General features: G+C 68.1%; 56 protein-coding genes, 1 pseudogene and 1 riboswitch (1 of these 58 running past the window's edge). Of the genes and pseudogenes, 27 read left to right on the top strand and 30 right to left on the bottom strand.

Annotated elements, in window-relative coordinates:
- The 6 genes from EB75_RS22615 to EB75_RS22590 all read right to left on the bottom strand — a co-directional run.
- A protein-coding gene (locus tag EB75_RS22615; RefSeq protein ID WP_073697501.1) for an urease accessory protein UreF crosses the window boundary here: on the bottom strand, positions 1-441 show its 5' portion. Its footprint begins 225 nt before the window's first position; 441 of the gene's 666 nt are visible here — the first part of the coding sequence; the start codon lies at positions 439-441; its stop codon lies beyond the left edge, outside the window.
- Positions 441-2,162 (bottom strand): urease subunit alpha, encoded by a 1,722-nt coding sequence (locus tag EB75_RS22610; protein ID WP_073697500.1) that lies wholly within the window; start codon positions 2,160-2,162, stop codon positions 441-443. Before EB75_RS22610 ends, EB75_RS22615 begins: the two co-directional genes overlap by 1 nt.
- On the bottom strand, positions 2,159-2,473 hold the full coding sequence (locus EB75_RS22605) for an urease subunit beta (RefSeq protein WP_073697499.1): 315 nt from the start codon (positions 2,471-2,473) through the stop codon (positions 2,159-2,161). The genes EB75_RS22610 and EB75_RS22605 overlap by 4 nt, the downstream gene beginning before the upstream one ends.
- A gap of 12 nt (positions 2,474-2,485) precedes the next feature.
- Positions 2,486-2,788 carry an urease subunit gamma gene (locus tag EB75_RS22600; RefSeq protein ID WP_073697498.1) on the bottom strand — a complete coding sequence of 101 codons (303 nt, stop codon included), beginning with the start codon at positions 2,786-2,788 and terminating at the stop codon, positions 2,486-2,488.
- 52 nt (positions 2,789-2,840) lie between these two features.
- On the bottom strand, positions 2,841-3,242 hold the full coding sequence (locus EB75_RS22595; protein ID WP_073697497.1) for a PaaI family thioesterase: 402 nt from the start codon (positions 3,240-3,242) through the stop codon (positions 2,841-2,843).
- A 151-nt stretch (positions 3,243-3,393) separates the two neighbouring features.
- Positions 3,394-4,131, bottom strand: coding sequence for an iron reductase (locus EB75_RS22590; RefSeq protein WP_073697520.1), 738 nt, complete (start codon positions 4,129-4,131; stop codon positions 3,394-3,396).
- 211 nt (positions 4,132-4,342) lie between these two features.
- Between EB75_RS22590 and EB75_RS22585 the strand changes: the two genes are divergently transcribed.
- From EB75_RS22585 to EB75_RS22530, 12 genes are all read left to right on the top strand, one after another.
- Positions 4,343-4,759, top strand: a complete 417-nt coding sequence (locus EB75_RS22585; protein WP_073697496.1) for a BlaI/MecI/CopY family transcriptional regulator — start codon at positions 4,343-4,345, stop codon at positions 4,757-4,759.
- Between the two features lie 14 nt (positions 4,760-4,773).
- Positions 4,774-5,730 carry a M56 family metallopeptidase gene (locus EB75_RS22580; RefSeq protein WP_073697495.1) on the top strand — a complete coding sequence of 319 codons (957 nt, stop codon included), beginning with the start codon at positions 4,774-4,776 and terminating at the stop codon, positions 5,728-5,730.
- A 115-nt stretch (positions 5,731-5,845) separates the two neighbouring features.
- A complete protein-coding gene (gene gnd / locus EB75_RS22575) occupies positions 5,846-7,312 on the top strand; it encodes an NADP-dependent phosphogluconate dehydrogenase (protein WP_073697494.1) in 1,467 nt (488 codons plus the stop codon).
- 44 nt (positions 7,313-7,356) lie between these two features.
- Positions 7,357-8,793 carry a GuaB1 family IMP dehydrogenase-related protein gene (locus EB75_RS22570; RefSeq protein WP_073697493.1) on the top strand — a complete coding sequence of 479 codons (1,437 nt, stop codon included), beginning with the start codon at positions 7,357-7,359 and terminating at the stop codon, positions 8,791-8,793.
- Between the two features lie 256 nt (positions 8,794-9,049).
- Positions 9,050-10,411, top strand: a complete 1,362-nt coding sequence (locus EB75_RS22565; protein ID WP_073697492.1) for a hemolysin family protein — start codon at positions 9,050-9,052, stop codon at positions 10,409-10,411.
- Complete coding sequence (locus EB75_RS22560) at positions 10,404-11,453, top strand: hemolysin family protein (RefSeq protein ID WP_073697491.1); 1,050 nt, start codon at positions 10,404-10,406, stop codon at positions 11,451-11,453. The genes EB75_RS22565 and EB75_RS22560 overlap by 8 nt, the downstream gene beginning before the upstream one ends.
- The gene (locus tag EB75_RS22555; RefSeq protein WP_073697490.1) at positions 11,431-12,348 is read left to right on the top strand and encodes a 3-methyladenine DNA glycosylase; all 918 of its coding nucleotides are present in this window, start codon (positions 11,431-11,433) and stop codon (positions 12,346-12,348) included. Before EB75_RS22560 ends, EB75_RS22555 begins: the two co-directional genes overlap by 23 nt.
- The gene (locus tag EB75_RS22550) at positions 12,345-13,568 is read left to right on the top strand and encodes a lipase family protein (protein WP_142239766.1); all 1,224 of its coding nucleotides are present in this window, start codon (positions 12,345-12,347) and stop codon (positions 13,566-13,568) included. The genes EB75_RS22555 and EB75_RS22550 overlap by 4 nt, the downstream gene beginning before the upstream one ends.
- Entirely contained in the window at positions 13,565-14,920 is a 1,356-nt protein-coding gene (locus tag EB75_RS22545; RefSeq protein ID WP_083612509.1) for an alpha/beta hydrolase, read from the top strand. The genes EB75_RS22550 and EB75_RS22545 overlap by 4 nt, the downstream gene beginning before the upstream one ends.
- A gap of 101 nt (positions 14,921-15,021) precedes the next feature.
- A complete protein-coding gene (locus tag EB75_RS22540; protein ID WP_073697489.1) occupies positions 15,022-17,235 on the top strand; it encodes a malate synthase G in 2,214 nt (737 codons plus the stop codon).
- A 95-nt stretch (positions 17,236-17,330) separates the two neighbouring features.
- Positions 17,331-19,400 carry a substrate-binding domain-containing protein gene (locus tag EB75_RS22535; RefSeq protein WP_073697488.1) on the top strand — a complete coding sequence of 690 codons (2,070 nt, stop codon included), beginning with the start codon at positions 17,331-17,333 and terminating at the stop codon, positions 19,398-19,400.
- 25 nt (positions 19,401-19,425) lie between these two features.
- The gene (locus tag EB75_RS22530) at positions 19,426-20,547 is read left to right on the top strand and encodes a GGDEF domain-containing protein (RefSeq protein WP_142239765.1); all 1,122 of its coding nucleotides are present in this window, start codon (positions 19,426-19,428) and stop codon (positions 20,545-20,547) included.
- Positions 20,548-20,568: 21 nt separating this feature from the next.
- Here EB75_RS22530 and EB75_RS22525 read toward each other — a convergent pair whose 3' ends face one another.
- The 3 genes from EB75_RS22525 to uraD are packed head-to-tail and all read right to left on the bottom strand — an operon-like array spanning position 20,569 to position 22,197.
- Positions 20,569-21,396 carry a MurR/RpiR family transcriptional regulator gene (locus tag EB75_RS22525; protein ID WP_073697487.1) on the bottom strand — a complete coding sequence of 276 codons (828 nt, stop codon included), beginning with the start codon at positions 21,394-21,396 and terminating at the stop codon, positions 20,569-20,571.
- A 7-nt stretch (positions 21,397-21,403) separates the two neighbouring features.
- Positions 21,404-21,715 (bottom strand): hydroxyisourate hydrolase, encoded by a 312-nt coding sequence (locus EB75_RS22520; protein ID WP_073697486.1) that lies wholly within the window; start codon positions 21,713-21,715, stop codon positions 21,404-21,406.
- Positions 21,712-22,197 carry a 2-oxo-4-hydroxy-4-carboxy-5-ureidoimidazoline decarboxylase gene (uraD, locus tag EB75_RS22515; RefSeq protein ID WP_073697485.1) on the bottom strand — a complete coding sequence of 162 codons (486 nt, stop codon included), beginning with the start codon at positions 22,195-22,197 and terminating at the stop codon, positions 21,712-21,714. The genes EB75_RS22520 and uraD overlap by 4 nt, the downstream gene beginning before the upstream one ends.
- 180 nt (positions 22,198-22,377) lie before the next feature.
- On the opposite strand from uraD, the gene pucL reads away from it, so the two are divergent.
- The gene (gene pucL / locus EB75_RS22510; RefSeq protein ID WP_073697484.1) at positions 22,378-23,280 is read left to right on the top strand and encodes a factor-independent urate hydroxylase; all 903 of its coding nucleotides are present in this window, start codon (positions 22,378-22,380) and stop codon (positions 23,278-23,280) included.
- A 26-nt stretch (positions 23,281-23,306) separates the two neighbouring features.
- The gene (locus tag EB75_RS22505) at positions 23,307-24,761 is read left to right on the top strand and encodes a nucleobase:cation symporter-2 family protein (protein ID WP_073697483.1); all 1,455 of its coding nucleotides are present in this window, start codon (positions 23,307-23,309) and stop codon (positions 24,759-24,761) included.
- A gap of 2 nt (positions 24,762-24,763) precedes the next feature.
- On the opposite strand, the gene gcvP is transcribed toward EB75_RS22505, so the two are convergent.
- The 11 genes from gcvP to secA2 all read right to left on the bottom strand — a co-directional run bounded on the left by gcvP (position 24,764) and on the right by secA2 (position 36,248).
- A complete protein-coding gene (gcvP, locus tag EB75_RS22500; RefSeq protein ID WP_073697482.1) occupies positions 24,764-27,658 on the bottom strand; it encodes an aminomethyl-transferring glycine dehydrogenase in 2,895 nt (964 codons plus the stop codon).
- Positions 27,659-27,787: 129 nt separating this feature from the next.
- A riboswitch (glycine riboswitch) is annotated at positions 27,788-27,885 on the bottom strand.
- Positions 27,886-27,927: 42 nt separating this feature from the next.
- Positions 27,928-28,554, bottom strand: coding sequence for a MerR family transcriptional regulator (locus tag EB75_RS22495; RefSeq protein ID WP_073697481.1), 627 nt, complete (start codon positions 28,552-28,554; stop codon positions 27,928-27,930).
- Positions 28,555-28,798: 244 nt separating this feature from the next.
- Complete coding sequence (locus EB75_RS22490; protein ID WP_073697480.1) at positions 28,799-29,296, bottom strand: bifunctional nuclease family protein; 498 nt, start codon at positions 29,294-29,296, stop codon at positions 28,799-28,801.
- 52 nt (positions 29,297-29,348) lie between these two features.
- Positions 29,349-30,062, bottom strand: a complete 714-nt coding sequence (gene ftsR, locus EB75_RS22485) for a transcriptional regulator FtsR (protein ID WP_073697479.1) — start codon at positions 30,060-30,062, stop codon at positions 29,349-29,351.
- A 15-nt stretch (positions 30,063-30,077) separates the two neighbouring features.
- On the bottom strand, positions 30,078-30,554 hold the full coding sequence (gene garA / locus EB75_RS22480; protein ID WP_073697478.1) for a glycogen accumulation regulator GarA: 477 nt from the start codon (positions 30,552-30,554) through the stop codon (positions 30,078-30,080).
- Positions 30,555-30,753: 199 nt separating this feature from the next.
- Positions 30,754-31,149 (bottom strand): glycine cleavage system protein GcvH, encoded by a 396-nt coding sequence (gene gcvH, locus EB75_RS22475; RefSeq protein ID WP_073697477.1) that lies wholly within the window; start codon positions 31,147-31,149, stop codon positions 30,754-30,756.
- A gap of 74 nt (positions 31,150-31,223) precedes the next feature.
- Positions 31,224-31,994 (bottom strand): DUF881 domain-containing protein, encoded by a 771-nt coding sequence (locus tag EB75_RS22470; protein WP_073697476.1) that lies wholly within the window; start codon positions 31,992-31,994, stop codon positions 31,224-31,226.
- A 12-nt stretch (positions 31,995-32,006) separates the two neighbouring features.
- Complete coding sequence (locus EB75_RS22465; RefSeq protein WP_073697475.1) at positions 32,007-32,339, bottom strand: small basic family protein; 333 nt, start codon at positions 32,337-32,339, stop codon at positions 32,007-32,009.
- 10 nt (positions 32,340-32,349) lie between these two features.
- Positions 32,350-33,273 (bottom strand): DUF881 domain-containing protein, encoded by a 924-nt coding sequence (locus EB75_RS22460; protein ID WP_073697474.1) that lies wholly within the window; start codon positions 33,271-33,273, stop codon positions 32,350-32,352.
- Positions 33,270-33,881 (bottom strand): CDP-alcohol phosphatidyltransferase family protein, encoded by a 612-nt coding sequence (locus tag EB75_RS22455; protein WP_073697473.1) that lies wholly within the window; start codon positions 33,879-33,881, stop codon positions 33,270-33,272. The genes EB75_RS22460 and EB75_RS22455 overlap by 4 nt, the downstream gene beginning before the upstream one ends.
- Positions 33,882-33,890: 9 nt before the next feature.
- Positions 33,891-36,248 (bottom strand): accessory Sec system translocase SecA2, encoded by a 2,358-nt coding sequence (gene secA2 / locus EB75_RS22450; protein ID WP_073697472.1) that lies wholly within the window; start codon positions 36,246-36,248, stop codon positions 33,891-33,893.
- 124 nt (positions 36,249-36,372) lie between these two features.
- Between secA2 and EB75_RS22445 the strand changes: the two genes are divergently transcribed.
- The gene (locus tag EB75_RS22445) at positions 36,373-38,295 is read left to right on the top strand and encodes an ABC transporter ATP-binding protein/permease (RefSeq protein WP_073697516.1); all 1,923 of its coding nucleotides are present in this window, start codon (positions 36,373-36,375) and stop codon (positions 38,293-38,295) included.
- Here the strand turns inward: EB75_RS22445 and EB75_RS22440 are convergent, their stop codons facing one another.
- Complete coding sequence (locus tag EB75_RS22440; protein WP_073697471.1) at positions 38,296-39,774, bottom strand: FAD-binding protein; 1,479 nt, start codon at positions 39,772-39,774, stop codon at positions 38,296-38,298.
- Between the two features lie 143 nt (positions 39,775-39,917).
- Positions 39,918-40,598 (bottom strand): TetR/AcrR family transcriptional regulator, encoded by a 681-nt coding sequence (locus EB75_RS22435; protein WP_073697515.1) that lies wholly within the window; start codon positions 40,596-40,598, stop codon positions 39,918-39,920.
- Between the two features lie 113 nt (positions 40,599-40,711).
- Here EB75_RS22435 and EB75_RS22430 point away from each other — a divergent pair, with 113 nt between their 5' ends.
- A complete protein-coding gene (locus EB75_RS22430; RefSeq protein WP_073697470.1) occupies positions 40,712-41,152 on the top strand; it encodes a nitroreductase/quinone reductase family protein in 441 nt (146 codons plus the stop codon).
- A 6-nt stretch (positions 41,153-41,158) separates the two neighbouring features.
- Here the strand turns inward: EB75_RS22430 and EB75_RS22425 are convergent, their stop codons facing one another.
- The 3 genes and pseudogenes from EB75_RS22425 to EB75_RS22415 form a co-directional block, all read right to left on the bottom strand.
- Complete coding sequence (locus EB75_RS22425) at positions 41,159-41,839, bottom strand: Rv1815 family serine proteinase (protein ID WP_073697469.1); 681 nt, start codon at positions 41,837-41,839, stop codon at positions 41,159-41,161.
- Positions 41,840-42,019: 180 nt separating this feature from the next.
- The gene (locus tag EB75_RS22420; protein ID WP_073697468.1) at positions 42,020-42,643 is read right to left on the bottom strand and encodes a LysM peptidoglycan-binding domain-containing protein; all 624 of its coding nucleotides are present in this window, start codon (positions 42,641-42,643) and stop codon (positions 42,020-42,022) included.
- 157 nt (positions 42,644-42,800) lie between these two features.
- Positions 42,801-43,667, bottom strand: a pseudogene (locus EB75_RS22415) (sterol desaturase family protein).
- Between the two features lie 136 nt (positions 43,668-43,803).
- Between EB75_RS22415 and malQ the strand changes: the two are divergent.
- From malQ to EB75_RS22380, 7 genes are all read left to right on the top strand, one after another.
- Positions 43,804-45,951, top strand: coding sequence for a 4-alpha-glucanotransferase (gene malQ / locus EB75_RS22410; RefSeq protein WP_073697514.1), 2,148 nt, complete (start codon positions 43,804-43,806; stop codon positions 45,949-45,951).
- 57 nt (positions 45,952-46,008) lie between these two features.
- Positions 46,009-46,458 (top strand): hypothetical protein, encoded by a 450-nt coding sequence (locus EB75_RS22405; protein WP_142239764.1) that lies wholly within the window; start codon positions 46,009-46,011, stop codon positions 46,456-46,458.
- A gap of 161 nt (positions 46,459-46,619) precedes the next feature.
- Positions 46,620-47,519: a metal-dependent hydrolase gene (locus EB75_RS22400; protein WP_073697467.1), complete on the top strand. Its 900-nt coding sequence runs from the start codon at positions 46,620-46,622 to the stop codon at positions 47,517-47,519.
- Positions 47,520-47,560: 41 nt separating this feature from the next.
- Entirely contained in the window at positions 47,561-48,622 is a 1,062-nt protein-coding gene (locus EB75_RS22395; protein WP_073697466.1) for a PDR/VanB family oxidoreductase, read from the top strand.
- 91 nt (positions 48,623-48,713) lie between these two features.
- Positions 48,714-50,024, top strand: coding sequence for a serine/threonine-protein kinase (locus EB75_RS22390; RefSeq protein WP_073697465.1), 1,311 nt, complete (start codon positions 48,714-48,716; stop codon positions 50,022-50,024).
- On the top strand, positions 50,024-50,908 hold the full coding sequence (locus EB75_RS22385) for an LLM class F420-dependent oxidoreductase (protein ID WP_073697464.1): 885 nt from the start codon (positions 50,024-50,026) through the stop codon (positions 50,906-50,908). The genes EB75_RS22390 and EB75_RS22385 overlap by 1 nt, the downstream gene beginning before the upstream one ends.
- Positions 50,899-51,348, top strand: a complete 450-nt coding sequence (locus tag EB75_RS22380) for a nuclear transport factor 2 family protein (RefSeq protein ID WP_073697463.1) — start codon at positions 50,899-50,901, stop codon at positions 51,346-51,348. Before EB75_RS22385 ends, EB75_RS22380 begins: the two co-directional genes overlap by 10 nt.
- 7 nt (positions 51,349-51,355) lie before the next feature.
- Here EB75_RS22380 and EB75_RS22375 read toward each other — a convergent pair whose 3' ends face one another.
- The gene (locus EB75_RS22375; RefSeq protein WP_073697512.1) at positions 51,356-52,114 is read right to left on the bottom strand and encodes a class I SAM-dependent methyltransferase; all 759 of its coding nucleotides are present in this window, start codon (positions 52,112-52,114) and stop codon (positions 51,356-51,358) included.
- Positions 52,115-52,208: 94 nt separating this feature from the next.
- On the opposite strand from EB75_RS22375, the gene EB75_RS22370 reads away from it, so the two are divergent.
- The gene (locus tag EB75_RS22370) at positions 52,209-53,003 is read left to right on the top strand and encodes an LmeA family phospholipid-binding protein (RefSeq protein ID WP_073697511.1); all 795 of its coding nucleotides are present in this window, start codon (positions 52,209-52,211) and stop codon (positions 53,001-53,003) included.
- A gap of 45 nt (positions 53,004-53,048) precedes the next feature.
- A complete protein-coding gene (locus tag EB75_RS22365; RefSeq protein WP_073697462.1) occupies positions 53,049-53,846 on the top strand; it encodes an SGNH/GDSL hydrolase family protein in 798 nt (265 codons plus the stop codon).
- Here EB75_RS22365 and EB75_RS22360 read toward each other — a convergent pair.
- The 3 genes from EB75_RS22360 to EB75_RS22350 are packed head-to-tail and all read right to left on the bottom strand — an operon-like array spanning position 53,829 to position 55,682.
- On the bottom strand, positions 53,829-54,203 hold the full coding sequence (locus EB75_RS22360) for a DUF732 domain-containing protein (RefSeq protein WP_073697461.1): 375 nt from the start codon (positions 54,201-54,203) through the stop codon (positions 53,829-53,831). The two genes, EB75_RS22365 and EB75_RS22360, sit on opposite strands and share 18 nt — an antisense overlap.
- A 51-nt stretch (positions 54,204-54,254) precedes the next feature.
- Positions 54,255-54,818, bottom strand: a complete 564-nt coding sequence (locus EB75_RS22355) for a hypothetical protein (RefSeq protein ID WP_073697460.1) — start codon at positions 54,816-54,818, stop codon at positions 54,255-54,257.
- A 51-nt stretch (positions 54,819-54,869) separates the two neighbouring features.
- Positions 54,870-55,682, bottom strand: a complete 813-nt coding sequence (locus EB75_RS22350; protein WP_073697509.1) for a nuclear transport factor 2 family protein — start codon at positions 55,680-55,682, stop codon at positions 54,870-54,872.
- 84 nt (positions 55,683-55,766) lie between these two features.
- On the opposite strand from EB75_RS22350, the gene EB75_RS22345 reads away from it, so the two are divergent.
- Together EB75_RS22345 and EB75_RS22340 are read left to right on the top strand one after the other, a co-directional pair.
- Complete coding sequence (locus EB75_RS22345; RefSeq protein WP_073697510.1) at positions 55,767-56,174, top strand: Rv0313 family protein; 408 nt, start codon at positions 55,767-55,769, stop codon at positions 56,172-56,174.
- A 94-nt stretch (positions 56,175-56,268) separates the two neighbouring features.
- On the top strand, positions 56,269-56,691 hold the full coding sequence (locus EB75_RS22340; protein WP_073697459.1) for a hypothetical protein: 423 nt from the start codon (positions 56,269-56,271) through the stop codon (positions 56,689-56,691).
- A 187-nt stretch (positions 56,692-56,878) separates the two neighbouring features.
- Here the strand turns inward: EB75_RS22340 and EB75_RS22335 are convergent.
- A partial coding sequence (locus EB75_RS22335; protein WP_142239763.1) for an HNH endonuclease signature motif containing protein occupies positions 56,879-57,671 on the bottom strand: 793 nt, incomplete at its 5' end.

The raw sequence follows: 57,671 nt of genomic DNA, 5'->3' as shown, positions 1-57,671 counted from the left end.
GGTCTGTTCGGGGGCAAGGCCACTGACCCGGCCGACCACACCCGAAGCCACCGCCAGGTGCGGCCGCGAACCGACGAGCTCCCAAACCGGGCCCTCCCCCGTCGCTTCGCTCGCCCCGGCATCAGGCCAGACGCGGCGCGCCAGCCGCAGCAGTCCCCGCCCCTGCGCCCGGGATGCCAACCGGGCCGCGGGCGCCGGTGTGCGCGCATCGGTTTCGCGATCGGCCGCCACCGGGTCGAGCCCAGCGTGGACCGCGGCCGCGATGGAGGCGGTGACCAGTCCGTGCGTGCGGATCCGCCGGCGCAGATAGGCCCGCAACGTCACCACGTCCGCGACCAGACCGCTGGTGACGGCTTCCTCGACGCCACCGGAATGCACGTGCCCGCCGGTCGGCAGCCGCGAATCCGCCAGTGCCAGCAGGGTGGCCAAGCCGCCATCCATCAGAACAGGAAGTATCTCTGCGCCATCGGCAACTCGGTGGCGGGCTGTTCCTGCCAGACCTCGCCGTCGATGCGCACCGTGAAGGTGTCGGGATCGACGCGGATGTCGGGCATGGCGTCGTTGAGCGGCAGGTCGGCCTTGCCGCGCCCACGGACGTTCTTGACCGGAACGAGCCTGCGGCGCAGGCCGAGTCGCGCCGCGAGGTCGTCTTCGATGGCGGTGGGTGAGACGAAGTGCACGGCCAGGCCGGCCGCCACCGTCGGGTGGGCGCCGAACATCGGCCGCGGCAGGACGGGTTGCGGCGTCGGGATCGAGGCGTTGGCGTCGCCCATCGCCGCCCAGGCGATCGCGCCACCCTTGAGCACCAGATGTGGCCGCACCCCGAAGAACGCGGGCTCCCAGAGCACCAGGTCGGCGAGCTTGCCGACCTCGATGGAGCCGAGCTCGTGGTCGATGCCGTGGGTCACGGCGGGACAGATGGTGTACTTCGCCACGTACCGCCGGACCCGGTTGTTGTCCGCCGGACCATCACCGGGCAGCGGGCCCCGGCGCTTCTTCATCACGTGCGCGGTCTGCCAGGTGCGCATGACCACCTCACCGATGCGGCCCATGGCCTGGCTGTCGCTGCCGATCATCGAGATGGCACCGATGTCGTGCAGCAGGTCCTCGGCGGCGATGGTCGACGGCCGGATCCGGCTCTCGGCGAACGCCAGATCCTCGGGGACCGCGGCGTTGAGGTGATGGCACACCATCAGCATGTCGAGGTGTTCGTCGAGAGTGTTGACGGTGTGCGGCCGGGTCGGGTTGGTCGAACTCGGCATCACATTCGGGTGGCTGGCCACCGTGATGATGTCGGGTGCATGGCCGCCGCCGGCGCCTTCGGTGTGGTACGCGTGGATGGCCCGGCCGGCGATGGCCGCCAGGGTGTCCTCGACGAAACCCATCTCGTTGAGCGTGTCCGAGTGCAGGGCTACCTGCACGTCGGCCTCCTCCGCCACCCGCAGGCACGCGTCGATGGCGGCCGGGGTGGTGCCCCAGTCTTCGTGCAGCTTGAAACCGGCTGCGCCACCGCGCAATTGCTCCCACATGGACGCCGGATTGATGGTGTTGCCCTTGCCGAGCAACAGGATGTTCATCGGCCAGCCGTCCAGGGCCTGCAGCATGCGGCCCAGGTGCCAGGCGCCGGGCGTGACGGTGGTGGCCTTGCTGCCCTCGGCAGGCCCGGTACCGCCGCCGATCAGGGTGGTGATGCCGCCGCCGATCGCCTCCTCCATCAGCTGCGGACAGATGAAGTGGACGTGACAGTCGATGCCGCCGGCGGTGAGAATCCGGCCGTTGCCGGCGATGATCTCGGTGGACGGCCCCACCACCAGGCCGGGGTGCACACCGGACATGATGTCGGGGTTACCGGCCTTGCCGATCGCTACGATCCGACCGTCCCGAATGCCGACGTCGGCTTTGATGATTCCCCAGTGGTCGATGATGACCGCACCGGTGATCACGGTGTCCGGCGCGCCGTCGGCGCGGGTCGCCCGGGCCTGACCCATCGACTCGCGAAGCACCTTGCCGCCGCCGAAGACCGCCTCGTCGCCGGACAGCCCGGGACCGCCGCTGAGGTCCTCGGTGATCTCGATCAGAAGGTCGGTGTCCGCCAACCGGATCCGGTCGCCCTTGGTCGGCCCGAACAGCGCCGCATACCGGGCGCGAGAGAGGGAACTCATGGGGCACCCAGCTTTCCGGGCGGAGTCAGCGACAGCCCATACACTTCGCGCGTCCCGCCCAACGGAACCAATGAAACCGTCTGGGCCACACCGGGTTCGAACCTGATCGCGGTGCCCGCCGGCACGTCGAGCCGGTGCCCGTGGGCCGCGGTGCGGTCGAACTCCAATGCCGAGTTGGCCTGCGGGAAGTGCACGTGGCTGCCGACCTGCACCGGCCGGTCACCGGTGTTGACCACCTCGAGGGTCAGCCGCTGCGCGCCCGCGTTGAACTCGACATCACCGTCGCCGTAAAGGATTTCGCCAGGAATCATCGTCGACCGTCCTCAGGCAATCGGGTAGTGGACGGTGACCAGCTTGGTGCCATCCGGGAAGGTGGCCTCGACCTGCACGTCGGGCAGCATCTCGGGAACCCCGTCCATGACGTCGGCGCGAGTCAGCACTTCCCGGCCGCTGACCATCAGCTCGGCAACCGTCCGCCCGTCGCGGGCGCCCTCCAGGAGGTGATCGGTGATCACCGCGACCGCCTCGGGATGATTCAGGCGCAACCCTCGTGCCTGCCGTCGACGGGCCAGTTCGGCGGCGTACGAGATCAGCAGGCGTTCTTGCTCGTGCGGCGTCAAACGCATAAGGGGCGATATTGCCACGGCACGCCGGGAATGGCATGTCGGGCGGCTGTTTTCAGCCCTCGAGATTCTGCAGCCGCACCTGACCCCGCGCCACCGTCCGGTCGTCCTCGTCGGTGATGGTGACCAGCCACAGCTGCTGCCGGCGGCCGCGGTGGATCGGGGTCGACGTGGCGGTGACGGTCCCGGTCTTGAGCGCGCGCAGGAAGTCGGTGTTGTTGTTGACACCCACGACGGTGCCGCCGCCATGCTCGGCGAGCCACACGTGGCCCGACACGCTGGCCACACTCTCGACGACGGCGCAGTGGATGCCGCCGTGCACGATTCCCCAGGGCTGCAACAGCTTGTCCGTGATCGTCAATTGGGCCCGCGTGCGGTCCGGGGTGACCTCCAGATAGGTCAGTCCGATTACAGAGTCAAAGCCCTTGCCGAGATCCTCAGGCACAGATGTCGTCACGACTAGGTGTCTACACCACCGAGGCGAGCAGGCCCCGCACCAGTGGTGCGGGGCCTGCTCTTCGAATGGACCGGGAATCACTGCAGCCCTCAGGATTCCGGCGCGGTCCGGTGGTCTTTCGACTCTTGAATAGTAGGCAAGGCTTGCCTAATTAGCAAGCCTTTGCCAGGTGGCTACGGCCGAGTCCCCTAACCGGCGCACCGAACCCGACAAGGGTGTCCAGCACGGCCTGCGCCCGCCGCATGCCGTCGGCCTCACCCACGCCGGCGAGCAGCGGCACCTGGGTCGCCGTACCGATCACGGCCGAACCGACGATCTGCCACATTCCCGGTACCGCCAGCACGCCGCCGCTGATCTCGAAGAGCTTCGCAAAAAGCGGAGTCAGTGCCCGGTGGCAGCGATGCGCCAGCCACGTCGCCAGCGCCTCCTCCCCCGGGAAGGCGACCACGCCGTCCCCGAACACCGGATCACGGGGCAGCACCCGCAGCGTGGGGTCCGCCACACCGACCCAGTCGATGCCACCCTCCGAGTCGATGTGGACCCACAGGTTCTCCAGGCCCGGATCCCAGGCCCGCCCTTCGAGCATGAGCAGCGGCACCACCCGGCCGATGACGACGTGCGCCAGCATCGCGGCCACCTGGTGGGCGGCCACCGAATCACTGCCGGTGTCGGCCACCGCGACGTCGAACATCGCCTGCAGACGGTCGCCGGTCACCGCTTCGGCGAGCGGCCACCAGCGGCGGCGCGAGATGTCGTCCATGACGGCCACGCCGTAGACCCTGGGATCGGTCGGACACAACTCGCGCAGGCGCCGACTCGACTCGTGCAACGGGAGCATCCGGCGAATGTTCATCGTGGCGATCAAGGGGTCGGTCACTGCGGCGGTCATGTGCACGTCCTTAAGTTAGGTTAGCCTTACTATAGTGACGACCCACGAGATGTAAACCGCTGTGACGGGACTCACAAACAGCGAGAAAACAGCCCTGACCGGGAACCACGCCGCGAGGCCGCGGCGTTGGGGAGAACATCCGAAATGGATACGACGCACGGTAGTAAATGCGTAGTACCCTGAAAACACTGCCGAAAGAGTGAAATAGGACATGGCGAAATTGACGCGACTGGGCGAGCTGGAGCGCGAGGTGATGGACCACCTCTGGTCCTCCCGCGAGCCGCAAACCGTGCGTCAGGTGCATGAAGCCCTCGCGGAGCGCCGGGACCTGGCCTACACCACGATCATGACGGTGCTGCAGCGCCTGGCGAAGAAGAACCTGGTCGTCCAACACCGCGACGACCGCGCGCACCGCTACGCGCCGAACCACGGACGCGACGAACTCGTCGCCGGCCTGATGGTCGACGCCCTCGACCAGGCCGCGGACTCCGGTAGCCGGGTCGCGGCGCTGGTTCATTTCGTCGAACGCGTCGGTGTCGACGAGGCCGACGCCCTGCGGCGGGCCCTCGACGAGCTGGAAGCCAAGCACCGAATCCCGCCGGCGACTGGCAATTCCGGCACCGCCTGAGAGACACTTAGCGCGTGTCCGCCCTGGCCTTCTCCTTCGTAGCGCTGTTGCTGGTCGGGCCGGTACCCGCCGTGCTGGCGCGCGCTTCGTGGCCACAGCGGGCCCCCCGGGCCGCCATCGTGCTGTGGCAGTCCATCGCCATCGCCGCCGTGCTGTCCGCCTTCAGCGCCGGTATCGCCGTCGCCAGCAGGCTTTTCGCCCCGGGCCCTGACGGAAGGCCGACAACCACCGCCACCAGCGAGATCAGCGCCATGGGCTGGCCGCTGTGGATCACCCACGTCGCGGTCTTCGCGCTGACGCTCGTCGTCGGCGCCCGCCTGGCCATCGCCTTCGCCCAGGTCGCCATCGCGACGCGACGCCGACGCGCGCACCACCGCATGATCGTCGACCTGCTCGACTGCTCGCGGAACACCGCGCCCGCACCGCAGGCCCGGCACCTGATCGGCCATGGCCTGCGCATTCTCGACGTCCAACAGCCGCTGGCCTACTGTCTGCCCGGCGTCCGCAGTCGCGTGGTGCTCAGCGAAGGCGCACTCAAGCACCTGCAGGACAGCGAGATCGCCGCCATCCTCAGCCACGAACACGCACACCTGCGCGCCCGGCACGACCTGGTGCTGGAGATGTTCATCGCGGTGCACGCCGCCTTCCCGCGCTTCGTCCGCAGCGCCAGTGCCCTCGACGCGGTGCGGTTGCTGATCGAACTGCTCGCCGATGACGCCGCCGTCCGCGCGACGGGCCCGACACCACTGGCCCGGGCCCTCGTGGCCTGTGCCTCCGCCCGCGCGCCCAAGGGCGCCCTCGCCGCCGGCGGCCCCACGACCGTCCTGCGCGTGCAGCGCCTTGCCGGTGAACCCAACAGCTCCTGGCTGGCCGCGGCCGCCTACCTGGCCGCCGCCGCCGTCCTCGTCGTCCCGACCGTCGCAGTGGCCGTGCCCTGGCTCACTGAATTGCACCGGTTGTTCTTCTCGTAGACTTTGCGACTGGCACCATCAGCATCGGTGCCGGAGACGGCGTGCCGCCCCACGGCGGTACCCGTAGCCGGCCCGAAAGACTGTGCGCCACAACCAAACAACGAAAGGGCCAGCCGTGAGCTCGTCGGGAAACCCGGAATCAACCACCGCTACCGCCCAGATCGGTGTCACCGGCCTGGCCGTCATGGGCTCCAATCTCGCGCGTAACTTCGCGCGCCACGGCTACACCGTCGCGCTGCACAACCGCTCCGTCGCCAAGACCGACGCGCTGCTGGCCGAGCACGGCGCGGAAGGCAAGTTCGTGCGCAGCGAGACCATCGCCGAATTCCTGGACGCGTTGGAGAAACCGCGCCGCGTGATCATCATGGTCAAGGCCGGCGATCCGACCGACGCCGTGATCAACGAACTCGCCGACGCCATGGAGCCCGGCGACATCATCATCGACGGCGGCAACGCGCTGTACACCGACACCATCCGCCGCGAGAAGGCCATCCGCGAGCGCGGCCTGCACTTCGTCGGCGCCGGCATCTCCGGCGGCGAGGAGGGCGCCCTCAACGGCCCGTCGATCATGCCGGGTGGACCCGCCGAGTCGTACGTCTCGCTCGGGCCGCTTTTGGAGGAGATCTCCGCGCACGTCGACGGCGTGCCGTGCTGCACGCACATCGGTCCCGACGGCGCCGGCCACTTCGTGAAGATGGTGCACAACGGCATCGAGTACTCCGACATGCAGCTGATCGGCGAGGCCTACCAGCTGCTGCGCGACGGCCTGGGCATGGCGGCCGGGCAGATCGCCGACGTGTTCGCCGAGTGGAACAAGGGCGACCTGGACAGCTACCTGATCGAGATCACCGCCGAGGTGCTCAAGCAGGTCGACGCGAAGACCGGCAGGCCGCTGGTCGACGTCATCGTCGACGAGGCCGAGCAGAAGGGCACCGGCCGCTGGACCGTCAAGTCCGCGCTGGACCTCGGGATCCCCATCACCGGAATCGCCGAGGCCGTGTTCGCCCGCGCCTTGTCGGGCTCGGTGCCGCAGCGCCGCGCCACCGTCGGCCTGGCGTCCGGCCACCTCGGTGAGAAGCCCAGCGACGCCACGAAGTTCATCGAGGACGTGCGGCAGGCGCTGTACGCATCGAAGATCGTCGCCTACGCGCAGGGCTTCAACCAGATCGAGGCCGGCAGCGCCGAGTACGGCTGGGACGTCAAGCCCGGTGATCTGGCCACCATCTGGCGTGGCGGCTGCATCATCCGCGCCAAGTTCCTGAACCGGATCAAGGAAGCGTTCGACGCCGAACCGGAACTCGCCACCCTGCTCGCGGCGCCGTACTTCCGCACCGCGGTCGAGTCGGGCATCGACAGCTGGCGCCGCGTCGTCGTGACGGCCACCGAGCTCGGCATCCCGATCCCGGGCTTCGCATCGTCGCTGTCCTACTACGACGCGCTGCGCACCGAACGGCTGCCCGCCGCGCTCACGCAGGGTCTGCGCGACTTCTTCGGCGCCCACACCTACGGCCGCACCGACGCGCCCGAGGGCAAGAAGTTCCACACCCTGTGGAGCGGCGACCGCACCGAGGTCGAGGCGTAGGTCTCTCTCTCGGCATTGTCGGGCGGGGCCATTAGGCTGAGGGCGTGCAGTTTCTCGACGGTCACCACCCTCCGTACGACCTGACCTACAACGACGTCTTCGTCGTGCCGGGTCGGTCGGACCTGATCTCCCGCTTCGACGTCGACCTGGCCACGACCGACGGCACCGGCACCACCATCCCCATCGTGGTCGCCAACATGACGGCGGTCGCCGGCCGCCGCATGGCCGAGACGGTGGCGCGCCGCGGCGGCATCGTGGTGCTGCCGCAGGACCTGCCCATCGATGCCGTGCGCAGCACCGTCGACTTCGTCAAGAGCCGCGATCTGGTGGTCGACACCCCCGTGGTCCTCGGCCCCGACGACGCCGTCTCCGACGCGCTGGCACTGCTGCACAAGCGGGCCCACGGCGCGACGGTGGTGGTCGAAGACGGCCGCCCGCTCGGCCTGGTCACCGAGGCCGGCTGCGCCGGCGTGGACCGGTTCGCGCGGGTCCGGGACGTCGCCACCACCGATTTCGTCTCCGCACCGGCCGGCACCGAGCCCCGCAAGGTATTCGACCTGCTGGAGCACTCCCCGACCGGTGTCGCCGTTCTGACGGGCGCCGACGGTGCGCTCGCCGGTGTGCTGACCCGCACCGGCGCCATCCGCACCGGCATCTACACCCCCGCGGTCGACGCACAGGGCCGGCTCCGGATCGCGGCCGCAGTCGGCATCAACGGTGACGTCGCCGCCAAGGCGCGTGCGCTGGCCGAGGCCGGGGTGGACGTCCTGGTCGTCGACACCGCGCACGGGCACCAGTCCAAGATGCTCGACGCGCTGTCCGCGGTTGCCGCGCTGGACCTCGGCCTGCCCTTGGCCGCGGGCAACGTGGTCTCCGCCGCGGGCACCCGCGACCTGATCAACGCGGGCGCGTCCATCGTCAAGGTCGGCGTCGGCCCGGGCGCCATGTGCACCACCCGGATGATGACCGGCGTGGGCCGGCCGCAGTTCTCGGCCGTGGTCGAATGTGCCGCGGCGGCAAAGGAACTCGGTGGCCACGTGTGGGCCGACGGCGGGGTCCGGCACCCGCGCGATGTGGCACTCGCCCTCGCTGCGGGCGCCTCGAACGTGATGATCGGCTCGTGGTTCGCCGGCACGTACGAGTCCCCGGGTGATCTGCTGATCGACCGTGAGGGCCGCCTCTACAAAGAGAGCTTCGGCATGGCCTCCAAGCGCGCGGTGGCCGCCCGCACCGCGGGCGACGGCGCGTTCGACAGGGCCCGCAAGGCCCTGTTCGAGGAGGGCATCTCGTCGTCGAAGATGGCGCTGGACCCGGTGCGCGGCGGCGTGGAGGACCTGCTCGACCACATCACCTCCGGCGTCCGCAGTACCTGCACCTACGTCGGCGCGGCAAACCTGGCCGAGCTGCACGAGAAAGTGGTGCTCGGGGTGCAGTCGGCCGCGGGCTTTGCCGAGGGACACCCGCTGCCCACCGGTTGGTGAGCAGGTCCGACGGGGCCGACCAGCTACCATTGCCGTACAGCCGGCCATCGCAATAGGCGTCGGTCGGCCGTCGATATCGATTCAGCGAAAGGGAGCACGTGCCGCAGGCACCGGTTGGGGTGTTGGCCGCCCCGAGCCAGGCGGGAGCGTGCCAGGTGCATCAAGCGCTCCCGGAGCTGGGCCTCGATTCAATCGACGCCGAACCTCCCAGTAGCGAGCCGGGCCGTCAGCCCGGCGCCCCGAGCGGTGGTGCCCGGTGACCACTGCGCTGACCATCGCAAGCCTGGCCGCGTTCATCCTGCTCACCGTCGGGACGGCGGTCTTCGTCGCGGCCGAGTTCTCGCTGACGGCGCTGGAACGCAGCACCGTGGAGGCCAATGCCCGCGACGGCGGCCGGCGCGACCGGATCGTCCGTGACGCCCACCGCAATCTGTCGTTCCAGTTGTCCGGTGCGCAGATCGGCATCTCGATCACCACACTGATCACCGGTTTTCTGGCCGAGCCCGTGGTGGCGCGGCTGCTGCGCGGCCCGTTGCACGCCGTCGGACTGCCCGAGAAGTTCGCCGACCCGCTGGCCCTGACGCTGGCCCTGCTGATCGCGACGTCGGTCTCGATGGTGTTCGGCGAGCTGGTGCCCAAGAACCTCGCCGTGGCCAAGCCGGTGCCGACGGCCCGCGCCACCGTGCCGCTGCAGTGGTTCTTCTCCCTGGTCTTCTCCCCCGTGATCAAGCTGACCAACGGCACCGCCAACTGGGTGCTGCGCCGGCTCGGGGTCGAGCCCGCCGAGGAACTCCGCTCGGCGCGGTCTGCGCAGGAACTCCTGGCGCTGGTGCGCAATTCGGCCGAGAGCGGGTCACTCGATCCGCAGACCGCCGAATTGATCGACCGCTCACTGCAATTCGGCGGTCGCACCGCCGAGGAGCTGATGACACCGCGCTCCATGATCGAGTCACTGGAGGTCACCGACACCGCCGCCGACCTGATCGAGACGGCCATCCGCACGGGGTTCTCCCGCTTCCCGATCGTCGCCGGCGACCTCGACGAGACCGTCGGCATCGTGCACGTCAAACAGATCTTCGCGATCCCCGCCGAGTTGCGGGCCAGCACCCGTCTGGCCCAGCTGGCGCGCCCCGTCCCGACGGTGCCGTCGACCCTCGACGGTGACGCGGTGATGACGCAGATCCGCGCCAACGGCGTCCAGACCGCCCTCGTGGTCGACGAATACGGCGGCACCGCCGGCATGGTCACCGTCGAGGACCTCATCGAGGAGATCGTCGGCGACGTCCGCGACGAACACGACGACGCCACCCCCGACGTCGTCGAGGTGCGCGACGGCTGGCTGGTCTCGGGTCTCATGCGCATCGACGAGGTCGACACCGAGACGCCGTTCCGCGCGCCCGAGGGCGACTACGAAACCATCGGCGGCCTGGTGCTCGAGAAACTCGGCCACATTCCGGACGTCGGCGACACCGTCGTGCTGACCGAATTCGACCCGGACAATCCGGAGCTGGACCCGGTCCGCTGGAAGGCGACGGTGATCCGGATGGACGGCCGGCGCATCGACCAGGTCGAGCTCACCGAACTGGGCGCCGACGAGTCGGGAGCCGGCGATGAATGACGTCCTCGGGATTCTGCTGACCATGGTGCTGCTGGGCGCCAACGCGTTCTTCGTCGGCTCCGAGTTCGCGCTGATCTCGGCCCGCCGCGACCGGCTGCAGGCCCTGGCCGAACAGGGCAAGCGCAGTGCCGTCACCGTGCTGCGGGCCGGAGAGCGGCTGTCGATGATGCTGGCCGGCGCTCAGCTCGGCATCACCATCTGCTCGATCCTGCTGGGCCGCATCGGCGAACCGGCCGTCGCGCATCTGCTCGAGGAACCCTTCGATGCCGTCGGCGTGCCCGAAACGGTGCTGCACACCGTCGCGTTCGCCGTCTCCCTGGCCATCGTGGTGACCACACACGTGCTGCTCGGCGAGATGGTGCCGAAGAACATCGCGATCGCCGGGCCCGAGAAGGCCGCGATGCTGCTGATCCCGCCGTACCTGGTCTACATGAGCATGGCCCGGCCGTTCGTCATCTTCTACAACTGGTGCGCCAACAGCACGCTGCGGCTGCTCGGGGTGGAGCCGAAGGACGAACTGGACGTCACCGTGTCCTCCGTGGAACTGTCCGAGATGCTGACCGAGTCACTGTCGGAGGGGCTGCTCGACGCCGAGGAGCACGTCCGGCTCAAGCGCGCGCTGGACATCCGCACCCGCACGGTCAAGGACGTCGCCATACCGCTGCAGGACATCCGCGCGGTGCCGATCGCCGGGGCCGGTACCGGTCCCACGGTAGGTGCGGTGGCCCAGGCGTTGCGGGAGACCGGTTACTCCCGGTTCCCGGTCACCGACGGGCACAGTGCCTATCTCGGCTACCTGCACATCAAGGACGTGCTGCCGTGCATGGACGACAACGACGCGGTCCTGGACCGGTCCATGGTGCGCCCGCTGCCCATGGTGGCCTCGACGCTGCCGGTGGCCGATGCGCTGTCCTGGTTGCGCCGCAACAACAGTCACCTGTCCCTGGTCACCACCGACGGCTACGTCACCGCGATGGTGGCACTCGAGGATCTGGTGGAGGACCTGGTCGGCGTGGTGCGTGACGGCACCCACCGTGTCTGAGACGGCGTGCGTGCCGTTGCAGGTCCTGGACGAAGCCGACTGGGTCCCGCGCGAACAGCGCTACCTGGGGCGGGTCGACGCCTTCCTGGCGCCGCACGAGCAGCGGATGCGGGCCGGCCGGCCGCATCCGGTGTGGGACTTCCTGTTCACCTACTACAGCCTCAAACCCCGGCACCTGCGGCGCTGGCATCCGGGTTTCGGCCGCGCGTTGACCGGAGCGGACACTCGGCGGTTCACCGACCGGGCCGGCTATGGCCATCGCGGTGACGCCGTGACCGTCACGGCCGACTACCTCGCCGGACGACGGGAGACCGTCGCGTTCGTCGCCGACCTGTTGGCTGCGACGGCGGCCCGCCCGGCCCGGCTGAACTGTTTCGGCCTGCACGAATGGGCCATGGTGTACCGCGCTCCCGAGGTGCGCCATGCCCAGGTGCCGTTGCGCCTGAGCTCCTCGGACACCGATGCCGTGGTCGAGTCGATGCCGTTGCGGTGCACCCATTTCGACGCCTTCCGGTTCTTCACCGAGGACGCCGTGCCGCGCAACGCAGATGCCCTGACCCGACACGCCCAGGCGGCCACCGAGCAGCCGGGCTGTGTGCACGCAAATATGGACTTGTACAAATGGAGTTACAAGCTCGGACCTTTGCTGGAGTCGAATCTGTTGATGGATTGCCTTGACCTCGCCGCGGACGCCCGCGTCCTCGACATGCAGGCCAGCCCGTACGACCTCAGTGATTTCGGCATCGAGCCCATCACCATCGAGGACCCCGCGGGCCGCGCCGAGTACGTCCGCCGCCAGCAGGACATCGCCAATCTCGCTGTGCCGCTGCGTAATTCACTATTGACCGAGTGCCGGAAGCTGCTCGGGTACGCGAGCGCCGGGGACAGGCCGTGACAGCCCGGACGGCGCTGCGGGCCTGCGCCGCGATTCTGACCGCCGTGGTGACCGTCACCGGCTGCTCGCACGATTCGTCCGACGACGGCAAGCGCCGCAGCGGGCAGGTGTTGCCGGCCGATTACGGCGGCACCGGCCCGGGCACCCTGGTCGCGGCGACGCCGCTGAACACCGTCGACCCGAAACTGGCCGAGCTCACCGCGATCTCCGCGCGCATCACCTACATCTCCACATCGGGAATCAACGACAGCCACCCCAAAGTGACGGGCACCGTTTTCGTGCCCCACGGCAATGCGCCGGCCGGCGGCTGGCGGATCATCGCGCTCGCCAACCCCGGCAGCGGCATCCAGGCCGAGTGCGCACCGTCCTCGTCGCACGGCCTGCTCGGACTGGTCCCCACCGTGCGGGCGATGGTCGCCGGCGGATATCTGGTGGCGATCACCGACTACCAGGGCCTCGGGCTCGACGAGACCTATCACCCGTACCTCGACTCGACGACCGAGGGTTTCAACCTCATCGACCTGGTTCGCGCCACCCGCAAGCTGGTGCCTGCGGCATCGACCAACTGGGTCGCCGTGGGCACCGGGCAGGGCGGTCAGGCCGCGTGGGCGGCCGCCGAACTGGCCACCGACTACGGCGGCGGCCTGCGTCCCCAGGGTGCCGTCGCGCTGGCTCCGACCGCGGCACTCGAATGGCTGGCCGACGCCTCCGCGGCGGGGAACCTGAGCCACGAACAGCAGCTCATGCTGCAGCAGTACCTCGCCATGATGCCGTCGGCCTACCCCGGCTTCCCGCTCGACGACTACCGCCGCGGTCCGGCCCGCGAACATTGGGACATGCTGTCCTCCTGCCGGGGCTCGACGCTCGCCGACAGGGCCAAGGTGCTGGCGGCACTGGGTCCGCACGACATCGGTCCGACAACGCCGGCCGCCACCGAGGCGCTTCGCGGTTATCTGCTCAAGTCGACGTTGCCACAGGCGCCGGCCTCGGCGCCGATGTTTGTCGCTGCCGGACCGCCCGATGGACTGGTGCCGCCCGACCAGACCGCAGCCGCCGTGAGAAAAGGCTGCGACATGGGTGACGTGATCGACTACGTCGATCAGGCCGACGGCGCCGATCCGTTGAAGTGGATCACCGACCGCTTCAACGGGGTGCCCGCCCCGAACACCTGCACCGGTACCGGCACGGCCGATGGCGGGAACGACGGGGACAACCCGTGAACATCGGACTGCTCGACGGCTGGCTGCCCACCGTGATCCAGGTCGTGACCGCGCTGGCGCTCATCGTCGCCGTCGGCCGGCGCTCGCCACGCTGGCTGCGCCTCTGGCTTCCCGTGGCGCTCGGCACCGGCATCGTCCTGGCGCTGGGCTGCAGCTGGTTCATCTCCGACCAGGGCCTGGCGGGCGGGCCGGCCCCGGTGTCGCTGTGGGTGTGGATCGCGCTGACCGGCGTGGCACTCGTGGTGGCCATCGCGGGTTGGCCGGGCCTGCACTGGTGGCGCCGGGCCGTGGCCGTCGCGGTGGTGCCGCTGTGTGCGGTGTGCGCGGGTCTGGCGGTGAACACCTGGACGGGTTACCTGCCGACCGTCGAGGCGCTGTGGCAGCGGGCGACGGGGGCCGAGCTCAGCGGCGAGGTCAATCTCGACACCGCACTGGCCATGCGCCGCAGCGGCACGGTGCCGCACCGCGGGGTCCTGGTTTCGGTGCAGATTCCGACCACCGCGTCGGGTTTCCGCAGCCGTCCGGAGCTGGTCTACCTGCCGCCGGCCTGGTTCGCCCATGACGCCCCCCAGCTCCCGGCGGTGGTCATGGTGGGCGGGGAGTTCGGCTGGCCCGCGGACTGGCCCACGGCCGGCGGCGCCCAGCGCACCGCCGACGAATTCGCGGCCGCGCACGGCGGCAACGCACCGATCCTGGTGTTCGTGGACACCAGCGGCCAGTTCAGCAACGACACCGAATGCGTCAACGGGCCGCGCGGCATGGCCGCCGATCACCTCACCAAAGATGTTGTGCCTTATGTGACTTCGACGTTCTCGGTGAACCCCGATCCGTCCCGCTGGGGCATCGTCGGCTGGTCGGCCGGGGGCACGTGTGCGGTGATGACCACGGTGATGCACCCGGAGTTGTTCCAGACCTTCGTCGACATGGACGGACAGGTCGGGCCCAACGCCGGTTCCAAGCCGCAGACCATCGCGCGCCTCTTCGGCGGTGACGCGGCCGCGTTCGCCCGTTTCGATCCGGCGACCGTGGTCCGCAAGCACGGGCCGTACACCGGCATCGCAGGCTGGTTCGCGGTGTCCGAGAACGGACCGGTCACCCATGAGCCGGCCAAGGCGGGCCCGATGCCGGACATCGCACCGCCGGACAACCCCGAGAGCCACACCGCCGTCGCGACCTACATGTGCGCCATGGTCAGTGCCGCCGGCATCGAGTGCTCGGTGGTGCCGCACGGGGGCGACCACACGTTCCCCAGTGCCGCAGAGGTATTCGAGAAAGCCCTGCCATGGTTGGCCGGACGGCTGTTCACTCCCGGTGTGCCGGCGACCAGTTTGCCGGGCGCCACGGCGAACTGACGGTGTGCCCGGGTTCTCATTGGCCGGACACGGCAATGAGCTGCGGTTACCCACGGGTAAAGTGGAGTGTCGCCGTATGGGCTGCTTAGGAGGAAGAACAAATGACTGATCGTGTGACGGTGGGAAATCTGCGGGTGGCCCGCGTACTGCACGACTTCATCACCAATGAGGCTCTGCCCGGCACCGGGGTCGATCCTGACAGCTTCTGGGCAGGGGTCGACAAGGTCATCACCGACCTGGGCCCGAAGAACCAGGACCTGCTGGCCCGCCGTGACGACCTGCAGGCGCAGATCGACAAGTGGCACCGCGCCCGCGTCATCGATCCCGTCGACACCGACGAGTTCAAGACCTCCTACCAGGAGTTCCTCTCCGAGATCGGCTACCTGCAGCCGGAACCGGCCGACTTCAGCATCACGACGTCGGGCGTCGACCCGGAGATCACCAGCACGTCGGGACCCCAGCTGGTGGTGCCGATCCTCAACGCCCGGTTCGCGCTCAACGCGGCCAACGCCCGCTGGGGCTCGCTGTACGACGCGCTGTACGGCACCGACGTCATCTCCGACGAGGGCGGCGCCGAGGCCGGCAAGGGTGGCTACAACAAGGTGCGCGGCGACAAGGTGATCGCCTACGCCCGCGGCTTCCTGGACCAGGCCGTCCCGCTGGCTGCCGGTTCGTGGGCCGACATCACCGGTCTGAAGATCGACGACGAGCACCAGCTGCAGGCAGAACTGGGCGACGGACTGTCGACCGGCCTCGCGAACCCCGAGGAGTTCGTCGGCTACACCGGCAAGCTCGGTGACTCGGCCTGGTCGGTGCTGCTGGTCCACCACGGCCTGCACATCGAGATCCTGGTCGACCCCTCGTCGCCGATCGGCTCGACCGACAAGGCCGGCATCAAGGACGTCGTGCTGGAGTCGGCGATCACCACGATCATGGACTTCGAGGACTCGGTCGCCGCCGTCGACGCCGACGACAAGGTGCTCGGCTACCGCAACTGGCTGGGCCTGAACAAGGGCGACCTGGCCGAAGAGGTCAGCAAGGGCGGCAAGACCTTCACCCGCACGCTGAACCCCGACCGCGTGTTCACCACGCCGGACGGCCAGGGCGAACTGACCCTCCCGGGCCGCAGCCTGCTGTTCGTGCGCAACGTCGGCCACCTGATGACCAACGACGCCATCGTCGACGCCGAGGGCAACGAAATCCCCGAGGGCATCCAGGACGCGCTGTTCACCGGCCTGATCGCCATGCACGGCCTGAAGTCCACCGAGGAGAACGGCGAGCTGACCAACAGCCGGACCGGCTCGGTGTACATCGTGAAGCCCAAGATGCACGGGCCCGACGAGGTCGGCTTCACCTGTGAGCTGTTCAGCCGCGTCGAGGACGTCCTCGGCCTGCCCGAGGCGACCCTGAAGGTCGGCATCATGGACGAGGAACGACGCACCACCGTCAACCTCAAGGCGTGCATCAAGGCCGCCGCCGACCGCGTGGTGTTCATCAACACCGGCTTCCTGGACCGCACCGGCGACGAGATCCACACCTCGATGGAGGCCGGTCCCATGGTCCGCAAGGGCGCCATGAAGACCCAGACCTGGATCAAGGCCTACGAGGACGCCAACGTCGACACCGGTCTGGCGTGCGGCCTGGCCGGCCGCGCCCAGATCGGCAAGGGCATGTGGGCCATGACCGACCTGATGGCCGACATGGTCGAACAGAAGATCGGTCAGCCCAAGGCCGGCGCCACCACCGCGTGGGTGCCCTCGCCCACCGGCGCGACCCTGCACGCCATGCACTACCACCAGGTCGACGTGCCCGAGGTCCAGAAGGAACTGGCCGGCAAGAAGCGCACCACGCTCACCGAGCTGCTGACCATCCCGCTGGCCAAGGAACTGGCCTGGGCGCCGGAGGAAATCCACGAGGAGATCGACAACAACTGCCAGTCGATCCTCGGCTACGTCGTCCGCTGGATCGACCAGGGCGTCGGTTGCTCCAAGGTGCCCGACATCCACAACATCGCCCTCATGGAGGACCGCGCGACGCTGCGCATCTCCAGCCAGCTGCTGGCCAACTGGCTGCGGCACGGCGTCATCACCTCCGACGACGTGAAGGCGAGCCTGCGCCGGATGGCGGCGGTGGTCGACGAGCAGAACGCCGGCGACTCCGCGTACCTGCCGATGGCGCCCGATCCGGAGAACAGCATCGCCTTCCAGGCCGCGCAGGAACTGATCCTGGAGGGTTGCGCGCAGCCCAACGGTTACACCGAGCCGATCCTGCATCGGCGCCGGCGGGAGTTCAAGGCCGCACACGCCGGTTCGTGAACGGTTAACTCCCCCATCACTGTTGATTAAAATTCGGCGGGCCCGCGGGAACACGGGTCCGCCGATTGCACGCCGACACCAGGAGCGGACACCAAATGGGTAGGCACAGAGCTCCCGACGACGACGAGTCACGCGACGACGAAGTATCCGAGCACGACGCGTTGTCGCCGGACATTCCGGAATCCGGCGATCCCGATTCCGGTGCACTGGGCTTCCGGGTGCCCGACGACTGGGCCGACAGGCACGGGATGCCGCCTGCCGCCGCCCCGCCCACCGGTGCCGGCGATCGCTACGAGACCGACGAACCCGACTCCGACTCTGGCGAGCCCGACTATTCGGACCAGCCCGACCTCACCGGGGTCGACAGCATCACCCAGGCGTTCCCCTCCGTGCCACGCCGGGCCTCGGTCCGCTCGCACGGCGGCGACTGGGAGGGTGGCGAATGGACCGGCAGCCACCGGGCCATCCAGACCAAGCGCCGCGGCGTCAGTGTCGGCGTCATCGTCGCCCTGGTGACCGTCGTGGTCGTCGTCGCGGCCGTGATCCTGTGGCGGTTCTTCGGCAGTGTGCTGTCCGACCGCAGCCGGGAAGCTTCGGCGCGGTGTGTGTCCGGCTCGGTCAGCGTGCCCGTGATGGCCGACCCGTCGATCTCCGATCAGCTCAGCGCCCTGGCCGGCAAGTACAACCAGACGGCCGCGCCCATCGGCGACAAGTGCGCCAAGGTCGAGGTCAAGGCGACCGATCCGTCCGCTGTCGTGGATGGTGTTGTCAACAAGTGGCCGTCGAACCTGGGCCCACGGCCCGCGCTGTGGGTTCCGGCGAGCTCGGTCTCGGCGGCCCGGCTGGTGGCCGGTGCCGGCGAGCAGGCCGTCAGCGGCGAGGCAAAGTCGCTGGCCACCTCGCCGGTGCTGCTGGCCGTCCGACCACAACTCAAAGATGCTCTGTCCCAACAGAATTGGGGCACCCTCCCCGCGCTTCAGACGACGCCGACGGCGCTCGACGGCCTGAGCCTGCCCGGCTGGGGCTCGCTGCGGCTGGCGCTGCCGACCGTCGACAACAGTGACGCGACCTACCTGGCGGCCGAGGCCGTCGCCTCCGCCGCGGCAGGTGGTGGGCCGGTCAACGCCGGCGCCGGCGCGGTGCACCGGCTGACGGCCGCGCAGCCGAAGCTCTCGGACCCCAAGTCCTCGACGGCACTGGATGCGCTGATCTCCGCGAGTGACCCGGCCACTGCGCCGGTGCACGCGGTTGTCACCACCGAGCAACAGCTCTACCAGCGGTCGCAACACACCGACGACGCCAAGGGCAAGCTGGCGGCCTGGCTGCCACCTGGCGCGCCAGCCGTCGCCGATTACCCGGCCGTGCTGCTCGCGGGTGAGGGCCTGTCGCACGAAGAGGTCGCCGCGGCCAGCGAATTCGAGCGCTTCCTGCGCAAGCCCGAACAGCTCGCCGAGCTGTCCAAGGCCGGCTTCCGCGTCAGCGGTGGCAATCCCCCGAAGAACGACGTGGTGAACCTCGGTTCACTGCCCGACGCCCTGGCGATCGGCGACACCGGCACGCGCGCCACGCTGGCCAACGCGGTGGGCGGCACGTCGAAGGGCGCCGCCGTGACGATCATGCTGGACCAGTCGATGCCGACTCCCGACGGCGCCAGGACCCGGCTGGGCAACGTGACCACCGCGCTGATGGACCGGCTCAAGGCGATGTCGCCGAACAGCGCCGTGGGGCTGTGGACCTTCGACGGCGTGTCCGGACGCTCCGAGATTCCGGTCGCCCCGTTGAGCGATCAAGCGCATTCGGCGCAGCTGATCGCGAATCTGAACAACCAGAGTTCGTCTGGCGGCGGGCACGTCTCGTTCACGACGCTGCGCATGCTGTATGGCGACGCGATGTCGAAATACGTGGAGGGGCAGGCCAACTCCATCCTGCTGATCACCTCGGGCCCGCACACCGACCAGTCGCTGGATGGTCAGGGGTTGCAGGACTACGTCAAGTCGGCGTTCGACCAGGGCCGTCCGGTGGCGATCAACGTGATCGACATCGGCTCGGACTCAGACCAATCGACATGGAGCGCGGTCGCTCAACTGACGGGCGGCACCTATCAGAACGTGCCCAACACGGCAGGTCAGGAGTTCACTGCCGCGCTGGCCGGAATGCTGGCTTAGACACCTACGCGGAGAGGCCACCGTGGTGACTGCGCACTCCAAATCGACGGCGGGCACAGCCGTGGGCTTGATCCGGATGTGGTGGCACCAGGACGACCATTACGACTGGATCATCGCCTTTCTGCGCGAACACAAGCTCATCCCGGCACTCCGCTTCATCCTGGTCGGCGGGAACGTGTCGCTGGTGGCAGTGTTTGTGGCGCTCACTGCCAGCAACGACGGTCTGCAAAGTCGAACTGCGACCGTCATCGCATACGTCACCGCCGCATGCGGAATCGCCGTATTGCTCATCTGGCTGGTGGGCGTGCCCAGCAAGCTCGGTTCTATCTGCTATGCCGCGATCTCAGCCGCATCTCTCGCCATCGCCAGCCTCCTGCAAACCAATCCACTGGTCGGGTTCATCATCGCTGCGGCGCTCACCACCACCACCGGTTACACCGGGTACTTGCACACGCCGCGCGTGATGCTCGCCAACCTCGTCTTCGCGGTGGCAGTGGCAGCAGTCGCGACCGTCAGACTGGGAGTCGCAGGCCACTGGATTCTGGCGTTGGGTGCCCTGTGGGTCGTCGCCGTCGTCAACATCGGCGGACCGCTGAGTGCCCAGGTCGTGGTGCACACCTTCGGTATCGACCTGTTACGGGCAGACCGTGACCCACTGACCGGACTGCTCAACCGGCGCGGCTTCAACAACGCGGTGCGCCAACTGTTCACCGCGCACCGCGGCGAGAACAATTACCTGGCCGTCATCATGATCGATCTGGACCGGTTCAAACTGCTCAACGACACCCACGGCCACGCCGTCGGCGACCAGGCGCTCGTCGCCGTCGCCGCCGCGCTACAGACACACACCGCGGCCAGGGCAGTCATTGCCCGGGCCGGCGGTGAGGAGTTCCTGGTGGCCGAGATCGCCCCGGTACCCGAACCCGTCGCGCTTGCCGAGGCTCTTCGCGAGGCGATCGCTGCCGGCCCCTACTCGACGACAGCCAGCGTCGGCACCGCGAGCATATCGCTGCGTCAGGTCGACAAGGACTCTGTGGAATCTGTTACCGCCCACCTGGCCAGTGCCGCCGACCTTGCGATGTATCAGGCAAAACGCGCCGGCGGCAATCAGATTCGCTGTGCCGAGCTCGATATCGAACGATCGTGACCCGGTAACCGCGCCGATTGATCACCGGTCCGCAGTGTCGTGCAGACTGCACAGCAGCCCGTCGACCCGATCGATCCGCTCGGGTCCGTCCGGCACCAGGCTGAGCACCCGGTCGGACAGTACCGCGACCAGACTCATCGCGACGGCATGGCTGTCGAATGCGCCGGGTGAGGTCATCGGGCACTCGATGAACCACGTCGCCCGGTGCGCCACGGTGCGCAGTTGCTCGTCGGCGATGACGGCGGTGGGCACGTTGTTCCCGCTCAGTACGTCGACAAGATCGCCGACGGCCGAACTGTGCCGCCGGAAGGACATGACGATGGCCAGGTCTTCCGGTCCGAGGTCGACGATGTCGTCGGCAGCGGACTGACCGGGCTGCGGGATGAGCGAGGTGTCGGGGCGAATCTGGGCCAGATTCATGCGCAACAGTGAAGCCATGCCGAAACTGTTGCGCTGCCCATGAATGACCACGCGCCGGGCGCGAGCGGCCTGACGGGCGATCTCGTCGACAATCGCCTCGTCGAGAGTCGCCAGGAGGCGGTTCAGGTTCGCCACATCCTGGGTGATCTGGGCGCTCAGACCAGGCGTTGCGGTAGACACCGGCACACCCGACTGACGCAGCGCGCGCAACTGCTCGCGCATGGCTTCGAAGTCCTGGTAGTCGAGCCGGCGGACCAGGCGGCTGAACGTCGCCTTCGAGACGTCCGCGAGCGCGGCCAGTTCCGTCGCGCGATACATGCCCAGGTCATCGAGATGTTCCATCAACGCATTCGCGGCGCGGCGCTCCTGTGGCGACAGGGTCGGATAGCTCCGCGAAATCCGTTCTTCGAGGGTGAGCTGGTTACCCATGTGCGGTTCAGCTGCCCTTGTACGTCGTGTAGGAGTACGTGCTGAGCAGCAGCGCGACGTGCGTGTGCCCGTCGACGAGCTCGACGTGAAGATCGACGCTCGGATAGAAGACCGGGCGGTCGAGGGCGGCCGACCAGGTCCCCGTCTGGAACGTCAGCCGATGCGGGCCGGCGACGAGGCCGGTCCACCGGGCCCGGCCGTCCGCATCCGTGAGTGTTTGCGGTGTCGGACCGTCCGGCGCGGTCAGCACGACGGTCATGCCGGCTGCGGGCGTGCCCTGCACAGCGTCGAGGACATGAGTGGAGAGCGTGACGGTCATCGGACGGCCCCGGCCAGTCGCAGCTTCGCAATCTCGCGGAGTTGGTCGATCGCCACCGCTTCTTCGTCATCCGGGCTCAGGGTCAGGCGCCGTTGCAGCTCGGCGAGGATCTCCGGCGCGCTGCGCCCCGCGGCCCTGATGAGGAAGACGCGGCCGAAGCGCGCCTCGTACGCCGCGTTGGCCGCGGCGAGCTGCTCGGTTATCTCAGCGTCGAGGTGCGGTTGTTCCGTGCGCGAGAGCGCGGCCTCGGTCGACGTCCCGCGCGCACGCTCACCGATTCGTGGATGGTGTGCCAGCGCCTTGTCGACGTCGGCGATACCCCACGAGCGCGCGGCCGTATCCGCCTGGTCGATCAGCTCTTGCACCGTGGCGAACGGACGTGCCCGCGCGATGGTGTCGATCCATTCCGGAACGTCGGCACAGGGTCGCAGCACGGCGACCACGTCGTCGAGCGGCGCGACGTTGAAGGTTCGTAGATCCACTCGCTGACAGTACCGTTCCAGTTTCGTTGTGAGATGAAACCAGCGTTTCCGCTTGTGAGCGTCGTGTTACATCTACAAATGCCGGAATGACGTCACAAAGCCGAAACACCAATGCCATCAGACCAGCGATGAAGAAACGTATGTTCCAAGAGTCTGAATGCCCACATTCCAGGAGAACCGATGGCCGGCGAAGATATCGTCCTGCGCGCGAATCAGTACGGTAAGGCGGAGTGCCGTCTTGTCCGAATCGTCCGTGACACGCCCGTACACCAGATCAAAGATCTCAACGTGACATCGCAACTGCGGGGCGACTTCACGGCCTGCCACACCGACGGCGACAACTCTCTGGTCGTGGCCACCGACACCCAGAAGAACACCGTCTACGCGTACGCCAAAGAAGTCGGCATCGAATCGCCCGAACAGTTCCTCATCGCCTTGGGCCAACATTTCCTGGCCGATTTCGAATGGCTGACCGGCGGCCGCTGGGAAGCCGAGGAGTATCTCTGGGACCGGATCGTCGTCGACGGCGCCGAGCACGACCATTCCTTCGTCCGGAACGGAAAATTCACGCGCACCACGGTTGTGCAGATGGACGGCGACAACACCTGGGTGGTCTCCGGGCTCAAGGATTGCATCGTGCTGAAGTCGACGGGGTCCGAGTTCCACGGATTCCCGCGGGACAAATACACCACGCTGGTCGAAACCGACGACCGGATCATGGCGACCTCGGTGACCGCGTGGTGGCGGTACACCTCCACCGATATCGACTTCAACGCACTGCACGCGCAGATCACCGACCTGGTGCTGTCCACGTTCGCCGGCGTCCACTCGTTGGCGCTGCAGCAGACGCTGTTCGCCATCGGCAAGGCCATCCTCGAGACGTTCGACGACGTCGCCGAGGTCAAGCTCTCGTGCCCGAACAAGCACCACTTCGTCGTCGATCTCAGCCCGTTCGGCCTGGAGAACCCCAACGAAGTGTTCTACGCCGCGGACCGGCCCTACGGCCTGATCCAGGCCACCATCGCCCGCGACGGCGCCCCCGACGCCCCGGCTGCCTGGGCGACCATTCCCGGCTTCTGCTGACTTCTCCCGATCGACGAGGTAGCAACATGAGCGACAAAGACATCGCCGCCGCGGCAGCCGGCCGGCCTGAAGACGAGATGCTGCCGCCTGCCAAGCTGCTGGGCTTCGGCACCCAGCACATCCTGTCCATGTTCGGTGGAGTCATCGCGGTGCCTTTCATCGTCGGCGGCGCCGCGCATCTGAGTCCGGCGCAAATCGGTGTACTGGTATCCAGCGCGCTGTTCGTCAGTGGGCTCGCCACCATTCTGCAGACGCTCGGTATTCCCTACATCGGAGCGAAACTGCCACTGGTACAGGGTATTTCGTTTGCGTCCGTGTCCACGATGGTGACCATCGTGGCGAACCACGGTGCCGGCACACAGGGCTTGCGCGTCGTGTTCGGCGCGGTGGTTGCGGCGGCCGCGTTCGGCTTCCTCATCGCGCCCGTGTTCTCGAAGCTGGTTCGCTACTTCCCGCCGGTCGTCACAGGATCGGTGATCACGGTCATCGGAATCTCGCTGATGCCCGCGGCGACAGGCTGGGTATCTGCTCAGAAGGATTCTGCTGCCGTCAGCTCCGTCGCCATGGCCGGTATCGGCCTGGCCCTGGTACTCGTGTTCAGCAAGACGCCCAAAGTCTCGCGGCTCGCCATCCTGCTGGCATTGATCGTCGGTACCGCGATCGCCGCCATCATGGGACAGACCACCTGGAAGGGTGCGGGCGCGGCCATCGTCGGCGTCCCGCATCCTTTTGCTTTCGGGCTGCCGGTGTTCGACGTCGCGGCGATCGTGTCGATGATCATCGTGATCCTCGTGATCATGGTCGAGACCACCGCCGATCTGCTCGCGGTCGGCGAGGTCGTGGGCACCACCGTCGACAACAAGCGCGTTGCCGCGGGTCTGCGAGCCGACATGCTGTCTTCGGCCCTGGCACCGGTGTTCAACTCGTTCCCGGCGAGCGCATTCGCCCAGAACGTCGGGCTGGTCTCCATCAGCGGGATCAAGAGCCGCTACGTCGTCGCCACGGGCGGCGCGATCCTGGCGGTCCTCGGCTTGTCACCGCTGCTGGCCGCCGTGGTGAACCTGCTTCCGCTCACGGTGCTCGGCGGCGTCGGCCTGGTCCTGTTCGGTTCGGTGACCGCCAGCGGAATCCGGGCCCTCGGCCGGGTTGATTACCGCAGTGGCAGCAACATCATCATCGTCGCGACCTCGGTCGGCTTCGGCCTGATCCCGCTGGCCCGGCCGCACTTCTGGGCCCACTTCCCGGCCTGGTGGCAGACCATATTCGATTCAGAGATCAGTGCCACGGCCATCGTGGCGTTCCTGCTCAACCTGGCCTTCAACGAGTTCCGGCCCGGTAGCCCGGAGGTGCCGCACCTGCTGGGTGCGGCACCTGCCGTCATGGTCGGTGAAGACCAAGCGAAGGTGCTGGGCTCCGGAGGCATGTTCAAGGCGGGCGAAACAGTGATGATCGTCCGGCCAGACAGCATTGCCCAGCACTAGCGCTAGGCGAAGGCCTCGATCGGCGGGCAGGAGCAGACGAGGTTGCGGTCGCCGAACGCGCCGTCGATACGACGGACCGGCGGCCACACCTTGGGCCGGAAGCCCCTGCCCAGCGGGTAGGCGGCATGTTCGCGGGTGTACGGGTGCTTCCACTCGTCGACCAGCAGGCACTCCGCGGTGTGCGGCGCGTTGCGCAACGGGTTGTCGTCGGCCGGCCACTCACCGGAGCCGACCTGGTCGATCTCGGCCTTGATCGCGATCATCGCGGCGATGAAGGCGTCGACTTCGGTGAGGCTCTCGCTCTCGGTGGGCTCGACCATCAGCGTGCCGGCCACCGGGAAGCTCATGGTCGGCGCGTGGAAACCGTAGTCCGCCAAGCGCTTTGCCACATCGTCGACGGTGACGCCGGTGGCCTTGGTGATGGCCCGCAGGTCCAGGATGCACTCGTGGGCGACCATGCCGTTCTCGCCGGTGTAGAGCACCGGGTAGTGCTCGTCGAGGCGGCGGGCGATGTAGTTGGCCGACGCGATCGCGGTCAGCGTCGCGGCCCGCAGACCCGCCGCGCCCATCATCCGGATGTACGCCCAGGTGATCGGCAGGATCGACGCCGAACCGTACGGCGCGGCCGAGACGACGGGCCGTGCGGCCCCATGGGCCTGAGCGTCGTCGGCGAGTTCGGCGGCCAGCGGGTGGCCGGGTAGGTACGGCGCGAGGTGCGAGCGCACCGCCACCGGGCCGACGCCCGGGCCGCCACCGCCGTGCGGGATGCAGAAGGTCTTGTGCAGGTTCAGGTGGCTGACGTCGCCGCCGAACTTGCCCGGGCGGGCCAGGCCGACGATCGCGTTCAGGTTGGCGCCGTCGACGTAGACCTGACCGCCTGCGTCGTGCACTGCGGCGCAGATGTCGGCGACGTCGTGCTCGTACACCCCGTGCGTGGACGGGTAGGTGATCATCAGCGCAGCGAGGTCGCCGGCGTGCTCGGCGATCTTGGCGCGCAGGTCATCCAGGTCGACGTCGCCGTTCTCGCGGCACGCGACGACGACGACCTTCATGCCGACCATGGCGGCCGACGCGGCGTTGGTGCCGTGGGCGCTGGACGGGATGAGGCAGATGTTGCGGCCGGCTTCGCCACGGGCCTCGTGGTAGGCACGGATGGCCAGCAGACCGGCGTACTCCCCCTGCGACCCGGCGTTGGGCTGCAGCGACACCGAGTCGTAGCCGGTGATGCTCACCAGCCAGGCCTGGACGTCGGCGATGAGCTTGCGCAGGCCCGGGGTGTCCGAGGCCGGGGCGAACGGATGTTGCCGCGCGAACTCGGTCCACGTGATGGGCTCCATCTCGGCGGCCGCGTTGAGCTTCATGGTGCACGAGCCCAGCGGGATCATGCTGCGGTCCAGCGCGATGTCCTTGTCGGCGAGCGCGCGCAGGTAGCGCATCATCTCGGTCTCGGTGCGGTACCGCGAGAACGCCGGGTGCGTCAGGAACTCCGAAATGCGGGTGTGGATTTCGGGGCCGTCCCAGTGGTGACCCCCGCGGGTCGCACCGAACGCGGCGAGCACCGCGTCGACGTGGTCGGCGGTGGTCGCCTCGTCGCACGACACCGAGATGTGGTCGGCGTCGACCAACCAGACGTTGATGCCGCGCTCCTTGGCGGCGGCCTGCACCTGCTCGGCCTTGCTGGGCACGCGAGCCAGGACGGTGTCGAAGAATCCGGAATGGACGACCTCGACGCCGGCCTCCTTCAGTCCCATGGCTACGGCGAGGGCGTGGCCGTGCACCCGGTGCGCGATGGCGGTCAGCCCGCGCGGCCCGTGGTAGCTGGCGTACATCGCGGCGATCACCGCGAGCAGCACCTGGGCGGTACAGATGTTGCTGGTGGCCCGGTCACGGCGGATGTGCTGTTCGCGGGTCTGCAGGCTCAACCGGTAGGCCTTGGCGCCGTCTGCGTCGACCGAGACGCCGACCAGCCGCCCCGGCAGCTGGCGGGCGTGCTTGCCGTGCACGGCCAGGTAACCGGCGTGCGGGCCACCGAATCCCATTGGCACACCGAAACGTTGGGTGGTGCCGAAGGCGACGTCGGCACCGATCTCACCGGGCGGGGTGACGAGCGTCAGCGCCAGCAGGTCCGCGCCGAGGGCGACCAGGGCGCCGCGCTCGTGGGCCTGCGCGATCAGCGCGGACCAGTCGTTGACCGCGCCACTGGCACCCGGCACCTGGGCGATGACGCCGAAGAACTCGCCCTCGGGCAGACCGTGGCGGAGATCGGCGGTGACGATCTCGATGTTCAGCGGTTCTGCGCGGGTCGCCAGCACCGCGGCGGTCTGCGGGTAGATGTCGGCGTCGACGGCGAGGCGGCGGCAGTCGCCCTTGACGGCGCGATGCATCAGCGTCATGGCCTCGGCCGCGGCAGTGGCCTCGTCGAGCATGGAGGCGTTGGCGATCTCCATGCCGGTCAGGTCGGTGACCATGGTCTGGAAGTTGAGCAGGGCCTCGAGGCGGCCCTGGCTGATCTCCGGCTGGTACGGCGTGTAGGCCGTGTACCACGCCGGGTTCTCGAGAATGTTGCGACGCAGCACGGCGGGGGTCAGGGTGTCGAAGTAGCCCTGACCGATCATCGACACCGCGACGGTGTTGGTCTCGGCCAGCGCCCGCAGCTCGGCCAGCGACTGCTCTTCGGAGGCCGGCGCCTTCAGCTCATCGAGTCCGGGGGCCAGGCCGGTGCTGGACAGGGCATCGAGAATCCCGGCGGGCAGGGCCTTGGCGGCCAGCTCTTCCAGGGAGTCCACGCCGATGACCTCGAGCATGGTGGCCACCGCGTCGGCATCCGGGCCGATGTGCCGGTCGACGAAGCGCAGCTGGTGGTGCTCGGCAGAGGAACGGGACGTGCTGTCGGTCATGACGGCCTCTCCAGACGTGAGGGGGTTCCCTCCCCCTCTGTCGTCTGTGCCTGAGAGATTCGGCCCGACGGTGGTCGGCCTTTCCCCATGGGCGGGCGAGTCACAGCTCGCCGCTTTCCAGAGGCATCGGGCTCCGGCGCGGTCCGGGGGCCTGAGAGGTTGATGGAGAGGTATTGCTCCTTCGGCGTCCATGGCTGGCGGCCACAGAACTCTCCCGCGTCGGGACGATGCGCGCGCCAGTCTACCGGTCGGTCACCTGGCGCCGGCAGCTAGCCGATCTTGCGGTCGCGCTGCTTGCGGCGCGACGCCAGCTCGTCCTCGGGTGCGGCAATGGACTCGCCGCCGTCGGCGCGCTCGCCCGGGAAGTCGGCGATGGCGCCGGTCAGCTCGCGCATGGCGCCCGAGACCGCGATGCCGAACACGCCCTGACCGCCTTGCAGCAGGTCGACGACCTCTTCGGCCGACGTGCACTCGTACACCGTGGTGCCGTCGGAGAACAGCGTGATGTTGGCCAGGTCGTGGACACCGCGCTGGCGCAGGTGGTCGACCGCGACGCGGATGTTGTGCAGCGAGATGCCGGTGTCGAGCAGGCGCTTGACGATCTTGAGGACCAAGATGTCCTTGAACGAGTACAGGCGCTGGCTGCCGGAGCCGGCGGCACCGCGGATCGACGGGACGACCAGCGACGTGCGGGCCCAGTAGTCCAGCTGGCGGTAGGTGATGCCGGCGATCTGGCAGGCGCTCGGCCCGCGGTAGCCGACCAGTTCGTCGGGAACAGACTCATCAGGGAACAGGCCTGCCTGCACCGGCACGGGAGCCGGCGTCGGGGCGGCCTGCTCGGGCGCGCCGCTGGTCGTCAGGTCCAACTGCTCTTGACGTGGCGTGTCATCGCCCACTGCCTGATCCTCTCGCCGATCGAACTAACCCTGCCTGGCGGCCACTGCTGCTCGGCGGGCATGTCCGCTGCTCGAATGTGTCGAGCATACGCTTCCCGCCGGGCCACTTCAGCCTGTCACCAGAACGAGGAAAGTATGTGGCGCGGATTCGTCGAATCCGCAAACGGCGCACCGAGTGTCGACGCGTGCTGACCTAACTGAGATGCATCCGTGACAACGGCCCGGCGGGACGGTGAGTCGGGGCCTACGTGGCCTTGAAATCGTCCGGAGAAATGCTGTCGAGGAACTCTTTGAACTTCTCGACCTCGTCCTCCCGCACGGCGCCGTCCGACGACTCCTCGTCGCTCTCATCGGGGATGAGCAGACCGGCTTCGGCCAGCACCGCCTCCTCGACGTAGATCGGCACGCCCATGCGCAGGGCGATGGCCACCGAGTCCGACGGCCGCGCCGACACCGTGATGTCGCGCTCGAACACCAGGTCGGCGTAGAAGGTGCCTTCCTGCAGGTCCACGATGCGCACTTCGCGCAGTGAATGACCAAGCGCGGCAATCAAATCCCGGATCAGGTCATGCGTCAGCGGACGCGCCGGGGAGACACCCTGCTGCTCCAGCGCGATGGCCGCAGCCTCGGACTGCCCGATCCAGATCGGCAGGTACCGGTCACCGTTGGATTCGCGGAGCAACAGCACGGGTTGGTTCTGTGGCTGCTCCACCCGAATGCCGACCACACGAACCTCGCCCATCTGCGTCTGCCCTCCGCAATCCGTGTGCCATCAACGAATTCGAGTCTAGTCCTCAGCGATCGAGAACGTCGCGCACAGCAGACTTGATCAGCGAGGTGTGCAGCGTGATGGCCAGAGCGGCGACTTCGCGGGCGAGTTCGTCGGCCCGGTCACGGGCGCCGGATTTGCCGATGGGGCCGGCGATCTGCGCGATCAGGTCCGACTGCCGGTCGGCCGCGGACCGGAAGGCCCGCAGGTGCCGTGGCTCGACGCCGTATTCGCCCAGAGCGTGGGCGCATTGCGCGATGACGACGGCATGTTCGTCGAAGAACCCGGCCGGGCCGGGAATGATGACGCCGCTCTTGACCAGCGCGGCGAGCAGGTCCGGTGTGATGCCGGAGCGCTGCAGCAGATCCTCGCGGCTGAGCCGCACCTGGGCGGGGGCGACATCGGCCTGATCACTGTCGAGATCCGGAACCAATTTCGGTACGCCGTAAGCGGATCCGTTCGACGGCAGCGCGCCGTCGGCCTGGGCATCCAGTTGGGCCTTGATGACCTTCAGCGGCAGGTACTGATCCCGCTGCGCCGACAGGATGAAGCGCAGCCGCGCGCAGTCATAGGCGGTGAAACGACGGTAGCCCGACCCAGTGCGTTCGGGCGTGACCAGACCCTGTTCCTCCAGGAACCGGATCTTGGAGATCGTCACATCCGGGAAGTCGGGTCGGAGCAGGTCGAAAACTGCTCCGATCGACATCCCGGCCACTGCACTGCGGTCGGGCTGCGTCATGGACTGACCGGAACGCTAACCAGCCGAGCTGTCGTCGGTCTTGGGGCCGGTCAGGAACACCAGGCGGAACTTTCCGATCTGGACCTCGTCCCCGTTGGCCAGCACCGCCGAGTCGACGGGCTCGCGGTTGACGTAGGTGCCGTTGAGGCTGCCCACGTCGACGACCTGGAACTCGCCGGACTCGAGCCGGAACTCGGCGTGCCGACGGCTCACCGTCACGTCGTCGAGGAAGATGTCGCTGTCGGGATGACGTCCCGCCGAGGTGCTCGGCTGATCCAGCAGGAATCGCGAGCCCGCATTCGGCCCGCGCTTGACCACCAGTAGGGCCGAGCCCACCGGCAGTCCTTCAACTCCGGAGACGGCACTGGTGCCGCTCGTCGAAGCCGGGGCGTCGAGCGCATTGAGGAAGTCCGCGCGGAAGACCGACGTGGTCTCCACCGTTGCCTCCTCGGAGCCGAAATCGGTCCCCGAACCGCTGTCGTTATCCGTCACGCGCTGCTCCTCTACTGGCTGCTGTGGCGCTCTCTTGCACGACCGGCCGGCAGTCCTGCCAGCAGTCATCGATGTCGCGTACGTCCCACTATTGACCGTACCGCGCGGCGCGGGCCGGTGTGCCCGCCACCGCCGGATCCGCCGAGCCGACTTTGGTGTCGCCGCGGCCGAACCGGACCGCAGCACCCTAACAAAGGGGTCAGTCGTCCAGGGTCGCCCGGTAGCCGTCCGCGTCGAGCAGGCCGGCAAGCTGGCTGTCCAGTTCGTCGGCGTCGGCAGCCAGTTCGATCAGCCAGCCGGCGTCGTACGGGTCGGAGTTGACCAGGTCGGGCGAGCCCTCCAGATCACCGTTGACCGCAACGATTTTCGCGGCGATCGGGGCGTAGAGCTCAGAGGTGGTCTTGGGCGATTCGACCTCACCGAACACATCGCCGGCGGCGACGGTGGTGCCGACCTCGGGCAGATCGACATAGACCACGTCACCGAGGGCGCCCTGCGCGAAATCGGTGATCCCGACGCGCACGGTGCCCTCACCGGTGCGGCGCACCCATTCGTGCTCGGTGGTGTACAGCAGATCGGCTGGCGTTTCGCTCACGACGCTCCTTGCGATTTCGGTGATTGTGTGTTGGTCGGTCAGTAACGATACGGCTCGACGATCAGGCCCGACGGCTACTTGACGGGCTGAGCGTACTGACGCGGTTTCGGTTGCCGCAGGGCCGTGACATCGATGGTGTCGGCCTGTTGCACGGTCATTGTGCCGCCAACCCGTTTGACGCTGTCCATCGCCCCGCCGGGGATGTTCATCGCCGCCGCCAACGTCGGCGGATCACCGATGACGAGAATGGAATAGGGCGGGTTCATGGTCACGTTGTCGACCACCAGCGCACCCGCGGTTCCGGTCACCCAGGTATCGACCCCGACCCGGACGGCGGTCCGCTGATCGCCCTGGCCGGATCTGATCTCCATGGCCTCGGCGCCGGCGGCGCGCAGCTCGTTGATGACGTCGAGCATGGTCTCCGGCGACACGCCGGGCGCGATGTCCTCGATGGTGATCGTGACGCCGGGGCCGGTGGCCGCGACGGTGCCGATCAGGATCGACAGCGCCCGCAACCGCGCCTGCGCGTTCTCGATGGCCGCCTGATCGTTGTTTCCCGACGCCTGCAGCGCCGACAGCGTCTTCTGCAGGTCGGCCACTTCGGTATTGAGAGCGGCTTCCCGCTGTTGCAGCGAGTCGAGCAGCACCAGCAGGTCGGCGGGCCGCGCGGTGTCCAGCGCATCACCCGATTCGGTCTGTCGCACCTGCGTCGCGATCGCCACGCCGAGCAGCACGCAGAGCAGGACGGCGAGCGCACCGAACATCAGCTGGGACCGGGTGCGCGGCAGCCGGGCCGGCACCCCGTCGGGTAGCTCGTGCCGGCCGTGCTGTTCGTCGTCAGTCATGGGGCGCCACCATCACGCCCCGAACAACCTGCGACGCAGCGCCGCCGCGTTGCCGAAGATCCGGATGCCCAGAACCACGATGATCGCCGTCGACAGCTGCGTGCCGACGCCGAGCTGATCACCCACGTAGACGATCACCGAGGCGACCAGGACGTTGAAGACGAACGAGATGACGAACACCTTGGCATCGAAGATGCGTTCCAGGTAGGCCCGCAGTCCCCCGAACACCGCGTCGAGCGCCGCGACGACGGCGATCGGCAGATAGGGCTGGACGGCTTCCGGCACGCTGGGGTGGAAGATCAACCCCAGCACGATGCCGACCACCAGTGCCGCGATACCGATCATGTGCGACTGCTCACTTTGGTCCGATCTCCTTGGCGAAGTTGACATCTCGTACCGACGCGGCCGACACCGTGAGCTTGTCCCGGGTCTGGACGCTGATCCCCACACCGTACGAACTGGCGAGCAGCGTCAGCCGCTGCATGGCCGGCGAGTGCTCGAAGACCTCCTGGATGGCATGCGGCGGGCCGATGGCGACGACCACGTAGGGGCTGGCCACCGGCTGATTGTCGACGAGGATGCCACCGCCTGCCTGCCGGATGGTCACGTTCGGGCCGATCCGCACACCGCCGACCGCCACCGCCTCGGCGCCCGCCGCCCACAGCGAGTTGACGGCGAGCTGCAGATCCCGGTCGAGGATGATCTGGGGGCTGCCGGCCACCCGCTGCTTGGACACGTCGGACAGGTTCGGGCTCCGCGGGGGTTCGGTGACGGTGACGGTGAGGCCGGGCCCGGTCACCGATGTCGCCCCGGCGCTGAACTCGGCCTGGTCGAGGGCCTCCAGCAGTTGACGGCCCTTCTCGTCGCCGGCCAGCCGGCTCCGGCGTGCGGCCTCCACCTGGCCGGCCAGCGCGTCCCGGGTGGCGGTGCTGTCGCGCGTGCGGGCTTCGGCGGTGCGCGCGTTCGCGGACAGGACGTGCTGGGTCTGGGTGGTGGCCGGGGCCATCGACACCGCGTGCTGCGCCGCCGTCACGAACACCACTGACACCGCCGCAACGCCGACCAGCAGCCAGGCGCCGTCGGCGAGCCGGGAGCCGGTGCGACCGGCACGGCGCTCGGCCGCGGCGGCGTAACCGGGGTCCAGATGGTCGGTGAGCAGCGACCGCAGCAGTGACGGCACGGGAATCCGGACCGGCTCGTCGGCGACGTGACTGTTGCGGCCCGCTTCCGGGCGGTAGCCGCCCAGTGCCCGGTCCCGGGGTGTCCCGGCTTCTGTCACGCCGCGGACCTCGCCACCGGCGGCAGCTCCCGCAGCACCATGGTCACCTGGATCAGGTACAGGACCGCGGACCACAGGTACATGGCCATGCCCCACACCAGGAACGCCCAGCCGCAGGCCAGCACCACCCGGCTCCACGCGTCCGGCCACTGCCCCAGCAGCACCAGCGGGAACCCGGACATCAACGCGAACGTCGCAGCCTTACCGATGTAGGTCACCGGCAGCGCGGTCAGACCGCGGCTGCGCACCAGTGGCAGGGTCGCGGCCAGCACCACGTCCCGGGCGATCAGGGTGAGCACGAACCACCACGGCACGACGTGTGCAATGGCCAGCGCGACCGGCACAACCAGCATGTAGATGCGGTCGACCAGCGGGTCCAGTAGCTCGCCCAGCCGCGACGACTGGTTCGCCACCAGCCGCGCGATCTTGCCGTCCGCCCAGTCGGAGAAGCCGCTGAACATCAGGATCGCGACGGCCCAGCCATTGGCATGCGCCGACAGCAGCAGGTACAGGAACACCGGGACCAGCAGCAACCGCAACGCGCTGAGCGCGTTGGGGATCGTCAGCACCCGGTCGCTCGATGCGGCGTCCGGGTTGGTGGTGCTCATGGGCTAAACCTAACGGAATACCCCGGGCAGGCTCAGTGCTGCCATCGTGTCGTCGGCCAGCGGGTTGTCGTGAATCATGTACGTCCACGTCGACGTCGGGCGGGCCAGCTTGGACAGATCCAGGCCGGGTTCGTCCTCGAGCACGTTGGCGGTCTCGAAGGTCTGCTGCGCGGCCTCGATGGCGTCGGCCGCCAGCGACGCGAACGCGTCGACGGCCATGCGGTGGAACTCGTCGAGCGGATCCTGGCGGCCCAGCGCGCGCAGGTGGATGCTCTCGCGGATGTCGGACAGGTAGGCCAGATGGTCGGCCCAGCCGCGGTCCAGGTGGTACAGCATGATCATCCGGCAGATCCGCTCGAGCTCGTCGTCACCGACCTGGTCCGCCAGTTCCTGGTACCGGTCCGGCGCCAGCTCCTTGAGTTCGTCGCGCGCGGTCGTGGTGCGCAGCAACGTCTCTCGGCGTTCGACGATGATCGCGCGCTGCTGCGCCGTCAGCTGGTTGTAGCGCCAGGTGTTGGCGTGCACGTCCAGCAGGCGGCCCTCGGCGACGCGCTGCGCGTGCTCCAGCATCGAGCCGGCCTTGTCGCTGATGATCCGGCCATCTTCGTCGGTCTGCATCGGCAGCTTCTCGGGTTCCAGGTGCGAGACGACGACGTCGTCCTCCCAGCTGGAGAAGAACACCGACGATCCCGGGTCGCCCTGGCGACCGGCGCGGCCACGCAACTGGTTGTCGAGGCGTTCGGTGTGGTGCCGGCCGGTGCCGATGACGTGCAGGCCGCCGAGCTCGGCGACCCGCTTCTTGTCGGCGGACTGGTCGCTTACGTCGGATCCGCCGAGGCGGATGTCGGTGCCACGGCCGGCCATCTGCGTGGAGACGGTGACGGTGGCGAGCTTGCCGGCCTCGGCGATGACGGCGGCCTCTTCCTCGTCGTTCTTGGCGTTCAGCACCACGGCCGGCACCCCGGCCTTGACCAGTTTGGCGTGCAGCTCTTCGGATTCGGCGACATCGCGGGTACCGACGAGCACCGGCTGGCCGGTCTCGTGGATCTTCTGGATGTGCTCGATGATGGCCTGGTTCTTGGCGGCCGCCGTGATGTAGACGCGGTCGGTCTCGTCTTCGCGGATGTTCGGCGTGTTCGGCGGGATCGGCGACACCCCCAGCCGGTAGAACTGGCGCAGCTGCTCACCGGCGGCCAGCGCGGTACCGGTCATGCCGCACACCGTCGGGTAGCGGCCGATGAGGGCCTGCACGGTGATGGTGTCGAGGACCTCGCCCGTCTCGGTGGTCTCGATGCCTTCCTTGGCCTCGACGGCGGCCTGCAGGCCGTCCGGCCAGCGCTGCAGCGACGCGATGCGGCCGCGGGAGGCGTTGATGAGGTGAACGGCGTTGTCCCGCACGATGTAATGCACGTCGCGCTGCAGCAGGACGTGCGCGTGGAGGGCCACGTTGACCTCGGTCAGCGTCGTGCCGATGTGTTCCTCTGAGTAGAGGTCGATACCGCCGAGGGCCTTCTCCAGCTTGCGCGCGCCCGCATCGGTGAGGTGGACGTTGCGGCGGTCGGCGTCGGTGTCGTAGTACTGCAGCGAGTCGTCCACGCGGTTCTCCGAGGTCATCTCGCCGACCAGCCGGATGATCTCCAACCGCGGCGTCTCGCGGTGGGTGGTGCCGGCCAGCACCAGCGGCACCAGCGCCTCGTCGACCAGCACGGAGTCGGCCTCGTCGATCAGGGCGACGTCGGGCCGCGGCGACACCAGGTCGTCGACATGGGTGACCAGCTGGTCGCGCAGCACGTCGAACCCGATCTCGTTGACCGAGGCGTAGGTGACGTCGCACTCGTAGGCGGCGCGCCGTTCGTCGGCCGTCGACTCGGCGGTGATCCAACCGACCGTCAGGCCCATCGCCGCCAGCAGCGGTCCCATCCATTCGGCGTCGCGGCGGGCCAGGTAGTCGTTGACCGAGATGACGTGCACGTGCCGTCCGGCCAGCGCGTAGCCGGCGGCGGCGATGGCGCCGGCCAGGGTCTTGCCTTCACCGGTGGCCATCTCGACCACGTCGCCGGCCATCATGCGCAGGGCCCCGAGCAGCTGTACATCAAAAGGCCGGAGTCCGGTCGTCCTTTCCGCCGCCTCGCGGGCGATGGCCAGGAACTGCGGGATGTCGGCGGCGTCGGCGAGGTCGGACAGTTCCAGGAGCTTGGCGGCCTTGGTGATCTGCTCGTCGTCCAGCCCCGCGGCCTTGTCATCGAATTCCGCGGACGCGCGAACCTGATCCATGGACCGGTTCTGGTTCTTGTCAGTGGAAGCACCGAGCAGCTTCCAGAACTTGCTGCTCAGCCGGCCGGATTTCGCGGTGCTGGTTTTCGCCACAGGTCAAAGGTACCGGGCCGGTCCGGCGCCGCCATATGCGTGTCCACATGCATCAGTGACGGATTCATGACGGTCTGTGCCCGTCGTCGCGCGGGCCCCCGAGGCGCACGGGTACCTTGCGGGGATGGATTTGTTCACCCCGACCCTCGACTGGGGCAGTGAGCTCACGACGTCGCTGTGGTGGATCGCCAAAGCCTGGCTGATCGCAGCGGTCTCGACCCTGGTGGTGCTCGTCGCCATCGGCCGGTTCACCGTCTGGGGGCGGCAGTTCTGGCGCATCACCGGCGGCTACTTCGTCGGCCGCGCGAGTATCAAGGTGTGGCTGTGGCTGGCGGTGCTGCTGTTGTCGGTGATCACCGGCGTTCGGCTCACCGTGCTTTTCAGTTATCAGAGCAACGACCTGATGACCAGCTTCCAGGTGGTGGCCTCCGGCCTGGCGGGTCATGACCAGGCGGTGAAAGACTCCGGCGCGCACGGGTTCTGGATGTCGATCGGCATCTTCTCGCTGCTGGCCACGCTGCACGTCGGGCGCATCATGCTCGACCTGTTCATGACGCAGCGGTTCATCCTGAGGTGGCGCGCGTGGCTGACGGATCAGCTCACCGGCGACTGGCTCGATGGCAAGGCCTACTACCGGTCGCGGTTCATCGACGACACCATCGACAACCCGGACCAGCGCATCCAGAGCGACGTCGACATCTTCACCGCCGGCGTGGGTCCACTGCCGAACACGCCCAACAACATGACCACCTCGACGCTGCTGTTCGGCGCCATCAACGCCATCGCCTCGATGCTTTCGTTCACCGCGATTCTGTGGAACCTGTCGGGTCCCCTGACCATCGCCGGCTTCACCCTCGACAAGGCGATGTTCTGGGTCGGCATCGGGTATGTGGTGATCGCGTCGATCGTCACGTTCTGGATCGGCCGCCCGATCATCTGGCTGTCGTTCGACAACGAACGCTTCAACGCGGCGTTCCGTTACGCGCTCGTGCGGATGCGCGACGCCGCCGAGGCCGTCGCCTTCTACCACGGTGAGCTCGCCGAGCGGACAGGTCTGCGGCGGCTGTTCGCACCGGTCGTCGACAACTACAAGCGCTACGTGAACCGGATGATCGGCCTCAACGGCTGGAACCTGTCGATGAGCCAGATCATCGTGCCGCTGCCGTATGTGTTGCAGTTCCCGCGCTTCCTCGCCGGCGAGATCAAGCTCGGCGACATGAACCAGACCGCGTCGGCGTTCGGCAGCATCCAGGACGGTCTGTCCTTCTTCCGCAACGTGTACGACCAGTTCGCCGGGTACCGCGCTGCCATCATCCGTCTGTACGGCCTGGTCACGGCCAACGACGCGGCGCGGCACCTGCCCGAGCTCGCCACCGAGGACTGCCCCGACGACACCATCACGCTGGAGAAGGTCACGGTGAGCACACCGGACGGCCGCGAACTCATCGCACCGCTGGATCTGTGCCTGTACCCCGGCGAGGCGCTGGTGATCACCGGGCCGTCCGGTGCCGGCAAGACCACCTTGTTGCGCAGCCTGGCCAAGCTGTGGCCCTTCTGTCACGGCGCCATGCACTTCCCGATGGACGAGAACGAGACGCTGTTCCTGTCCCAGCTGCCCTATGTGCCGCTGGGCGATCTGCGCACCGTGGTGTCCTACCCGCGCAAGTCCGGGGACTACACCGACGCCGAGTTGCAGGAGGTCCTCGCCAAGGTCGCGCTGCCGCATCTGGCCGGCCGCCTCGACGAGGTCGACGACTGGGCCAAGGTGCTCTCCCCCGGCGAGCAGCAGCGCGTCGCGTTCGCCCGCGTGCTGCTGACCCGACCGAAGGCCCTGTTCTTCGACGAGTCCACCTCGGCTCTCGACGAAGGCCTGGAAATGATGCTGTACCAACTGGTTCGGACGGAGCTGCCCGACACCACCGTGGTCAGCGTCAGCCACCGCAGCACCGTCGAGCAGCACCACCAGCAGGAGCTGGAACTGCTGGGCGATGGCCAGTGGCGGCTCACCCGCATCGAGGACCAGGACGGCGAACCCGCCCGGGTCTGATCACCGTGCGGCGGCGTGCTTTCCGGCTCGCCGGCCGAAGAACGAGCCTTCACCCAACTGGGTGCCGCTGGCATAGCCCTTGCCGTCCTGCGCGATGTTCGACGCGCAGGCGCCCGCCGCGTACAGCCCCGGCACCGCGGTGCCGTCTGCGCGCAGCACCTGGCCGTCGATGCTGACCGACAGGCCGCCCATGGTGAATCCGGAGTACAGGGCCCGGCCCAGCGACAGGTCGAACGCCGCCCACGGCCCATTGTCCTGCGCCGCAACATAATCCGGCTGCTTGTGGAAGTCCGGGTCCCCGCCGGCTGCCGCGTTGGCGTTGTAGCGCTCCAGCGTCGCGGCCAGGTTCCCGGCCGGAATGCCCAGCGCCTCTTCCATTTCCGCGATGGTCTCCCAGCCGTCGATGAACCGGATCAGCGGCATCGCCGGCATCTCGGTGTGCGCCTCGTCGACGATGAGGTAGGCCACCTGGTCGGGCTGCTCGAGCACGAAAGCCGACGTGCGCGAGTGGTAGGAGTCCTCGTTGACGAACCGCCGGCCGTCTTTGTTGACGATGACGCCGGTCAGCAGGATTTCCGGCGGGTAGCAGGCGGCGGTGATGAACAGCTGGTCCAGGTTCTTGGCGACGCCGCCAGCGGACACGCCGAGCTTGATGCCCAGCCCGTCGTCGTTCGGGTTGCCCAGGATGTAGGGCTCAACTTCGCCGTGGTGCTTGGTCTTTCGCTTCTGGCCGAGCGCCGGCGTGTGCTCGGCCACCATTTCCGGATTCATCGCGAAGCCGCCCGCGGCGATGATCACCGCACCGGCCTTGACCGCACCCGTGACGCCGAAGTTCTTCCAGCGGACGCCGGCCACAGCGCCGTTTTCGTCCACCACCAGGTTGGTCGCACCGGTCTCGTAGCGCATCTCGACGCCGAGTTCGTCGGCGCGCTTCAGCAGCAGCTTGATCACCATGTCGGCGCCGCCGAGTTCGCCCGGCACCGGGACCGAATGCCCGCGGGGCGCGGCCTTGGCCTGCTCGCAGAACGGCCACACCTTCTCGTTGCCGGTGTAGGACAGACCCTCGGTGCCCGGCGGCACCACGACCTTGCCCGGGTAGTAGCTGCGTTCGAACTGAAAGCCCAAGTCCTCCAACCAGTTGAAGTGCTCGACGCTGCCGTCGCAGTAGGCGCGGATCTTGTCGTGTTCGGGGTCGTGCGCGACGGCGACCAGGTACTTGTACATCTCGTCGGCGGTGTCGTCGTGGCCGGTGGCCTGCTGCACCGCGGTGCCGCCGCCGAGGTAGAAGTGGCCGCCGGCCATGGACGTGGTGCCGCCCGCGGCGGCCGCCTTCTCCAGCACCAGGACCTTGGCCCCGGCAGCGGCGGCACTGACCGCGGCGCAGCCACCGGCGATGCCGAAGCCGATCACGACCACGTCGGCCTCGTCGGACCATTCGGCGATGTCGGCGGCGTTGACGGTCTCGGGAACAGTGTGCATCGTCTCTCCGGTTTCGGGTGGGGTCCGGGCGGCGGTCAGCGGGCCAACCTGGACACGTGTCTGATCAGTGATCGACTAGACAATAACGCCGAGACACGAGCATTGCTAGAACGTGTTCTAGTTTCGCCGATACGCCGGGTCCGCTACGCGGCGAGCATGTTGACCAGCACGTCGAGCTGAAGGTCGAAAACCCCCGCCGGATCGCTCAATGTGTCAGCCCCGTACTGGCCGAACACCTCCAGGCTGATCGCGCCGACGATCGCCGCCCACAACACGAAACACCGAGTCACCGCGTCGTCATCTCCGGAGAACCCGAACTCATCGCGCAATTGCGCGAAATCAGCTGAAATCGTTTGCGGCGCAGCATGACCTGGCGACCGGACGTCCCCCGTGGCGACACCGGCAGACACTGCGTCGAACAACAGTCCAACCACCCGGGTACCCGGCCCCACGGTCGACTCGGCCGGGGCGTGATAGCCGGGCACCGGACTGCCGTAGAGCAGCGCCCAACAGGCCGGCACGCCGAGTGCCCAGGCGCGTGCCGCCCGGCCGATCGCCTTGATCTGTTCGCGCCAGTCCGCTCCGGCCGCCGCCCGGGCAGCCTCGGCCACGTCGGCCAGCTCGGTGTACGCGTCCACCAGCAGCAGGGTGAGCAGTTCGTCGCGACTGGGCACGTACCGATAGACCGCCGAGGAGACCATGCCGAGATCCCGGGCGATGGCCCGGAGCGACAGCCCCGAAGCGCCGTCGGTCTCCAGGTGGCGGCGGCCGAGTTCAATGATCCGACTTTCGATCCGGTCCCTGGAGTCCTGGCGTTTACCCACGTCCGCCAGTCTGACACAAAACGAGAACACTGCTCTTGTTTTACTGCGACGCGCGTGAGATCGTTAATCAGAGAGCACTGCTCTTATTTCTCGCATTCGCCGGAAGGACGACCATGACCACTCGCTATGACCAGCCCGGAACCATCGCACGCACCGGAAACGAAGTGATCCGCTGGCTTGCCGAGGCTGGAATCAGCGTGGCCGGCACCAACGCGCTGCGGGTGCGGGGACGCCGCACCGGCAAACTCCGCGGCGTCGTGATCAACGTGCTCACCGTCGACGGCCGGCGCTACCTGGTGTCCCCGCGGGGCAACACCGAGTGGGTCCGCAACGTCCGAGCCGCAGGCAATGTCGAGCTGGGCCCCCGCTGGCGCAGCCGCAACCTCAGGGTCACCGAAGTTCCCGATGGGGCGAAAACGCCTCTGCTGCAACGTTATCTGGATCGGTGGTACTGGGAGATCAAAGGTCACTCAGCGGGGTTGACGCCGCGGTCCACCGAAGCCGACATCAGCCGGGCGGCATTCAGCATTCCGGTTTTCGAGCTGCACGCCTGACGCGGCTCAGGCTCCGGCAGCCTGCTGCACCACAGCGTCGCCCGTCTGCTGGTCCGTGGCGCTCCACGAGACTGCGGCGGGGAAATGCCCCCAGGTGCTGTTGAAGACACCCACCAGCACCGCACGATTGTCGGGAGTGACGGTGTAGACCGGCCCGCCGGAATCGCCCTTCTGGCTGACGATGCCGTTGGTCATGGTGAACCACCCGTTGTTCACCGCATCGACGGTGCCGCAGGTTTCACCGGTGACGACGCCGAAGTGGCAGACGGGTGCACCCTGCTGCGGATTCACCGCGGGATCGGTGACCAGTACCCGGCCTCCCGGCAGGATGTTGTTGACCATGACGTCGCCGGCGATCGTGATGGACTCCCAATCCGAGATCTGGTGGTCGGTCGCGATGGTGGCGCCGTCGGGTGTGTTGTCCCGGAACGTGATCATGGTGCCGATGAAGCGGCCGTTCTTGTCGGTCACCGGGCCGTCACCGCGGCAGTGACCTGCGGTGTAGCCGGTTCGGGCCGCCGGATCCACATAGCCCAGCGTGCAGCGCGTGGTGCCCTGATGAATCTCCATGCCCGGGTAGACGAGCACGCCGGGATCGGCCGATGCGACCGGCACCGGACCACCGAGGGCGAACAACGGCGCAGCGACCGCAGCTACCGCCGCGGCACGCAAACCCCCCACAAACATGACCTTCTCCCATCACATCGGGACGGACGTCGCGCCAGCCTACCGTGCGAACCCGCAGGAGGGACGGTTAAGCCCCCGCTCTGCCGCGGCCGGCACCCGCCGCCGCCAGCAAACGAGCGGGCCCCATGAAATGCACTGGCGGCCCGGATCTTTCGATCCGGGCCGCCAGGTCCCTCCAAGTCAGGGAATGGTCAGCAGCTGACCGGGCTGGATCAGGTCCGGGTTGTCGATGCCGCTGGCGCCGGCAATCTCGGGGTAGCGGTTGCCGTCACCGTAGAACTGCTCGGCGATGGCCCACAGGGTGTCGCCGGACTGCACGGTGTAGGTACGCGCCGCGGGCACCTCGGGCTCGGGAGCGGGCGCCGGGGCGGGCTCGGGCTCAGGCTCAGGCTCAGCCACGACCTCGACTGCCACGGGCTCGGCAGCGACCTCGGGCTCCGGGGCGGCCTCGACCGGCGCGGCGGGCACCTCGTCGGTGTGGGTCTCGGACGACCACTTGGCATCGTCACCGCTGTACAGCACCAGGTTGCGGTCGTCCTGCAGTACGAGACGGACGTTGTCGGCGCCGGCGGTCTGGCTGGCCCATACCGGTTTGTCCGGGGTGTACAGCACGAAGTTCCCGTCCTCCTGCACCTCGGCGCGCTGCACGTCCTGGCCGTCGGTGGCGGTGGCCCACACGGACTGCTCCCCTGCGTACAGCACCAGGTTGCCGTCGTCCTGCAGGACCAGCCGGTAGGCACCGTTGTTCGACGTCAACGACTGGCCGACCTCGAGCTTCTCGCCCTTCTGAAGTGTGTCACCCATAAGTCCAAGCTCCTTTGGTTCGGTTCACCTGTCGCTCACCGACAGTACCGACGGTTCCGGGGAACGCCAGTGTTTGCGCTCGCCGAAATCAAAACAGTTGGCGAACAATGAGTTAGCGCGCGGCAACCACAGCATCCTGACAGCGTTGACGCCCCTGTCAGCGGATGGAGGCGGACTCCGGGCCACCCGGCCGCCACCCGGGTGGCCCGAACACATAACCCAGACGATCACCGAATCCCTTGGCCCGGCGTACATCTCGCACCATGGTGACGTACTCGTGCGTCTGCAACTTCCAGATATCTTACGTACCAACAGGTTTGGTCAATCCATAGTTGGGTCTACTGGCCTCCGGAGTGAAGCTGCCGAACATCCGGTCCCAGATGATCAGGATGCCGCCGTAGTTCTTGTCCAGGTACTGCTGGTCGCGGCCATGATGAACCCGATGGTGCGACGGCGTGTTGAAGACGTATTCAATTGACCGCCAGAGTTTTCCGATGCGCTCGGTGTGAATCCAGTACTGGTACACCAGATTCACCGAGAAACTGGCGAACACGATCCACGGCGGGACACCCAGCGCCGGCAGTATCGCCTTCATCAGCAGGTCACCGGACGGATTCCACTTCTGCCGCAGCGCAGTGGACAGATTGAAGTACTCGCTGGAATGGTGCGCCTGATGCGTGGCCCAGAACAGCCGGACCCGGTGGGCCATCCGGTGGTAGGTGTAGTAGATCAGGTCGACGCCGAGAATCCCGATCACCCACGTGTACCAGGCATTGCCGGGCAGGTGCCACGGTGCGACGTACACGTACAGGGCCGCATAGCCGACCAGCGCAAGGAAATTCAGTACTCCGCTGGTGAACAGCGACACCGCGCCCATCCAGATGCTCGCCCACGCGTCGGCGCGCAGGTAGGCACCGGCCGGCGGTCGCTGCTCGTCGTGGGCGAGCTTGCGGGCCGCGCCCCACTCCAGCAGCAGTGCCACCACGAAGAACGGGATGGCGTACGAGACCGGGTCGTGCAGCATCGTCGGCAGCACGTCGGACAGCAGGTCGGAACTCACGTCGACACCTCCGCGCGCAGCGTAACCGGCCATGTTCTGTCTGCCGGCCGGAAACGCGCTCACCTCCCATGGTGCGCCGGATCCCGGCAAGATGGCGCGCATGACTGATCGCACCGCGTCGCTCGTCGAGCTCGCCCGACGCCACGGTGTGGCCACTGACTACGTCGACTGGAGCAATCGGCAGCACGCCGTCCCCGCTTCGACGCTGGTCGCGGTGCTCGCTGCGCTCGGAGTATCGGCCGACTCCGAGGACGCCCGCGTGGCAGCCCTGGCCGAGCACGAGCGCGCGTACTGGCAGCGCACCCTGTCCCCGACCATCGTCGCCCGGTCCGGCCGGCCGTCCAGCTTCTGGGTGCACGTCACCCATGGCGCGCCCGTCGGCATCTGGATCCGGCTGGAAGACGGCTCGGTGCGGGCCGGGCTGCGTCAGCTGGAGAACAACCGTCCGCCGTTCAATCTGGACGGTCGCCTGGTCGGGGAAGCGACCTTCGAGCTGCCCGACGACCTCCCGCTGGGCTATCACCGGCTGCATGTCCAGGCCGGCTCCTCCGCCGATGCCGACGCGGTCCTCATCGTCACCCCGGATGCCTTGACGCTGCCGAGCCGGCTGGGCAACTCGCGGGCCTGGGGCCTGGCCACCCAGCTGTACAGCGTGCGGTCGAAACAGTCTTGGGGCACAGGCGATCTCACCGACCTGACCGACCTGGCCGTATGGTCGGCCACCCGACACCACGCCGATTTCATCCTGGCCAATCCCCTGCATGCGGCGGAGCCGGTCGCCCCCATGGAGCCGTCGCCGTATCTGCCGACGTCGCGGCAGTTCGCCAATCCGCTGTATCTGCGGGTGCAGGCGATCCCGGAATACACCGCCATCCGCACACCGGCGACGCTGCGCAAGGCCCGGTCCGATGCCCAGGCCCGCGCCGACAAGAACGAGTTCATCGATCGCGACGCGGCCTGGAAGTCCAAGCGCAACGCGCTCAAGGAGGTGTACCGCGCCGACCGCTCGGCGGGCCGCGCGGTGGCGTACGACGGGTACCGCAAGCGGACCGGTCGCGCGCTCGACGACTTCGCGACGTGGTGCGTCCTGGCTGAGAAGCACGGCGACGACTGGCGTGACTGGCCCGCGGAGTTTCAGCACCCCGACCACCCCGCGGTCCGGGCCTTCGCCGAAAAGCACAGCAACCGGATCGATTTCCACCGGTGGCTGCAATGGCAGCTCGACGACCAGCTGACCGCCGCGCAGGCCACCGCGGTGCAGACCGGCATGTCCCTGGGCATCGTCCACGATCTGGCGGTGGGCGTGCATCCCGGCGGCGCCGACGCCTGGGCGTTGCAGGATGTGCTGGCCACCGGAGTGTCGGCCGGCGCGCCCCCGGACGAGTTCAATCAGCTCGGGCAGGACTGGTCGCAGCCGCCGTGGCGCCCCGACCAACTCGTCGAGCGGGCCTACGAGCCATTCCGCGACGTGGTCAGGGCGGTGCTGCGGCACGCCGGCGGCGTCCGGATCGACCACATCATCGGCCTGTTCCGGCTGTGGTGGATTCCGGACGGCGCGACGCCGGTCGACGGCACCTATGTCCACTACGACCACGAGGCGATGATCGGCGTGCTCGCGCTGGAGGCGCACCGGGCCGGCGCCGTGGTGGTCGGCGAGGATCTGGGGACCGTCGAGCCGTGGGTTCGCGACTACCTGCGCGACCGCGGCCTGCTGGGCACCTCGATCCTGTGGTTCGAGGCCGACCGGGACGGCGGGCCGTTGCCCGCGCCGCGCTGGCGCGAGTACTGCCTGTCGTCGGTGACGACGCACGATCTGCCGCCCACGGCCGGCTATCTGGACGGCGCGCACCTGCGGCTGCGCCGCGATCTCGGCCTGCTGACCCGCCCGTTCGAGGAAGAGGCCGCGGCCGATCACGCCGATCAGCAGCGCTGGTTGGACGTCCTGCGGGCGGCGGGGCTGCTGCCACCGAACGCGCCCGATGCCATCGATGCCGACCAGATCGTCCTCGCCCTGTATCGCTATCTGACCCGCACTCCGTCACGGCTGCTGGCACTCGCTCTGCCCGACGCCGTCGGTGACGTTCGTACCCAGAATCAGCCGGGCACCAGCGACGAATATCCGAACTGGCGGGTGCCGCTGGCCGGTCCCGACGGCCGTCAGGTCCTGCTCGAAGACCTGTTTTCCGACCCCCGGGCGGCGGCGTTGGCGCAGGTGATGGGTGACGCGGTGACCCCCGGATTGAGTTGATTCGAGTTTCTCCACCCCGTCATCTGCGATATCTTCGCTGTTACTCGAGGAGGTCAGGTGAAGAAGCTGAAGATGCTGACGGTAAGTGCCGTGGCAGCAGGTGCGGTGGCTGTGGGTGCCACTGCGATGTTCGGCTCGTCGGTGGCCGCGTCCGATCCCGGCGGCTCGAGCTCCATGAATGTGGTGGGTGAGTCCTACGCGCGGGCCGTCTCGATTCTGAAGAGCCAGGGCATGAAGGCCACCTTCGGCGGCTCCGTGGGCAGCGATGTGCCGCAGGCCCAGTGCATCGTCGATCAGGAGAAGATGGGCAGCCACGGCCGCGTCATCTTGATGCTGAACTGCACCACCAAGGCGGTCGAGAACGCTCAGGCCGGCGCACCCGCGTCTGCCGGCGGCGGCGCAGCCGGTGGCGCTCCGGCGGCCCCGCATGTCGGCTCCAACGGCGTGACGACGGTCCAGGCGACGCCCGTCGGCCCGCAGCCGGGCATGAACGTCCCCGGTATGTAACTGTTTGCCGAAGCGGCGTTCCAGCAGGTCAACACACAGTTTTGCCTGCTGGGATGCCGTTTCGTCGTCTCACGGCAAAACCCAGTACCGCCGTTCCCACATAAAACGCTTACACTGAATCCACTCGCAACGATGCTTGAGGATCCGGAGGTAGCCGTTCCATGCTGCAACCACAGCGTTTCGCCCATGAGGTAGACCCGGGTCCGGTGCAGATCCAGGCTCGCAACGTGGCTTTCGAGACCGCGGACAAGCCCATGTCGTGGATTCCCGGCCACCCTGTCGCCTCGCATGTGGTGAACCTGTTGAACATCCTGCTTCCGGCAGGTGAGCGCTGGTTCATCGAGACCTTCAACGAAGCGCTGCCACTGATCAAGGATCCCAAGCTCGCCGACGACGTCCGCGGCTTCATCGGCCAGGAGGCCATGCACGCCGAGGCCCACGACACCGTCATGAACGACTACCTGGTGCGCAGCGGTATGAACGTCAACCCGTTGCTGGACCAGGTCGAGTTCGTCTTCGAGGAGATCCTCGCGCCGGCCAAGACGACCGACCCGCGCCGCAAGATGAACAACCTCATCGAGCGCCTGTGGTTCATCGCGGCCGTCGAGCACTACACCGCGGTGCTCGGTGACTTCGTCCTGAACTGCACCTGGGACAACTACGACGCCGACCCGGTCATGACCGACCTGTTCCGCTGGCACGGCGCCGAAGAGGTGGAGCACCGCTCGGTGGCCCATGAGGTCGCGATGTACTTCCGCAACAGCTACTTCGACCGCATCCGCGCCATGAGCGTCGTCGCGATCCTGATGTACGTGTTCTTCCAGCGCGGCATGCGGTTCCTGGTCAAGAGTGACCCACAGCTGAAGCTCGGCTGGTGGAAATCGCAGCGCCTGCGCATGCGGGACTCCAAGCTGGGCCTGCTGCCGAAGTACCGGAACCTGCTGCTCACTCAGACGCTGGTGTATTTCAAGCCGAACTACAGCCCGGAAGACATGGGCTCGACCGCGCAGGCCGTGGCGTATCTCGCTGCCTCGCCCGCTGCCCGCGCCGCGCACCTGTGAGGACGCGCCGCTTCCGGTCACGCCTGGCGCCGCCCAGCGTGATGGGCCTGTTGCCGCATGACCTGTTGGTCACCGTGGCCGACGCCGTCGTCAGCAGCTCGTTCTGGGTGTCCACGCGCCTGCGCAAGCCGCCGGTACCCGCCGTCGTCGAACGCACCATCCGGTTGAGGGTCGCCGACCGTCAGGTCGTCGCGCATGATCAGGACGTGGTCGCGTTGACGTTCGTCAGCGCCGACGGTGCCGAGCTGCCCCGCTGGCACCCCGGTTCACATCTGGACATCCACCTGCCCAGCGGCCTGATCCGCCAGTACTCGTTGTGCGGCGACCCGGCCGAGCAGGGGGCGTACCGAATTGCCGTGCGGCGCATACCCGATGGCGGCGGTGGCTCCATCGAGGCGCACCAGCTCGCGGTCGGTGACGTGATCACCACCAACGGCCCGCGCAACGCCTTCCCGCTGGCGGTGCCGGGCTTCGGGTCGCCGACCCGCACGCTGCGGTTCATCGCCGGCGGCATCGGCATCACCCCGATCCTGCCCATGCTGGCGCGTGCCGAGCAGTTCGGCATCGACTGGTCCATGCTCTACGTCGGCCGCAGCCGCGACAGCCTGCCGTTCCTCGAGGAGCTGGCGCGGTTCGGGGATCGGGTCCAGATCCGCACCGACGACGTCGACGGGCTGCCGACGGCCGACGACCTCCTCGGCGACTGCCGGCCGGGCACCTCGGTGTACACGTGCGGCCCGGCGCCGATGCTCAATGTGATCCGCACCCGGCTGGTCGGAGCCGACGACATCGAGTTGCACTTCGAGCGCTTCGCCGCGCCGCCGGTGACCGACGGCCACGAATTCAAGGTCGAGGTGGCGTCGACGGGTCAGACCGTCGCCGTCGCCGCCGACGAAACCTTGCTGACGGCCCTGATCAAAGCCGGTGTGCACGCACCGTATTCGTGTCAGCAGGGTTTCTGCGGCACGTGCCGCGTGAAGGTGCTCGCCGGTGCGGTCGACCACCGTGACGGACTGCTGACCGAGACCGAACGCGAGGCCGGCCAGGCGCTGATCTGCGTGTCGCGCGCCCAGGGCGACGGCCCGCTGACCCTGGACCTGTAGTCGCCAGTGTTGGCTTGTGTTCGAGATTTTCGCTGAATTTCGAACACAAGCCAACAGTCGACTGCATCGACCGTCGGTTTACGATGCCCCAATGCCAATGGCCGAGGGGACCGATTTCGCCGGGTACACCATCGTCAGGTGCCTGGGCTCCGGCGGCATGGGTGAGGTCTACGTCGCGCAGCACCCGCGCCTGCCCCGGCAGGACGCGCTCAAGGTCCTGCGCCCGGAGATGTCCACCAACCAGGAGTTCCGCGAGCGGTTCCTGCGCGAAGCGGATCTGACGGCCGCGCTGTCGCATCCGAACATCGTCGGGGTGTACGACCGCGGCGAGTTCGACGGCCAGTTGTGGATCTCGATGGAGTACGTCGACGGCACCGACGTCAGCCGGCTGCTCCGGAGCGCCGGCGGCGTATCCGATCAGCAGGCGGTCGCGATCATCAGCGCCGTCGCCGAGGCACTCGATTACGCGCACCAGCACGACCTTTTGCACCGCGACGTCAAGCCGGCCAACATCCTGATCAGTGACACCGATCCGGCGAACCGGCGAATCAAGTTGGCCGACTTCGGCATTGCGCGGTGCGCCAACGACTCCGCCGGGCTGACGGCGACCAACATGACCGTCGGCACCGTGTTCTATGCCGCTCCGGAGCAGCTGACGGGCAGCTCGATCGACGGTCGCGCCGACCAATACGCGTTGGCCGCCACCGCGTTTCAGCTCTTCACCGGGGCGCCGCCGTTCGAGAACTCCAACGCCGCGGTGATCATCGGCAAGCACCTCAGCGCTCCGCCGCCGTCGCTGTCGCAGAGCCGGCCCGATCTCGCCGCCCTGGACCCGGTACTGGCCAAGGCACTCGCCAAGGACCCCAAGGATCGGTACGACAAGTGCGCCGATTTCGCCCGCGCCCTCCAGCACGGGCTCGGTGTGACGAGCGCGGATGCCACCATCCTGGCTCCCGCCGCGCCGGGCCGGACGCAGGTCCTGCAATCCGACAAGTCCGCCCGGTCACGCCGGTCGCTGGTCCTGCCGGTCGTGCTCACGGTGCTGCTGATCGCCGCACTTGTGTTGGCAGCCATCGAATTCACCCGCGCCAAGGACGAGCAACAGGCACCCGCGCGCCCCGCCACGACCTCCACCACGACTCCCCCGACGACTCCCCCGACGACCACCGCAACGACGAGCCCGACATCGGCCGTCGCGCCCACCGAGTCTCCCGCCGAGCCGACCGAGGCGACCGTCACCAGCACCGTCACGGTCGACACCCCCACCCCGACCACCGTCTCACCTACCACCACGGAATCGCCTGCGCCGGAACAGGAAACGCCGATCCGGGAGTGCATGGAGCAGACCGGCATGACGCGGCTGCAGTGCTGGGAACAGATTCGCCGCGAGCGGAGGCGCTGATGTCACCCAAGTTTGCAGTGGTCGCCCCGGTCGCCGCCGGTGTCACAGCCGACCCGGTGTGGATGACCCAGTTCGCCCGGCACCTGGAGAGCTGTGGCTTCGAATCCCTTGTGGCCGTGGAACATACGGTCCTGATGACCGAGTACTCGAGCGTGTATCCCTACGACGCCTCGGGACGGGTGGAAATCCCGGCCGACTGCGCGGTGCCGGACCCGTTGGATCTGCTCGCATTCCTGGCCGGGCAGACCAGCACGCTGGGCCTGGCGACCGGCGTGCTGGTGCTGCCCAATCACCATCCCGTGGTGCTGGCCAAACGCGTCGCCACGCTGAACGCCTTGTCCGGCGGGCGCATTCGCCTGGCGGTCGGCATGGGTTGGCTGCGGGAGGAGATCGAAGCGTGCGGGGCCCCGTTCGACGCGCGCGGGCGGCGGGCCGACGAGCAGATCGATGTCCTGCGGCTGTTGTGGTCCGATCAACCCGGCGCCACCCACACCGGTGAGTTCTTCGAATTCGCCAATGCCGCTTGCTATCCGAAGCCGGTATCGCCCATCCCGATCCATATCGGCGGGCACAGCCGGGCCGCGGCGCGACGCGCCGGGCAGCGCGGCGACGGGTTGCAGCCTCTCGGCGTCGCCGGCGAGGAACTGTCCGGGCTCATCACCTTGATGCGCGAATCGGCCGAGCAGGCCGGCCGGGACCCCGACGCCCTGGAGCTCTCGCTCGGGCATCTGGTCGCCAAGGTCGACGCCGACCGTGCGGGCCGCCTCGCCGAGCTCGGCGCCGACCGCATCGTCCTGGCCATGCCACCGGTCATCGACATCGAGGAAGCCAAGGACATGTTGTCGGCCTGCGCCGAGCGACTCGGGCTCTCGCCGTGCCACTGACCGTGGCCGACCGGCTGGAGCTGACGGACGTGGTGCACCGCTACGCCGCCGCTGTTGACGACCGCCGGTTCGATGACGTGATCGAATTGTTCACCGACACAGCGGAATTGCTCCTCCCGGACCCGCCCAGGTCACTGGACCCGGTACGGCCTGCGCACGGGCCCGACGGCGTGCGCGCCGCGATGGCGGCGCTGTCCGGTGTCGCCCGCACTCAGCACGAGATCGTCGGCGAGGTGTACACCGATGCCACCGACCACGCCCGGGGCCGCATCACGTGCGTCGCCCACCACTGGACCCGCGGCACCGATATCACCGACCTGGTGTGGCACGTGCGGTACGACGACGAGTACGTCCGGACCGATGGCGGCTGGCGCATCCGGCGCCGTGCGCTGACGCTCAACGCCATCGAGACCCGTCCCGTCCGCCGCCTCCGGGACTAGCCGAGCGTCACACCGGCTGCGCGACGATCAGCAGGGTGTCGCCGCCGACCTCGACGCCGCGATCCCCGATCACCGCGGCCAGTCGGCTGCGCATTTCCGCGGCCTGATCGGCCGGCAGCACCAGGTGGTTGGAGTAGGTGAACACCAGGTCCAGCCACTGCTCACGGCTGTACTGCTCACCGCGCTCGTAGGTCAGCTGTTGCACCGCGAATCCGGCGGCCTCGATCTCGGCCAGCACGTCGGCGCTGTCCATGCCCGAACCCGTCCCGCCGGTGGGTGTCGCGGTCACCAAAGGTGATGCGGCATCGAGGAAGTCGCGGTACACCTCCGCGAAGTCCGCGCGCGATGGCTGGACCGGGAACAGCCGGTTCCACGCCAGCGCCAGCCGTCCACCGTCGGCCAGCAGCCGACGGATCTTCGGTAGCGCCACCACCGGGTCGACCCAGTGGAACGACTGTGCGAACAGAATCACGTCGAAGGTGCGCCCGGCGTCGTCCCAGTCCTCGAACGTCGCGACCTCCACGGCGATCCCGGACTCGGCGGCGATCTCGGCCATCCGCGGATCCGGTTCCAGCGCAAGCAGTTCCGCTCCACGGCTGAGCAGCTGCCGGGAGGCGATCCCGGTTCCAGCGCCGACATCCAGGACCCGGACCGCGCTCGAGCCGACCAGTTCGTCGAGCATGGGCTCCGGGTACCTGGGCCGGTGTCGGTCATACAACCGGGCGACGCCGCCGAAAGAGTCGGCGCGATCGCGCTGCCGGTACAGCTCATCAGGCTCAGCCACAACTCGACGCTACCGGGAGCCGGTCACCCGGACACCGACTGGTGCACCGGCGGCGCTTCCAGGCATGCTTGAGCCCATGACGCGTCCGCCGCGCCGGTGGGACCCGCTCCGGCCGCTCGATCTGTTCACCTCGGTGGTGTCGACCGCTGCGGTGCTGCCGGTGAGCACGGGGGCCGCGGCGGCGTATCGGACGGCGTTGCTCACGGTCCGACCCCTGGTGATCGGCCGGCGGATCACGGTCCGCTTACGCACCAGCGACCTGGCCCTCACCGTGGCCGAGTTCGATTCCCGGTGGGACGCCGGCATCTTCGCCGTAGGACACATCGGCACCGTCAACATCACCGCGCACAAGGTGAAATGGGCTGGCACCCGGCTGAATTCGATCACGGCGAAGCTCAACAACCTGCACGTCCGGCCGTCGGTGCCGCCGATGCTGGCGGCCGCGCCCGTCGAGTTGACGGTCGAAATCCCGTCGGCCTCGCTCGACGAGTTGATCCGGGCCGCCGAACCGCGTGTCAGTACCGAGATCGGCGACGACAGCGTCGCGCGAATCCGGTTGTCGCGCTTCCGGTCCGGATTCGTCGAGGTCGATCCTCAGCTGCACGGCAATACGCTCTGGCTCAAGCCCCGGGGCCTGACCCTGGGCTCCACCCGGGTACCGGTGCCCGGGCTCGCCCCGGCGTACCCGGTACGGCTACCGGAACTGCCATACGGCGTCACCCTGACCTCGGTGGAACTCGGCGCGGGCGTCGTCCGGGTCGGTGTGACGCTGCCGGAATGGCGGTTCGACCTGCCCCGCGCAGTGCTGGACGAGCTGATCAACCAGCTCAGCGTGGTCGGCCGTCCGCTCGACGTGATCTGGCCCGGCTAGCCGCCCGCGCTGAAGAACTGTCCGTCGTTCACTACAGTCACGGGCGTGACCATCGGCTATTCCCGATACGTCGCGCTCGGCGACAGCCAGACCGAGGGCCTGTTGGACGGCGACGACGACACAGGTATCCACGGTTTCGCCGACCGCCTGGCCTGGCGACTCAACGCGTTACAGCCCGGTCTCCAGTACGCGAACCTCGCGGTCCGGGGCAGGCGCATCAGCGACGTGCTGGAACGCCAGCTGCCCCTGGCCCGGGCGATGAACCCTGACCTCATCACCAGCTGCATCGGAATGAACGACGTGACGCGGCCGGTGCGCAGCTTCGATCAGGCGCTGCAGGACATGCGCCGCGTGCACACGGAGCTCGCGGCCACCGGCGCGACCGTGGTCACGACGACATTTCCCGACATCGCCCGCATCCTGCCGGTCGGGCGGGTCCTCAGCGGCCGGTTGCGCCGGATCAACGAGGTGATCCGCGCCGATTCGGCTCATTTCGGTTTCCGGCTGGTCGACCTGTCTTCGGCCATCTCGATGCTGGACCCCGCGACCTGGGCCATCGACCGGGTGCACGGCTCTCCGCACGGGCATCAGCTGTTCGCCGACGCCGCCGCCGAGGCACTGGGTCTGCCGGACAGCGATCACCGCTGGGCGGAAGTCGAAGGTGAACTCGTGCTGCCGCGACTTCGCGAACGGATGTATTCGCAGCTGATGTGGGCCCAGAACATGCTGATGCCCTGGGTGTGGCGACACACGCTGGGCAGTTCTCGGGGTAAGGGGCTCGAGCCGAAGCGCCCGGTCATGGCGCCGCTCGAGACCAGTCCCGCATTATCCGAGGCCGAGTAGCCCCAGAGGCAGCGGCGACTCGCCACGTCCGAGCGCGCCGACGACTCCTGGGCAGAACGACGAGATCGCGAAGCCGGTGAACATCGTGGCCGGGCCCAGCGACATGCCGGATGCGTCAGCGACCTTGGCCGCGGCGTCGGCCAGGGTCTGGCCGGGCTGAGCGAGCATCGGGCACACCGACTGGCCCAGCGCGACCGGATCAGAGCCGTTCGGCAGCATCATGTCGGCGTTGCTGAGCGCGTTGTTGAACGCCTCGACACCCGCGTCTGCGCTCGCCGAACCGGCCGTGACCAGGCTGCCCACGATGCCGACGGTAGTAGCTGCGATTGCGATGGCGGTACCGAATGTGCTCTTCATGATCCCTGCATCATAGGGGAAGCAGGTTGCCGCTACCGCCTCGCGGCTGGCTCAGACGCCCGTCCAGGCGCTCGCGATCCGGGTTCCGATGTCGATGACCTTGGCATCTGCGCTGTTGATCTCGCCTGCCACATGCTGGGCGATGAAGCGCCGGATCTCGCCGTCGACGTTGGCGACGATGCGCAGCAGCTCCGCCCGGATCGACGACGACGTGACGTGGATGGCGATGTCCGACGAGCGCGGTGCCTTCACATCGATGACCAACAGTAACGGGTGCGCAGCGCGCGCGGTCGCCGTCAGGTTGATCTCGCCGAACACCATGAACCGGGGCCGGTCGATGCGCAGGTCGAGCGTCATGTCGATTTCCAGCGGGATGCGGATCGCAAACGTGATCTCTTCGCCGAGTGTCCGGGCCACCACAGGGTGCTTGATCTGCACCCGTGCGGTGACCTTGGCGAGCCCTCCGGGCCCCTGTGCGATGGGGCCCATGTCGAAGGCTTCACCGGCGATGCCGCCGATCGCGTCCGCGACGCGCTCCTCGCTGACGGCTACCTCGAAGAATCGTCGCCCGAATTCCTCGTAGGACATGTATTCGTGATGGGGTTGCACTGGCATGGTGTGACTACGTTCTCATGTCGGGGGCCGAAGCCACGGCAACTGGCAGCTTCATTCGGCGAAGAGTCGCAGGGCGTTGACGCCCCGTCCGCTCAGAGCCAGCTCCGCGATGACCACCCCGCGGTAGCCGTCCCGCCGGACCCCGGCCAGGACGTACCGGCCGGCCGCGATCACCTTCTCCACCCGGCAGCCGGCCAGTTCCTCGACCAGTTCCGAGACACTCAACCGCTCTTCGAGGCCGCGGGTGATCTGAGCCGGTTCACTGAGCCGCCGTTTCACTGCCAGCGCGTCGCCGTTCGCCGCGTCGGCCAGCAGCCCCGTGAGCACGCGCTTTGCCCGCGTCCCACCGGTGCGCAGCCCGGCGAGAAAGCCCACTGCGCCGCCGGGACCCTGGTTGCGCAGCAGCGCAGCCGACAGCCCCAATCCGGCCGGCAGGGCCGCGGCGCCGCAGCGCACGAACTGGGCCACCATGCCGGGAAGCTCCCAAAATGCCTGTAGCCGAGCGATTTTCAGCGTCGGATCGGCGCCCTCGGTGACCACGTCGTACTGGAGGTAGACCGGAATCCGCAGCTGCACCTTGGTGCCCATGTGCACTTCCAGTTCCAGGTCACGGACGACGGTGTTGCCGATCACGATGTCGACGTCGCGGTGGAACATGATGGTGCGCGGCCCGATGAAGGTGTCGTAGAACTGCGAGATGGCGCGCCGACCGATGTGCGGCCGGGAACCGACCGGGTCTTCGACGCGTCCGTCGGCGCTGAACAGGCCCACCCAGGCGGCTTTGTCGTGCGCGGCGGTGGCTGCGGGCGAGCGCTCGACCGTCGCCAGGAGGTCGTCGCGCGTCGGCGATTGCGGTACGGACATGTCTCCATCGTCCACCACCACTGACGGCCGCTGCGAGGGGATGGGCCGTGGCAGATGTCGCTGATGTCGCGCACACTGGTCGGTATGAGCAACAACGGCCCGTTCGGCATCGATCCCGAAGAGTTCGATCGCGTCCTGCGCGAGACGGGCGAGGGCATCCGCGGGGTTTTCGACCGCCTCGGACGCGGCGCTGCATGGGCCAACGTGGTCAACGACCTGACGCGGACCCCGCGGCACGCCCCGCAGCCCGAGACCACCGGCGACACCGGCGACGGGGTGTGGGTCGTGTACACCGTGGCCGCCGACGGCGGCGCACACGTCGAGGAGGTCTACCCCTCGGAACTGGAGGCCCTACGAGCCAACAAGAACAACACCGATCCCAGCCGCAAGGTCAGGTTCCTGCCGTACGGCATCGGGGTGAGTGTGTTGGATGCGCCGGAGCAGAGCAGCCCGCCCCAGGACGATCAACCACCGCGGCACGAACCGCACTGATATTGACCTGCCGACAATATCCCCGGCGACGCGGCTGACGCGCTAGGCTTTGCCACATTGTCGTGAGGCAGCAGCGCGAGGGGAGATGACCAGGATGTTTCGGGTACTGACGGTGGCCGCAGCGATCGCCGGAACCGCCATTGGGCTGGCACCGTTCGCGGGTGCCGATCCGGCGCTGGGCGGTGCCGACGAGCCCGGCCGCTACCCCACTGACGTTCCCGGCATGAACTACCAGGCGGTCAACGGGGCACCCTGCGACAACCACGACCTCTTCATCTTCGGTCGCGGCCCCGGCGGTGCCTCGATGGCCTGCCACTGGATCCCGAACCAGTGGCCGCCGGTCGACACCGGTTTCTGGACCTACTCCTACGCGATTCAGGGCGTCAAGGACATCGGTTCCCCGTGCCCGGGTCCACAGACCGCCGCCCAGGCGCCCGACGGCCGTCCCCTGCTGTGCCTGGGCCCCGCCGGCTGGCAGCCCGGTTTCAAGACCGGTGACGGCTTCTTCCCGAGCTGACCGGCTGGTCATCTCGCCGATTCGTCTACAGCGCGAGGTTTCAACCTCTCGCGGTTAACGCCACCCGCTAGTGGTCGGCGTCGCGGCCACGCAACCTGATCGCGTCGGCGGGCTGGCCCAGGCAGCTGGGTTACCCGCGCCTGCGCGAGCAGACGCCAGCTCGACGCATACAGTTCGCCGCGTCGTATCAGCCTGTGGGACTGTCACTTTCACCGTCATCGTCGCCTCCTCCCTCTGGCGGGTACAGGGTCGGGTGCCAGTACTGGTTGGTGCGGGGTTGGCCGGTGTCCAGCAGCGGTGGCGGGGTCCAGCGGGGGCGGCCGTTTTTCATGGTGCTGCTCCAGCCGGTGGTGTCTTCCAGGCGGTTGTCGCAGCCACAGGCCAGGGCCATGGCGGTGACGTCGGTCTGCCCGCCGCGGCTCCAGCCGGGGATGTGATGGGCCTGGCAGCCCGCGGCCGGGACGGTGCACTCGGGGCGGGTGCAGCCCCCGTCCCGGGCGAATAGGGCGAGGCGCTGGCCGGTGGTGGCGGTGCGCCGCGCCCGACCCAGGTACAGCGGCACATCACCATGGTTGTCGAACACCGTGAGATAGCAGGATGCGCCGGTGCGGGCGGCCAGGTTCAGCAGGTCCTTGACCGGGAGCTGGCTGCCGGTGTGCGTCACGGCGACCCCGGCGCGCTGCTCGAGCTGCTCGAGGGTGCAGGTCGCCACGATGGTGACCGGGAAACCGTTGTGTTCCCCCAGATCGGTGGACAGCAGCAGCAGGCCGATGGTTTCCCAGGCATCATGCTGACGCTGCGCCAGGGTGCGGTGATCATTGTCGATCTGTTCCTGGGTCGGTGTGCCCGTGGTGCAGGGCTGGTGGTCGGCAGGGTTGCACATCCCGGGCGCGGCGTATTTGACCATCAACGCTTCGTAGACGGCGCGGGCGGTCGGGGTCAGGACACCACGCAGCTCGCTGCTGCCGTCGGGTCGCTGC

Source organism: Mycobacterium sp. ST-F2, from assembly GCF_001905655.1.
Taxonomy (GTDB): Bacteria; Actinomycetota; Actinomycetes; order Mycobacteriales; family Mycobacteriaceae; genus Mycobacterium.
The sequence above is the reverse complement of the archived record's forward strand: the minus strand, read 5'-3'. Positions and strand labels throughout refer to the sequence as shown.

Coding starts and splice junctions, on each gene's coding strand:
- EB75_RS22465 (WP_073697475.1), bottom strand. CDS start 32,339: ATGATCGGTATCGCGGCACTGGTGGTCGGCATCGTGCTGGGGTTGATC.
- EB75_RS22420 (WP_073697468.1), bottom strand. CDS start 42,643: ATGGGTGACACACTTCAGAAGGGCGAGAAGCTCGAGGTCGGCCAGTCG.
- EB75_RS22535 (WP_073697488.1), top strand. CDS start 17,331: ATGGGTAGGCACAGAGCTCCCGACGACGACGAGTCACGCGACGACGAA.
- EB75_RS22585 (WP_073697496.1), top strand. CDS start 4,343: ATGGCGAAATTGACGCGACTGGGCGAGCTGGAGCGCGAGGTGATGGAC.
- EB75_RS22560 (WP_073697491.1), top strand. CDS start 10,404: ATGAATGACGTCCTCGGGATTCTGCTGACCATGGTGCTGCTGGGCGCC.
- EB75_RS22455 (WP_073697473.1), bottom strand. CDS start 33,881: ATGAGCACCACCAACCCGGACGCCGCATCGAGCGACCGGGTGCTGACG.
- EB75_RS22445 (WP_073697516.1), top strand. CDS start 36,373: ATGGATTTGTTCACCCCGACCCTCGACTGGGGCAGTGAGCTCACGACG.
- EB75_RS22390 (WP_073697465.1), top strand. CDS start 48,714: ATGCCAATGGCCGAGGGGACCGATTTCGCCGGGTACACCATCGTCAGG.
- EB75_RS22590 (WP_073697520.1), bottom strand. CDS start 4,131: ATGACCGCCGCAGTGACCGACCCCTTGATCGCCACGATGAACATTCGC.
- EB75_RS22430 (WP_073697470.1), top strand. CDS start 40,712: ATGACCACTCGCTATGACCAGCCCGGAACCATCGCACGCACCGGAAAC.
- EB75_RS22505 (WP_073697483.1), top strand. CDS start 23,307: ATGAGCGACAAAGACATCGCCGCCGCGGCAGCCGGCCGGCCTGAAGAC.
- EB75_RS22540 (WP_073697489.1), top strand. CDS start 15,022: ATGACTGATCGTGTGACGGTGGGAAATCTGCGGGTGGCCCGCGTACTG.
- EB75_RS22440 (WP_073697471.1), bottom strand. CDS start 39,774: ATGCACACTGTTCCCGAGACCGTCAACGCCGCCGACATCGCCGAATGG.
- EB75_RS22360 (WP_073697461.1), bottom strand. CDS start 54,203: ATGAAGAGCACATTCGGTACCGCCATCGCAATCGCAGCTACTACCGTC.
- EB75_RS22345 (WP_073697510.1), top strand. CDS start 55,767: ATGAGCAACAACGGCCCGTTCGGCATCGATCCCGAAGAGTTCGATCGC.
- EB75_RS22525 (WP_073697487.1), bottom strand. CDS start 21,396: ATGGGTAACCAGCTCACCCTCGAAGAACGGATTTCGCGGAGCTATCCG.
- EB75_RS22605 (WP_073697499.1), bottom strand. CDS start 2,473: ATGATTCCTGGCGAAATCCTTTACGGCGACGGTGATGTCGAGTTCAAC.
- EB75_RS22610 (WP_073697500.1), bottom strand. CDS start 2,162: ATGAGTTCCCTCTCTCGCGCCCGGTATGCGGCGCTGTTCGGGCCGACC.
- EB75_RS22400 (WP_073697467.1), top strand. CDS start 46,620: ATGCTGCAACCACAGCGTTTCGCCCATGAGGTAGACCCGGGTCCGGTG.
- EB75_RS22425 (WP_073697469.1), bottom strand. CDS start 41,839: ATGTTTGTGGGGGGTTTGCGTGCCGCGGCGGTAGCTGCGGTCGCTGCG.
- EB75_RS22470 (WP_073697476.1), bottom strand. CDS start 31,994: ATGACTGACGACGAACAGCACGGCCGGCACGAGCTACCCGACGGGGTG.
- EB75_RS22350 (WP_073697509.1), bottom strand. CDS start 55,682: ATGTCCGTACCGCAATCGCCGACGCGCGACGACCTCCTGGCGACGGTC.
- EB75_RS22340 (WP_073697459.1), top strand. CDS start 56,269: ATGTTTCGGGTACTGACGGTGGCCGCAGCGATCGCCGGAACCGCCATT.
- EB75_RS22600 (WP_073697498.1), bottom strand. CDS start 2,788: ATGCGTTTGACGCCGCACGAGCAAGAACGCCTGCTGATCTCGTACGCC.
- EB75_RS22355 (WP_073697460.1), bottom strand. CDS start 54,818: ATGCCAGTGCAACCCCATCACGAATACATGTCCTACGAGGAATTCGGG.
- EB75_RS22370 (WP_073697511.1), top strand. CDS start 52,209: ATGACGCGTCCGCCGCGCCGGTGGGACCCGCTCCGGCCGCTCGATCTG.
- EB75_RS22490 (WP_073697480.1), bottom strand. CDS start 29,296: ATGGGCGAGGTTCGTGTGGTCGGCATTCGGGTGGAGCAGCCACAGAAC.
- EB75_RS22395 (WP_073697466.1), top strand. CDS start 47,561: ATGGGCCTGTTGCCGCATGACCTGTTGGTCACCGTGGCCGACGCCGTC.
- gcvP (WP_073697482.1), bottom strand. CDS start 27,658: ATGACCGACAGCACGTCCCGTTCCTCTGCCGAGCACCACCAGCTGCGC.
- EB75_RS22520 (WP_073697486.1), bottom strand. CDS start 21,715: ATGACCGTCACGCTCTCCACTCATGTCCTCGACGCTGTGCAGGGCACG.
- ftsR (WP_073697479.1), bottom strand. CDS start 30,062: ATGACGCAGCCCGACCGCAGTGCAGTGGCCGGGATGTCGATCGGAGCA.
- pucL (WP_073697484.1), top strand. CDS start 22,378: ATGGCCGGCGAAGATATCGTCCTGCGCGCGAATCAGTACGGTAAGGCG.
- malQ (WP_073697514.1), top strand. CDS start 43,804: ATGACTGATCGCACCGCGTCGCTCGTCGAGCTCGCCCGACGCCACGGT.
- EB75_RS22385 (WP_073697464.1), top strand. CDS start 50,024: ATGTCACCCAAGTTTGCAGTGGTCGCCCCGGTCGCCGCCGGTGTCACA.